Origin of the sequence: Streptomyces sp. AM 4-1-1, assembly GCF_029167625.1 — a bacterium.
Taxonomy (GTDB): Bacteria; Actinomycetota; Actinomycetes; order Streptomycetales; family Streptomycetaceae; genus Streptomyces.
In genome coordinates this window covers 5,976,051-6,033,721 of the sequence record NZ_CP119145.1, presented here as the reverse complement: position 1 = coordinate 6,033,721, position 57,671 = coordinate 5,976,051, and the positions used below count along the sequence as shown (strand labels likewise).

The window sequence follows — 57,671 nt, the reverse complement described above, 5'->3', positions numbered from 1 at the left end:
CCGGGGAGGACGGCGGGGAGCGTTCCACCTGGCCGCTGCCGCACACCGAGGTGACCGTGCCGGGCAGCCACGTCTCGATGATCGACGAGTTCGCGGACTCGACCGCGCGGGCGGTCGCGACCTGGCTCGACTCGGCCTTCTGAGCCGGCCGCCGTGCCGCGCCGCCCACCGTGGGCGGCGCGGCACGGCGCGGGTCCGACCCGGCCCGGGTCCGCTCGGGCGCCGAGGCTTTTTCCTCGGCGCCCACCGGATGTTCACGATGTCGAATGGAGCAGGCAAGTGCTGGTCGTCCAGAAGTACGGCGGGTCCTCACTACAGGGTCCGGACCGGATAAGACAGGTCGCCGAGCGCGTCCTCCACACCCGGCGCGGTGGTCATGAAGTGGTCGTCGTGTGCTCAGCGATGGGAGACACCAGTGACGAGCTGATCGACCTCGCGGAGAAGGTGAGCGGCAGGCGTCCGGCGCGGGAGATGGACATGCTGCTGTCCTCCGGGGAGCGGGTCTCCAACGCGCTCATGGCCATGGCCATCCATGATCTGGGGGGCACCTCCCACTCGCTGTCCGGCGCGCAGGCGGGGGTGTTCACGGATTCGAACCACGGCGGCGCGGACATCGTGGACGTGGTGCCGGACCGGGTGCGAGAGCTGCTGGACCGGGGATCGATCCCCTTGGTGGCGGGGTTCCAGGGGGTGTGCCGGGAGACCGGTGACACCACGACGCTGGGGCGCGGCGGGTCGGACGTGACGGCGGTCGCGCTGGCCGCGGCGTTGCGGGCCGACCGGTGCGAGATCTTCACCGACGTGGACGGTGTGTACTCCGCCGACCCCCGCCTCGTCCCCCGGGCCCGGCTGCTGGAGACCGTCAGCCACGCCGAGATGCTGGAGATGGCGGCCACCGGCGCGAAGGTGCTCATGCCGCGGTGTGTGGAGTACGCCCGCCGTCACGACGTCGACATCCACGTCCGCTCCTCCTTCACGGACCATCCGGGGACCCTCGTCTCGAACGGTACGCGGGACACGTCCGGGGAGGGTTCGTCCGTCACGGGCGTGACGCACACCCGGTCGATCGCGAAGATCACCGTGACGGATTTCCCCGCCGAACTCCCTGCGATGGCCCACGTCCTCGACGTACTGGCGGCGGTCGGAACACCCGTCGACATACTGCGGAACCTCTCCGGTCCGCAGCGGAGCGAAGTGACCTTCACCGTGCCGGACACGGACGGGCCGCGGGCCCTGCTGTTGCTGGAGCAGCACCGCACCCGCATCGGGTACGGGCGGGTGCGGTGCGACACCGACGTCGGCCAGGTCTCCCTCGTGGGGGCCGCGATCCGTGGCGGGGCGGGGGTCATGGCCACCCTGCGCCGCACCCTGGCCGACGCCGGTGTCGCCGTCCCGTCGGTCTCCACCTCCGAGATCCGGGTCTCCGCCCTGTGCCACACCGCTCAACTCGATCACGCGGTACGGGCGTTGCACCACGGTCTCGGTCTGGACAGCACCACCGACGCTGTCGTGCACGCCGGGACGGGACGCTGACCATGCCACTGCGAAAGGGCGCCGAGATGAATGCCGAACCCCTGAAGGTGGCCGTGCTCGGCTGCGGAGTGGTGGGCACGGAAGTCGTACGGCGGCTGCACGGGGCGGGCCCGGCGCTGGCCGCCCGGATCGGCGCACCCGTCGAACTGGCCGGTGTCGCCGTACGGGACCTCTCCCGGCCGCGGGGCGTCGGCATCGATCCGCGGCTGTGGACCGACGACGCGCTGGGGCTGGTCAAACGCGACGACATCGACATCGTCGTGGAACTGCTCAGCGGCACCGAGCCGGCCCGCACGCTGGCGGTCACGGCCATGAAGCACGGCGCCTGCGTGGTGAGTGCCAACAAGGCGCTGCTGGCCGAGCACGGGCAGGCCCTCCACGAGACCGCCGCACACCATGGCGTCGGCCTGTACTACGAGGCGTCCGTGGCCGCGGCGATACCCCTGCTGGGACCGCTGCGCGACGCGCTCGGCGGTGACCGGGTCACCCGCGTCGTCGGCGTCGTCAACGGAACCACCAATTACGTCCTGGACCGTATGACGGGGACCGGTGACGACTTCACGGCCGCGCTGCGCGAGGCCGTCGACCGCGGATACGCCGAGGCCGACCCGTCAGCCGATGTCGAGGGGGAGGACTCGGTGGCCAAGGCGGTGATCCTGGCCTCGCTGGCGTTCCACACCCGGGTCCTGCGGGAGGACGTCCACCGTGAGGGCATCACCGCGGTGACCGCGACGGATGTGGCGGACGCGCGGGCCTGCGGCCGGGTGGTCAAGCTGGTCACCGTGCTGGAGCGGGCGGCCGGCCCGGGTCACCGGGACGGCGAGGAGGGCGTCCTGGTACGGGTGCATCCCGTGATGGTCGAGCGCGGTCATCCGCTCGCCGACGTGCCGGGCGCCGACAACGCGGTGCTCGTGGAGGCGGCCGACGCAGGGCCGTTGCTGTTCCGCGGCGCCGGCGCCGGGGGGACACCCACCGCCGGCGCGGTCGTCGGGGACCTGGTGACCGCCACCAGGCGGCGGCTGCTCGGTCACCACGGGACCACGGCCCCGGTCGCCCTGCCGTTGCGGGCGCGCACCATGCGGGATCTGCGCACCCGTTACCACCTCGGCGTCGAGGTCACCGACGCGACCGTGGCCCTCGACGAGGTGTCCTCGGTCCTGCGGGCGCACGGCCTGCCCGTCGACTCCGTACAGCGGCGGCGGACGGCGGGCCGGGACAGACTCGTGCTGCTCACGGCGACGGTGGGTGAACCGTCCCTGCTCAGCGCCGCGAAAGCGATCGCCGCCCTGCCGTCGGTGAGCGGGCCGCCGCGCTTCATGCGACTGCTCGACAGCCAGTAGATCCGCCGCTGGCCGGAGTCCGGTCGGCACACCGCTGCCGTCGCGGGACTGCCATCACACCACTGCCGAACCGCTTACAGATCCGGCTTCCAAATCTCTGTACGAAAACCTTCGAAGCGGTTCGGCGTCGGCGGAAACGGGGCACCCGGAAGGAAATCCGACGCACCCGGCACCGCTGTTCCGGGCGGCCCGGCGCTGTCCTCGTTCCGGCTGGTCGGGGACAGTACACTTTCTGTCCCCAGGGGACAAAAAATTCCGTACTTGTCTCGCGCCATGTCCCTCTGCACCATGGCCCTATGACGGAAGAAGAATCAGCTCCCCGCCGCTGGGCGGTATTGGCCGTTCTGTTGGCCGGGATGCTCATGGGGGGCATGGATCTCACCATTCTCAATGTCGCGCTGCCGACGGTGGGGAGGGAATTGCTTCCGTCGAGTTCGGAACTGCTGTGGATCACGGACGGTTACCCGCTCACCGTGGCGGCGACCCTCGTGGTCTGCTCGACGGTCGGGGACCGGGTCGGACGCAAGCGGCTCCTGGTGACGGGGGTGTCCACCTTCGCGCTCGCCTCGCTGGCGGCGGCGCTCTCCTCGGCGCCGGGGCAGCTCATCGCGGCCAGGGCCGTCCAGGGGCTGGGCTACGCGATGATGCTCTCCAGCACCGTCGTCATCATCCGGGTCGTCTTCCCGGTGGCCCGCGAGCGCTCGTTGGCCTACGGACTGTGGGTGGCGAGCTCCAGCACCGGCGCGGCACTCGGCCCGGTACTGGGCGGCGTGCTGGTGGAGAAGTACTCCTGGGGCGCGGTCTTCCTGGTCAATGTCCCGATCGCGGTACTCGCCGTGGTGGCCGTCATCGTGCTGGTCCCCGAGTCCCGTAACCCCGACGCACGCCGCTTCGACGTCCCCAGCGCGCTGCTCTCCATCCTCGGTCTGGCCGGCGCGGTGTACGCGTTGCAGCACATCGGCCAGCCCGGGAACCTCTCGCCGGTCACGATCGCCGTGGGCGTGGCGAGTGTGGCGCTGCTGGTGACCTTCACCGTGCGCCAGCGCCGTATCACCAACCCGCTGCTCGACATGCGGCTCTTCACCGACCGGCGCTTCTCGGTGTCCACCGTGTCGATTCTCGTCTGTTACGGCGCCTACACGGGCCTGCTCTTCCTGCTGACCCAGCAACTGCAACTGGTCGACGGGTACTCGCCGTTGAAGTCCGGGCTGACGCTGGTCCCGGTGGCGGTCGCCAGCGCGCTCGGTGGTGTGGTGGCCCCGAAGCTGGCCGCGGCCGTCGGCAACCGGTGGGGGGTGACGACCGGGGTGTCGGTGCTCGCCGTCGCGTTGATCGCCCTGGCGGCGTTCGGTGCGGCGGGCAACCTCGCCTCACTGGTCGGGGTCGGCCTCGGCGCTGGCATGGTCATGACGCTGGGCGCCGACTCGATGATGACCGCCGCACCGCCCGAGCGGGCCGCGGAGGCCGGGGCCGTGCAGGAGGTCGGCTTCTCCCTCGGGGCGGGACTCGGTGTCGCGGCGATGGGCATCATCGTCACACTGGCGTACGGGGCCAACCTCGATCCGGTCGGCGGACTGACCTCCGACGAGTCCGACGCCGCGTCCGAATCGCTGAGCGCCGCGATGGACCTGGCCGACAGACTTCCCGGTCCAGCAGGAGGCGCGCTGCGCGCCGGCGCCCGGAGTGCCTACGAGACGGGGTTCTCGGTCACGACCGCGACGGTGGCAGCCGCTCTGCTGATCCTCGCCGCACTGACCGCCGTCCTCCTGCGCCCCGCCGGCCCCGCGGTCGCGGCGGCCACCCTGCGGCAGGAACAGACCACGGCCTGACCCGCCCACCGACGACAAGCAAGAACGCCACCGTGGCTGCCCGCCGGGGTGTTCCCGACTCCCCACTCCCCCGCTCCCCGGCAGCCACAGGCAGACCGAACCAGGCGACACGGGGTCAGGCCGCGCCAGGACGGAAGGCGTCAGACCGCGCCGGAGTCCGCCATCGACTCCGGTACCGGCGGTTCGATCCGGGCCGGTTTGCGGATCTGCTCGCGGTACCAGTTGCCCCATTCCTCAAGCTGCCCCACCAGGTCCTTGAGGCTCGCCCCGATCTCGGTCAGCGAGTACTCCACCCTCGGCGGGACCTCCCGGTAGACGGTCCGCGTGACCAGACCGTCCTCCTCCAGATCGCGCAGCTGCCGGGTGAGCATGCGCGGGGTGATGTCCGGCATCGCGCGGTTCAGTTCACCGAAACGCAACGTTCCCTGGAACAGGTATTTCAAGATGCTGATCTTCCAGACGCCGCCACAGACAGTCATCGCGACCTCAAGGGTGCAATAGTCGAGCATTTCGTCCACGCGTGGCCGCATGTACCTCTCCCTTACCCGTACCCACCGTTTTCGCTGTCGATGGTACTGGCTGCTCGACCGGTGATCCCGTGCAGCGGATTGTTGGCCGGACCACGATCTTTACAGGAAGGTAAACGGACTGCTCGCAAGCGACCGATACCTGATCTCCTGGTTCATCTTGGCCTGAATTCGGCACAAAATCATGGCCGGAATAAAAATTCCCGGAAGCACCAGCCGTGCGGGCCGGCGAAGACACCGACGGCCTCAGCCGACCAGTGACTGGTCGGCTGAGGCCGTCTCGTACAGCTGGATGCGTCAGGCGCGCAGGTCGCCGTCCTTCACAGCCGAGACGAACGACGACCAGCCGTCTGCCGCGAACGCGAGCACGGGACCGTGTGCGTTCTTGCTGTCTCGTACGGGAACCACAGCGGCGAAGCCATCAGCAACCTCCAGGCACTGGCCGCCATCCTGGTTGCTGTAGCTGCTCTTACGCCAAGTCGCTGCGGTCAGGTCGGGGGATCGCACGGTACTTCCTCCAGAATGCGCAGAATGAACTTTCGCGACTCGGCTGGTGTCAGCGCCAGGTCGCGAACCGAATCGTAGGCACGTTGCAACCGCTCAACCGGCACAGTTTCCTCGATGAGTTCACCTCGGTACCCGTTCTCGGCATAGGCCACGGTACGCCCATCGGACAAGCGAAGAAACATCACGTCCGCGTTGGTCAGACCGTGCAGTCCCACGCTGAACGGAGACACCTGAATGGTCACCTCGTCCCGCTCCCCCACCTCCAGCAGGTACTCCAGTTGCTTCCTCCAACGCTCCGGCTCCCGCAACGGTGTCCGTAGCACTGCCTCCGACAGGATCGTCCGAAACTGCGGCGGATCTTCGCTCGCCAGCAGTTCCCGTCGCCCCATCCGTGCTTCGACCTGCTGATTCAGGGCTTCGCCCTTGATGCCGCCCGCTACCAGAAGCGCCCGCGCGTACTCCGCCGTCTGCAAGAGCCCTGGAAGCACGCTCACCGCGAAGTGCCACAAGCTCGTGGCCTCCGCCTCCAGCGCCATGTAGCGCCGGTACCGCTCCTTGAACTGCGTCTGGTCGCTGACCGCCAGCTCCCACAGCGCCAGCAACAGCCCCGGTGTCCCGTAGTGGTGGTCCAGCGCCTGCACCACCTCGGGGCCACCGACCGTCTCGCCCTTCTCCATCTTGCCGAACAGCGACCAGTCCCAGCCCAGGCGTTCGCCGAGCTGCCGCAGACTGTCGCCGCGTGCGGTGCGCAGGAGCCGTAGCTCCTCCGCGAACCGCGCGCGTGGTTCCCTGCTGCGTCCTGTGACCGTCCGCCTCGTCGGCATCGCGCCCTCCATGGAACGTGTGGAACTTGAGTTTTCCGCCGGGGAAGCAGCACCCGCCCTCGGTGAGTTCTGCCCGTGACCAGGCCATTCTCGTAATGACCCCCTCACGCAACGTAGTTCACGACCTGCGGCCCGGGGCAGCGAATCCGCGCAACAACCATCCGAAGGAAGTCACCATGACGGTCAGTCCGCCGGCCCTCCCCCGCAGGACACCGCAAGCCACCCTCACCCGCGCTTCCGCCGCTGCCGTCGAGAGGCGGAACACGACGGCCGGAGCGGCCAGGACCCGGGAGGCGTTGGAGGCCCGCGACGCCCTCGCCGCCGCGCTCAGGCAGGCCGGAATCCAGCTCCCCGCCATGGATGTCCGCACCCCCTGGGCGGACGTCGTCCACGCCCACGAGCCGGGGACGGCCACCGGGCACGGCGAGGAGCGCGAGTCGGGGCGCAGGGGCGAGGTTCGGTACGCCCTCGTCCACCTCGGCGTCTGCTCCGCTCCCGTCGCGCTCGCCCTGGCCGCTGTCATCGAGAAGGGAACCCGTCGGTGACCGACGGCTCCGGACCAGGGCCGGGGCCGGGCGCACACCACCCGGTCCCGGCTCCAACTCCCGTCTCCGTACCCGCCGTCGGCGACAGCGTCCACGATCCCGCTCGCGATCGGGTCGGTGTCGTCATGGGCCGGGAGGGGCCGTACCTCCAGTTGCGTCCGCTCGGTGGCGGGCGGGAATGGGACGCCGAGCCGGACCGAGTCAGGGTGCTCAGCCCCGCCGAGCTGCTGAGCGCCCGTGTCGCGGCGGTCAACGCCCGCAGCCGGACCGTTTTGGGGCTCGTCGAACCTCCGGGGTCGCCGCCGGCCGGTCGGCCCGACAGCGGTGCCCGCTAAGGGCTGTCCCGCGCCCGCCACCGCGCCTCACTCCTGCGGTGGGCCGAGGCGCGTCAGGGGTTGTTCAGGTAGGTGAGGACGGCGAGGACGCGGCGGTTGTCGTTGTCGTCATCGGTGATACCGCCGGCGGACGGCTCGACCGTCCGCACATCCGACGAGCCTTCGGCACGGCGGAGACCAGCTTCAAGATCTACGGCGCACCGGGCTCGCGGCTCCGCGCGGACGGCGACGGTGGCACCGCCCGCCCGTACCCTTACGGCCACGGCACACCGGCTCGACGTCCCGGCACGACGACAAGGGGTTCAGCATGGCTTCGGATGACCGCGGCGTAGTGATCTATTGGCGCCCTGGCTGTATGTACTGCATGAAGCTGCGTTTTCGACTGGCCTTCACGAAACTGCGGTACACGAAGGTCAACATCTGGCGGAACCCTGAGGCGGCCGCGTTCGTCCGCGGCGTGGCGAACGGAAACGAAACAGTCCCCACGGTGACCGTGGCCGGTCATCCCATGGTCAACCCGTCGCTTCGCGAGTTGAGGCAGGCGGTCGAACAGCACGCCCCCCACCTGCTGACCACGGAAACCTAGACCGTGTCCATGACTCCGTCGTCACGGTGACGACGGTGTCCTTCCGCGTATCCGCCTCCCATGAGGCGATCCGCCCCCGTCCCCTCACCGCCCGGCTCTCGGGCGCGGCGTTCTCCGCGTGGCCGGGGCACGGGGGGGCCGGGCTGGGTGGGGTGGGAGGCCGCTCGGGGTGCGGGACCGGTAGACCACGTACGGTCTGGCCAGATAGGCCAGTGGCGCGGTGAACGCGTGCACGAGGCGGCTGAAGGGCCAGAGCGCGAAGAGCGCCAGGCCGAACAGCGCGTGGGCCTGGTGGACGAGAGGCGCGTGGGCCATGGCGTTCACGTCGGGGGCCAGGGTGAACAGGCTGCGGAACCAGACCGAGACCCCTTCGCGGTAGTCGTACGAGCCCGACGGCACCCCCGACGCGGTGGCCGTGAGACCGGCGAGCAGGGTGACCAGGAGCAGGGGGTGGACCACGCGGTCGCTGCGGCTGGTGGCGGCCCGGACGGCCGGTACCCGCAGGCGTCGGTACAGGAGCAGTCCCAGGCCGGTGACCGCGGCGAGACCCGCGGCGCCGCCGACGAGCAGGGCGTTGGCGTGGTAGAGCCGTTCTCCGACGTACAGCCGCTCGGTCAGGGCCTCGGGGACCAGCAGGCCGACGACATGACCGGCGATGACGAAGAGGAGTCCGTAGTGGAAGAGCGGGCTCGCGACGCGCAGCAGCCGGTGTTCGTGGAGCTGGCTGGAGCGGGTGGTGAAACCGAAGCGGTCGAAGTGGTAGCGCCAGGCCGTGCCGGTGACGAAGACGACGACGACCAGATAGGGCAGCACGCCCCAGAGGGCGGTGCGCAGATGGGTCATCGGCCCGCTTCTTCCGTACGGCGGCCGTTGGGCGCGGCGGTGGGGGTGGGGATGGAAGTGGCCGGGGCGGGGGCGGCGAACGGGGGCAGGCCCACCAGTTCGACCGGGGGGCCGCTGCGGGCCAGTCGCAGGGCGGCGGCCCGGTCGGCGGGCGCGGGGCCGGGGAGGCTGTCGCAGACACCGCGCAGCACGTCCGCGTAGGGGGTGCCGTGGTCGGTGAGGGCCATGCGGAGCAGTTCGAGCGCCGCCCGGTGTTCCTGGAGCAGCGCCGCTCCGGGCTCGGGGCAGCGGGCGGCGAACTCCAGGGCCAGCGGCAGGTGGTCGGGAAGGTCGTCCGGGGGTGTCTCCCAGCCGTGGGCACGGTAGCGGGCCTTCCACTCGGCGAGGGAACCGCCGCGGCGGCGGGTGTCGCCGTCGGTGTAGTAGGTGAGGTACAGGGTGCGGCGACGGCTGCGGTCGAAGGTCAGGATGTAGTGCTCGGCGAGTGCCATCGGGGATGTGTCCCGTACGGCGGCGCAGAAGCTCCGCAGTGGTCCGGTGCCGGGGCCCGACAGCTGGGTCAGGCTGTCGGCCACCGTCCGGAGGCGGACGGGCCAGGTGTGGTCGGGGTAGCCGAGGAGCAGCGCGGCCGACTGGTGGACGGCGGGCAGGGACATCAGGTGACCTCCCCGGGCCGCGGACCGTACTGGGGGAAGAGGCCGCTGGGGCGCCCGTTGCCGTCCCAGTTGAGCAGGTTGACCCGTCCGGCCTGGCCGGACGTGGCGGCGGGCTCGGCCGTCGGGGGCGTGTGGAAGGCGTCCGCCGGGCCGGGGAACGCCTCGGGCATCATGCCGGGCAGATCGTCGCCGTCCAGGCTGCACCCGTCGTTCACCGATCCGTCGTGGCCGGGGCGGACGGTGTAGCTGGTGGGGATGACGTACCGCTCGTCGTACTTGGCGAGGGCGAGCAGCCGGTACATCGCCTCGATGCCCTCCTGGTCCATGCCGACCGCGCGGGCGATCCCCGCGTCCTGTTCCTCGCCGAGATTGACCCGGCGCATGTGGCTGCGCATGGCGGCCAGCCGGCAGAGCGCCGCCTCGACCGGGTCGGGGTCGCCCGCCGTGAACAGTTCGGCGAGGTAGCCGACGGGGATGCGCAGCGAGTCGATGGCGCCGAAGAGGTTGACCGGGTCCTCGCCGTCGTGGCCGGTGGCGGTGAGCGCGTCGACGACCGGGGAGAGCGGGGGGATGTACCAGACCATCGGCATGGTGCGGTATTCCGGGTGCAGCGGCAGCGCGACCCGGTACTCGGTGATCAGGGCGCGTACCGGTGAGCGCCGGGCGGCCTCGACCCAGTCGTGCGGGATTCCGGACTCCTCGGCCGCGCGAGCCACTTGGGGGTCGTTCGGGTCGAGGAAGCAGCCGAGCTGGGCCTCGTACAGGTCCTTCTCGTCGGTGACGGACGCCGCCTCGCCGACCTTGTCGGGGTCGTAGAGCATGACGCCGAGGTAGCGCAGCCGTCCCACGCAGGTCTCGGAGCAGACGGTGGGCTCGCCCGCCTCGATGCGCGGGTAGCAGAAGGTGCACTTCTCGGCCTTGCCGCTCCGGTGGTTGAAGTAGACCTTCTTGTACGGGCATCCGCTGACGCACATCCGCCAGCCCCGGCAGCGGTCCTGGTCGACGAGGACGATGCCGTCCTCGATCCGCTTGTACATCGCGCCGGACGGGCAGACGGCGACGCACGACGGGTTGAGGCAGTGTTCGCAGATGCGCGGCAGGTAGAACATGAACGCCTGCTCGTACTCCAGGCCGACCTTCTCGGTCATCTTCCTGAGGACGGGGTCGCCCGCGAGGTGGGCGGGTCCGCCGCCGAGGTCGTCGTCCCAGTTGGGGCCCCAGGTCACGGCGGTGGGGCGGCCGTCGATGAGGGAGAGCGGTTCGGCGGTGGGCACGTCGTCGCCCAGGGGTGCTCCGGTCAGGTTCTCGTAGTCGTACGTCCAGGGCTGGTAGTAGTCGTCGAGGGTGGGGAGTTCGGGGTTGGCGAAGAGGCGGGCGAGGCGGCGGGCCCGGCCTCCGGTGCGCGGGGTGAGCCGGCCGTTCCTGAGTTCCCAGCCGCCCTTCCAGTGGTCCTGGTCCTCGTAGCCCCGGGGGTAGCCCTGGCCGGGGCGGGTCTCGACGTTGTTGAACCACGCGTACTCGGTGCCCTGCCGGTTGGTCCAGGTCTGTTTGCAGGTGACCGAGCAGGTGTGGCAACCGATGCACTTGTCGAGGTTCATGACCATGGCCACCTGGGCCATCACCCGGGGGGCCGCCGGTGTGCTGCGGAACATGTCAGTACTCCACGGTCTGGGAGCGGCGGCGGATCACGGTGACGGCGTCACGCTGATTCCCGGTCGGCCCGTAGTAGTTGGGGGAGAACGAGAGCTGTGCGTGGCCGCCGATGAGGTGGGTCGGTTTGACGAGCAGTTTGGTGAGGGCGTTGTGCACTCCGCCGCGTCCGCCGGTGGTCTCGGACCTGGGGACGTTCACCAGGCGTTCCTGTACGTGGTACATGAACACCGTGCCGGCCGGCATGCGGTGGGAGACCACGGCGCGGGCGACCACCACCCCGTTGGTGTTGACGGCTTCGATCCAGTCGTTGTCGGCGACTCCGACGGTCTCGGCGTCGGGCACGCTGATCCAGATGACGGGGCCGCCGCGCGCCAGGGTCTGCATGATCAGGTTCTCCTGGTACTCGGAGTGGATGGACCACTTGGAGTGCGGGGTGAGGTAGCGCACGGTGACCGTGCGTTCGTCCCCGGCGGGGCCCGCGCCGGACTCGCCGAGCGCGGCCATGTCCAGCGGTGGCCGGTACACGGGCAGTTGTTCACCCAGCTCGGCCATCCAGTCGTGGTCGAGGTAGAAGTGCTGGCGGCCGGTGAGGGTGTGCCAGGGCTTGCGGTGCTCGGTGTTGATGGTGAACGGCGCGTAGCGGCGGTCCGGTGCCTCCTTGCCGGACCATTCGAAGCTGGCCCCGACCTGTACCGGGCGTGCCTGGGTGTCGCTGAACACCACGCGGCGTTCCGCCACCGAGGCGCCGAGGGCGGCGAGCCCGGACGCGGCGCCGACCCGTTCCGCGAGCCGGTCGAAGCCCTCGGCGGCGATCCGTCCGTTGGTGGTGCCGGACAGGGCGAGGATCGCCTCGCAGAACTTGATGTCGGTGTCGAGCAGGGGTCTGCCCCTGGCGGGGCCGGTGCGCGCCGTACCGCAGCGGGCGGCGAGCCAGGCGGACTCGGCGGCCGGGACGACGCCGACGCCCTTGACCCGCATGCCGTCGCGTTCGGCGAGCGGGCCGAACGCGGCGAGTTGGCCGGCGACGGCGGTGTAGTCGCGTTCGACCACGGTGAATCCGGGGATGTTGCGTCCGGGGACGGGCTCGGTGCCCTCGTCCCGCCAGTCCCTGGGTACTCCGCCGGGCTGGGCGGTCTCCCCCGGGGTGTCGTGCTGGAGGGCGGTGGCCACCAGGTCGTGGCGTACGTCGAGGCGTCCCGCGGCGAGTTCGCTCAGTTTGCGGGCGAGTCCGTGGAAGATGTCGAAGTCGGTGCGGGCCTGCCAGGGCGGATCGATCGCGGCGGTGAAGGCGTGCACATAGGGGTGCATGTCGGTGCTGGAGAGGTCGTGCTTCTCGTACCAGGTGGCGGCGGGCAGCACCAGGTCCGCGAAGAGCGTCGTGGACGTCATCCGGAAGTCGAGCGCCAGCAGCAGGTCGAGCTTGCCGCGCGGTGCCTCGTCCCGCCAGGTGACGTCGGACGGACGGTCGTCGGGTCCGGCCTCGGGGGCGGAGGCGTTGTCCCGTCCCCCGAGCAGGTGGCGCAGGAAGTATTCGTTGCCCTTGGCGGAGGAGCCGATCAGGTTGGCCCGCCAGACGGTGAGGACACGGGGCCAGTTCTCGGGGGCGTCGGGGTCCTCGCAGGCGAAGTCGAGATTTCGTTGGGCGAGTTGGCGGGCCACCCAGGTGTCGGCGTCCTGTCCGCTCTCGCGGACCCGGTCCCCCAGGTCGAGCGGGTTGGCGGTGAACGTGGGGTACGAGGGCATCCAGCCCAGCCGCATCGACCGGGTGACCAGATCCGCGGTGTGCAGACCGGCGAACAGGCCCTGTCCGGTGGGTGAGGCCAACGCGTCGGCGCCGTAACTCTCGTAGCGCCACTGGTCGGTGTGCAGATACCAGTACGGGGTCCCGGCCATCTGGCGGGACGGGCGGACCCAGTCGGCGGCGGTGGAGAGCTGCTGCCAGCCCGTGAACGGCCGTACCTTCTCCTGGCCCACGTAGTGCGCCCAGCCGCCCCCGTTGACACCCTGGCAGCCGGTGAGGAGGAGCAGCGAGAGGAAACCACGGTAGATGGTGTCCGAGTGGAACCAGTGGTTGGTGCCCGCCCCCATCACGATCATGCAGCGGCCCCGGGTCTTCTCCGCCGTGCCCGCGAACTCCCGGGCGGCCCGGACGACGGCCCCGGCGGGGACGGAGGTGATCGCCTCCTGCCAGGCGGGGGTGCCGGGCGCGGAGGCGTCGTCGTAGCCGGCGGGCCAGCTGCCGCCGAGTCCGTCGCGGGCCACTCCGTACCGGGCGAGCATCAGGTCGAGGACGGTGGTGACCAGCCGGTCGCCGACGCGCCGGGTCGGTACGGCCCGGCGGACCGTGGCGCCCGGTTCCTCGAAGCACGGGAACTCGACCTCCACGGACCGCCCTTCCGGGTGGAGGGTGAGCACCGGGTCGATGTCGCCGAGGTCGAGGTTCCAGCGGCCCTCACCGCCCTGGCTCCAGCGGTCGCCGAGCGTCCCGTTGGGGACGACCACCCGGTCGGAGGCGGCGTCGAGCAGGACCGGCATCCAGTGGCGGGAGTCCTCGTCGACGTGTGCCGCGAGACCGTCGGCGGCGAGGTCCGGGTCGGCCGCGGTGAGGAACTTCCCCGGTACCGGGCAGCGCCCGCCGTCCCGTTCGCGCAGTTCGACCAGGAAGGGCAGGTCGGTGAAGCGCTTGACGTAGTCGGTGAAGTACGGGACCTGGCGCTCGACGAAGAACTCCTTCAGGATCACGTGCCCCATCGCCATGGCCACGGCGCCGTCGGTGCCCGGGTGGGGGTGCAGCCACTCGTCGGCGAACTTCGTCGCGTCCGCGTAGTCGGGCGAGACGACCACGACCTTCTGGCCCCGGTAGCGGGCCTCGGCCATCCAGTGGGCGTCGGGGGTGCGGGTCACCGGGACGTTCGAGCCCCAGAGCATCAGATACGCCGCGTCCCACCAGTCCCCCGACTCGGGCACGTCGGTCTGGTCGCCGAAGACCTGCGGCGAGGCGATCGGCAGATCGGCGTACCAGTCGTAGAACGACAGCATCGGGGCGCCGATCAGGGACATGAAGCGGGCGCCCACCGCGTGCGAGGCCATCGACATCGCCGGGATCGGCGAGAAGCCGGCGATCCGGTCGGGGCCGTGCTCCCGGAGGGTGTGCACATGGGCGGCGGCGGCGATCTCCAGCGCCTCGTCCCAGCCGATCCGCACCAGGCCGCCCTTGCCCCGGGCCGACTGGTAGCGGAGCCGTTTGAGCGGGTCGGTGGTGATCTCGGCCCAGGCCGCCACCGGGTCACCGAGCCGCTGCCTGGCCTCGCGGTACAGCTCGACCAGCACACCGCGGGCGTGCGGGTGGCGGACCCTGGTGGGCGAGTACGTGTACCAGGAGAAGGCGGCGCCGCGCGGGCAGCCCCGGGGCTCGTACTCCGGCCGGTCGGGGCCGACGGACGGGTAGTCGGTCTGCTGGGTCTCCCAGGTGATCACGCCGTCCTTGACGAAGACCTTCCAGGAGCAGGAGCCGGTGCAGTTGACCCCGTGGGTGGAGCGGACGACCTTGTCGTGCGCCCAACGGTCGCGGTACGGGGTGTCGTTGACGTCCTCGTCGATCTCGATGACGGCCCGCAGGTCCTGGGTCGTCGCGGTCCGCCTCAGTGAGCTGCCCGCTCTCAGCAGACGCCGGGTCACCGCCGCCGCGGCCCGTTCCGCCTCCTCCCGCCTTCGACGACGCATTGTCCGGCTCCTCTCGGCGAATTCACATCCGCGGTCGTGGAGTACGGCCGGGTCCCGTTCGCCGCCTCAGCATCACGCCGCCACCGGGCGTGCGCGTCATGCCTTTCGGCCATTTGGACCGTGCTGGCAATGTCTTGCCCCACGCTTTGCGACGAATGGGAGACCGCCGCGAAAACGTGTTTCAGTTCTTCCGCCGGCCGTCATCGGTGAGCTGCCGCGACACGGAATGCGGTGGGGCGGTTCGGTATTTACGGGGGTCGGGCGGCGGGTTTTCCGGCTTTTCCGTTCCTTGACCCGCGTTTCTGGCCGGAACCGCTCCGGGACGGGGGCCGGCCGCCCGGTGTCCGGCCGGTTCACCGGACGGGAGGTGGCCTTGAGGGCCCGGCCGGCTCACCGGGTCGAAGGTGGCCCCGGGGGTCCGGCCGGTTCACCGGTACAGAGCTCGGCCGCCCGGTGTCCGGCCGGTTCCGGGGTCGGCACCCGGCTTCCCCGTACGAGTGCTCCGGTGGCGACGAGGAGCCAGGCCACCGTTCCCGCCCAGGCCATGGCACGTCCGAGGCCGGCCGGCGGCGCGATCCCCGCTCCGGCGCCCAGGGCCTGGGTGGCCACCGCGTACATGCCCAGCGGGAAGACGATGGTCCACCAGGCGGGGTCGTGCACCAGGGGCACCCGGCGCACCCCGTGCCGCCACACGCCGGCCGCCACCAGCAGCGGGAGCAGGCAGCTCGCCCAGCACCACACCGTCAGCAGCACGGTGACGGTCACCGGCCGCAGGGGCGATCCGGCCGCGAGGCCCGGCAGCAGCCGGGCGCCCGCCAGTACGCTGATCGCACCGGACCCCATGGCCACCCAGTACGGCGGGGTCAGTTCGCGTGCCGTGAGCCGATGGCGCCGCAGCCTGATCGCCGTCACCCCGGTGACGAGGGCGTACAGACACACCCCGGCGCCCCAGCAGACCAGTTCGGCCGTGCGCCAGGTGGTCGCGAGGCGCAGCGCGGCGGCGGCCGGCACCACCGACTGCAAGCCGACCACGGACAGGAACCAGCTGCCGTCGGCCCGGCGCAGGGCCGTGGCCCAGGACCGGCGCAGGACGCGGACGACCTGTCCGGCCAGCGCCGCCCACACCGACACGGCCGCCACCAGGAGCACGGCCGCGACCGGCGCCCATCGCGCGTCCGCCGGCCTGGCGGCGAGCACGTCGGAGGCGGCGACGAAGGTGAAGAACCCGAAGATCCTCGCCGGGTCGTTCAGATCGCGGACGACCCGGTCCCGGTGCCGGATCAGCCGCCGCACCACGGCCGCCGTGAGCACGGCGTACGCGCCGGCCGCCACCGCGAACAGCGCGTCCGAGGCCCACGGATGCCCCAGCGGCGCCGCGGCGCGCGAGACGATACCGCTCGCCATCACCGGGGCGAAACACCCCGGCGAAGGCTCACGGACACGACAGCCGAGAACACGCTCCGTCATCTTCCGGGTCATGACAGAAGAGTGCCCCTTGTCCGACTGTCCGCAATCCGCACAAAATGCGGAATCCCCGCCCCGGACGGCCGTTCCGGCCAGTGCGGTGAACGAATACCGCTCACCGAATTTGCGCCGTTTTGGCGATTCACGGAGCAACAACTTACCCAGGGACAGGAAGGAGCCTTCCGGAGCCCCTCGTCGGACAACGAATATCGCCGTAGCGCGACGGAGCGGAGGGTCGGCGTATCGGGTCCGAACGGACTTCTCCGCACAGATTTCTCCGCACAGCCACCGAATGACCAGAAAAATCATTCCGACCGGGAGGCGGAGCGAATCCGGCGGAACCATCTGGACGCGGGACGAGTCCAGGGCGGCGACGGGCGGGCCGGCGGTGGGTACGGGCAAAGCCCGAGGCGGCGCGCCGGCCGGGTCCGCGGCGGCACGCGGCGCGGGGCAGTCGGGGCCGAGTCCCGGCGGCGCGCGGCGAGTGGCGTGGAAGTGCCGCCACAGGAGTGGACCGGGCGGCCGACGAAGCGGCCGGAGTCATGACGGGGACGCACGGCGACGGGCGGCCGGCCCGCCGAAGTTACCTCGCGGATTGGTTTAGTCCACTCGGTGCGCGCTGGTCTGGAACACGGCGCCCATGGCCGGATATTGGTCTAGTCCTATCTCGGTCCAGACCATTGACATGTCTCTGACTACATGGATATCTCGTATCCAACGCCGCCGTGCTCCACGGGGTTTGGCGGCCACTCCTCACAGCTTGGACAGATATGAGACGCATGCGCTCCCTCCGCGCGGTCCTCACCGCGACCGTCACCGCTGTGGCCGCGGCGGGCCTGGCCGCGATCGGCGGCGGCACCGCCCAGGCCGCCACCCCGATGCCCGCCCACGTCTTCGCCCCCTACTTCGAGGCATGGACCGGCGAGAGCCCCGCCGCGCTGGCCTCCCAGTCCGGTGCGAAGCACCTGACGATGGCCTTCCTCCAGACGGCCACCAAGGGCTCGTGTACGCCGTACTGGAACGGCGACACCAGCATGCCGATCGCCCAGAGCACCTTCGGCAGCGACATCAAGACCATCCAGGCGAACGGCGGGGACGTCATCCCCTCGTTCGGCGGCTACACCGCGGACACCACCGGCACCGAGATCGCCGACAGCTGCACCGACGTCAACCAGATCGCGGCCGCGTACGAGAAGGTCATCACGACCTACGACGTCACGCGCCTCGACATGGACATCGAGGTCGACGCGCTGGACAACAGCGCGGGCATCGACCGGCGCAACAAGGCCATCAAGCTGGTCCAGGACTGGGCGGCGGCCAACGGGCGCACCGTCGAGATCTCCTACACGCTGCCGACGACGACCTCCGGTCTCGCCCCCAGCGGACTCGCCGTGCTGAAGAACGCGGTGACCAACGGCGCCCGGGTCGACGTCGCGAACCTCATGACGTTCGACTACTACGACAACGCCACGCACAACATGGCCAACGACACCGAGACGGCGGCGCAGGGGCTGTACAACCAGCTCGCGAAGCTCTACCCGTCCAAGACGTCGGCGCAGCTGTGGGGCATGATCGGCGTCACCGAGATGCCCGGGGTCGACGACTTCGGACCGGCCGAGACCTTCACCCTGGCCAACGCCACCCAGGTCTACAACTGGGCGGTCTCCAAGGGCATCAACACCCTCTCGTTCTGGGCCCTCCAGCGTGACAACGGCGGCTGCGCCGGTGGCGGTGCCCGCGACGACTGCTCCGGCATCCAGCAGAACACCTGGGACTTCACCCACATCTTCGCGCCGTTCACCAGCGGCAGCACGACTCCCCCGGCCAACGACTTCTCGGTGACGGCCACCCCCGCCAGCGGCTCGGTCGTCGCGGGCAGCTCGGCCACCTCCACCGTGAAGACCGCCGTGACGGCGGGTACGGCGAAGACGGTCAACCTCACCGTCAGCGGCGCCCCCGCGGGCGTCACCGCCTCGCTCAGCCCCACCTCGGTGACCGCGGGCGGTTCCTCGACGCTGACCGTCGCCACGACGTCCTCGGCCGTCTCGGGTACGTACAGCATCAACGTCACCGGTGCGGTCACCGGCGGCACCAGCCACACCGCGACCTACAAGCTGACCATCACCGGCGGCAACGGCAGCCAGTGCACGGCCGCCGCGTGGGCCAGCGGCACGGTCTACACCGGCAGCCAGCAGGTCTCGCACAAGGGCCACAACTGGAAGGCCAAGTGGTGGACGACGGGCGAGGAGCCCGGCACCACCGGTGAGTGGGGCGTCTGGCAGGACCTCGGCGCCTGCTGACCCTTCCGACCGGTTCCACCGGTGATGTCCGGCAGGGCCACCTGCCGGACATCACCGTATGACGAGGGCGGCGAGCGGCGGCTCGCCGCCCTCACCCATGCCCGCCCCCCATGCGTCACCCTCGGCCCTCACCCCTGCGCCTTGCCTCACCCCTGCGCCTTGCCCCGCCCCTGCCCGCGCCCGGCGTCGTCGCCGGCCCGGTGCGCCCACGGATGACGCAGCCGCACCCACACGTCCCGTGCCTGTCTGCCCGCCGCCGTCCGGCTGTGGGCGACGAGCTGCCGGGCCTGCTGGGCGGTCTCCACCATCGGGCCCGAGCCGCGCAGCGGACGGCCCGCGGTCTCGTGCAGGAAGAGCGTCGCGACGAAGCCCACCACCCCGGCCACCATCAGGTAGTACGCCGGGACCATGTCGTTGCCGGTGGCCTCCACCAGCCCCGAGGCGAACAGCGGGGTCGTACCGCCGAACAGCGACACGGAGATGTTGAACGCGATCGACAGGGCGCCGTACCTCAGCCGGGTGGGGAAGAGCGCGGGCAGGGTCGACGCGGAGGTCCCCGCGAAGCAGACCAGCAACGATCCCAGGATCGCGCAGCCGATCGCGGGGAGCAGGATGCCGCCCTCGCGGATCAGCAGGAACGCCGGGACGGACAGCACCACGAGCGCGATGCTCCCCGCCATGAACAGCGGCCGCCTGCCCCAGCGGTCCGACGAGCGGCCGACCGTCGTGATCGTGAGCACGACCAGCAGCATCGTGCCGAGAACCAGCAGTTGCGCCGTGGTCTCGGGTTCACCCAGGGTCTCGGACATGTACGTGGGCAGATAGGACGTCACCATGTAGTTGGTGACGTTGTACAGGAGCACCAGGCCCATGCAGACGAGCACCGCCTCCCAGTGCCGGGTGAAGATCTCCCTGAGCCGCCCCTTGCCCGACTGCCTGGCCTGCTCGACCGGATCACCCTCCGACGCCGCGGCCGACTGCGCCTCCTCCTCCCGCTGGAAGGCCGGGGTCTCCTCCAGCTTCAGCCGCATGTACAGCCCGATCAGGCCCATCGGCCCCGCGACGAAGAAGGGGAGGCGCCAGCCCCAGTCCGTCAGCCCGTCGGTGCCGAGCACCGCGGTGAGCACGGTCACGAGCCCGGAGCCGAGCGAGTACCCGATGAACGTGCCGAAGTCGAGCCAGCTGCCGAGGAAGCCCCGGCGCTTGTCGGGGGCGTACTCGGCGATGTAGGTGGTGGCGCCCGCGTACTCCCCGCCCGTGGAGAACCCCTGCACCAGCCGGCAGACGAGCAGCAGCAGCGGCGCGGCGAACCCGATCGTCGCGTACGAGGGCAGGAAGCCGACCGCGAAGGTGCTGATCGCCATCATGATCATGGTGACCGCCAGTACCTTCTGGCGCCCCACCCGGTCGCCGAGCGGCCCGAACACCAGGCCGCCCAGCGGACGCACCAGGAAGGCGGCCGAGAAGGTCGCGAAGGTCGACACCACCTGGGCGCCGGGCGAACTCGACGGGAAGAACACCTTCCCGAGCGTTCCGGCGAGATAGGCGTAGACGCCGAAGTCGAACCACTCCATGGTGTTGCCGAGCGCCGCCGCCGTGACCGCGCGCCGCACCTTCGGCGGGTCCGTGACGGTGACGTCCTGCTCGCTCAACGACTTCTTCCGGCGCCGCAGCAGAGTGCGTGTCATCCGGTCGACGGACTCGCTGCCGCCCCTGCGCCGGGACACCCGAGGCTGTCGTGTCGGTCCCGCCATCGATTCGACCCTTCCGCCGTCTCCCGGTGCTGTTCCTCGATGCCCGAGAACTGTCCTGTGATCCGCCGCGCCGCCGGTCCGGGGCCCGCGTCCGGTCGGCTGATGCCCGGCGCCCACGGGCTCCGAGTCTCCGGTCGTCGCGGACCGGCCGCCTCCGGGGCGGCCCCGCACGGGTGAGGAGGCCGCCCCGTCCGACGGCCCTCCGCCGACCCGCGCACCCGGGCGGCGCTCCGTCATTTCTCATCGGTGCCGGCTCTCGTCGGGGTCCGTTCTCGTCGGGGTCCGTTCTCGTCGGTCAGCTGTTCGTCCAGTTCGTCGAAGAGCAGATCGTGGTGATCGATCTGACCGGTGCGGTACGCGGACCGGGCGACGAGATGGGAGGCGACCGGACTGGTCATCAGCTGGAAGAAGCCGATGAGGGCGAGGGTCGCGAGGTCCATGCCGCTGCGCAGCCGCATGGCCACCCCGACGAGCACCAGCAGCATGCCGAGCGTCTGCGGTTTGGTCGCGGCGTGGCTGCGGGAGAGGACATCGGGCAGCCGCACCATGCCGATCACACCGAGCAGACAGATGGCCGCGCCGATGAAGATCAGCACCGCGCCCACGGTGTCGATGATCTGGAGCCAGACGCTCATGCCGGACCCTCCTTCGGTTCGGGTTCGGGTTCGGGTTCGGGGCCGGGACGGTCGGGGCCGGGACGGTCGGCATCGGGCCCGCTGGTCCCGGGCCCGCCCTCACGCGGCCCGTCCCCACGCGGCCCGCCCTCGCGCGCCCCTTCCGGGTCGGCCCTGCGGGACCCCCGGGGCGGCGGCCGGTCGCGTACGGCGATGAACCGAGCGATGCCCACCGAACCGGTGAACCCGAGGAACGCCAGCACGAGCATGATCGGGAAGTAGTACGGGTCCCGGGCCAGCGCGGACTTGGCGCCGAGACCCGCGATGATCAGGGCGGCGCACACGTCCAGGCTGATCGCCCGGTCCAGCATCGACGGCCCCTTCCAGATGCGGACGAGCAGCAGCGCGCCCGCGAGGACGACCAGCACGACCGCCCCGGTGAGCAGTACGTGATCGACGGTCTCCGGAACGCTCATGTGCTGTCCTCCCCCCCGCCGTCCTGGTGGCCACGGTCGCCGTGGTCCTCCCGCCGCCCGTCCGGGGGCGGCGCGGCGACACGGGCGATCTCGTCACTGGTGCCGAAGGCCCGTACCGTCAGCTCCTCCAGCCGCCGGACCGACCGGCGGGCGGTTTCCAGGGCGGCGGCGCTGTCGGCGTCGAGGACGTGCAGGAAGAGGGTGGCCGTGGCACGGCGTACCTCGATGACCGATCCGCCGGGGACGTTCGAGACGGCGACGGCGACGGCCGCGAGCATCAGGTCGGAGCGGCACCGCAGCGGCACGGCCATGACAGCCGCCTGGTGGGGATACCCGGCGAAGACCTGCCGGGTGACCCGCACCCCCGAGGTGTACATGTCCCAGGCCAGATATCCGGTGAGCCGCAGGATGCCCCAGGGGTGCAGCCGCAGCCCGAGGTCCACCTGGGGCAGCGGGAAGGCCAGGCAGACGGCCACCGACACGACGATGCCGGTGAGTACGTTGGCCCAGGTCAGCGTGGACCACAACAGCACCCAGATGAAGGTGAGCCAGGCGATCAGGGGCAGGTCGAGCACCCGGCGCCGCCGCCCGCCGCCGAACTGACAGCTGTACGGGGGCATGCCCTGGTTCCGGTAGGAGAAGGTGATGGGGCTCCTCATCGGCCGAGCACCGCCTCGATGTAGGGGGTACGGGCCAGGAGTTCGCCCGCGGAACGGTCGGTGAACGCGGTCAGCGGCCCCGCCAGCACGGTGAAGGCCAGACCGAGTGCGACGGCCGCCCCGGTGGCCGCCGTCATGGTCCGGGGCAGCCGGTTCGTGGTGGTCACGGAGCGGCCGGTGAGGGTGGCGGCCACGGCGCGGCCCGCCGGGCGGTGCCTGGGCGGGATCTCCTCGTCGCCGGTACCGGGCATCCTGTCCGCGCCCGGCTCCTCGTCGCCGTCGTCGCTGTCGTCGTCCGACTCCAGCACGGTGCCGGTCTCGGCCCGGTCGGGCGGTGCCGCCCGCCAGAACGCCAGGTTCCAGACCTTGGCCATCACGTACAGCGTGAGCAGGCTCGCCACCGCGGAGCCCGTGACCAGGAGCCACGCCCACACACCGCCGTCGGCGACACCGGCCCGCATCAGACCGAGCTTTCCGATGAACCCGGACAGCGGTGGGATACCGGCCAGGTTCATGGCCGGTACGAAGAAGAGGACGGCGAGCAGCGGGGCTGCCTTGGCGACTCCGCCGAGCCGGGTGAGCTCGGTGGTGCCGTCCCGGCGTTCGAGGAGGCCCGCCACCAGGAAGAGGGTCGTCTGGACGGTGATGTGGTGGACGACGTAGATGATCGCGCCCCCGTACGCCTCCCGGGTGGCGAGGCCGATCCCGAAGATCATGTAACCGATGTGGCTGATGAGGGTGAAGGACAGCAGGCGCTTCAGGTCGGTCTGGGCGACCGCGCCGAGGATGCCGATCAGCATCGAGGCCAGCGCGGCGGCCATCAGCAGATCGCCGAGCCGGTTGCCGGGGAAGAGCAGTGTCTCGGTACGGAGCATGCAGTAGACGCCGACCTTGGTGAGGAGCCCGGCGAAGACCGCGGTCACCGGGGCGGGCGCGGTCGGGTAGGAGTCGGGGAGCCAGGCCGCGAGCGGGAACACCGCGGCCTTGATGGCGAAGACGGTCAGCAGCATCGCCTGGATCAGCGTCTGCACGCCGAGCGGGAGTTCGTTCAACCGGGTGGCGAGCTGGGCGAAGTTGGCGGTGCCGGTGGCCGCGTACGTCATGGCGATGGCGGTCAGGAACAGCATCGACGAGAAGAGCGAGATGATCACGTAGGTGGAGCCCGCGCGGACACGTGGGCCGGTGCCACCGAGGGTGAGCAGCACGAAACTCGCGACGAGCATGATCTCGAAGCCGACGAACAGGTTGACCAGGTCGCCCGAGAGGAAGGTGCAGGAGACTCCGGCGACCAGGATGAGGTACGCCGGGTGGAAGATCGCCACCGGGGTCTCCTCGTCCCGGTCGGCCATGCCCTGGCCCAGGGAGTAGACCAGCACGCAGAGGGTGATGGCCGAGGAGATGGTCAGCATCAGCCCGGACAGCCGGTCGGCGACCAGGGTGATGCCCAGCGGCGGGGCGAAGTCGCCCAGGTGGACGGTGAGCGGGCCGTGCCGGTCGGCCCCGATCATCAGGGTGACCGAGAGTCCCAGCACGGCTGTGAGCACGGCGACGCTGATGAAGCGCTGGAAGCGCTTGAGGCGGGTGCCGAAGGCCAGGCTGAGACCGGTGGCGCAGAGTGGCAGCAGCACCGGCAGCGGGACGAGGGCGTTCACCTGGTGTCTCCTCGGTTGTCGCTGTCGGTGTCGGTGTCCTCGTCGGTACTGGTCTCGGTACCCCTGTCCTCTTCGGTCCCGGTACCCGTGACCTCGTCCGTCCCGGTATCGGTGTCCTCGTCGGAGTCGGTACTGGTGTCCGGGCCGGTGTCTCTCCCTGTGTCGGTGTCCGGGCCCGTGTCGGTGTCCGAGCCGGCTTCGGTGTCGGTATCGGGCGCGGCCGGTGGGTCCGTCGGATGCGCACCGCCCGACCGGTTCTCGGCGCCGTTCCCGGTGTCGTCCCGGGAGGCGTCCTCCGTTCGGCCCGCGTCCTCGCGTGCGCCCTCCGTGAGGTCCCGGTCCGTCTCCTGCTCCCGTTCCTGGTCGGGGTCGGGCCCGGCCTCGGCCTCGCGCCCGGTGTCCCCGGACACATCCGTATCCGTATCCGTAACCCTGTCCCCGTCCCTCTCCCCGTGCCTGTCCGTGTCCGTGTCCGTTCGCCCGTTCCCGCTCCTCGCGGCTTCGGCCGCCGCCCGCTCGTAGTCCTCCGGGTCCGCCCCGAGCACGTCGTGCCAGAGGTTCCCCGAGGCGTCCCGTCCGCGTGCCTGGAAGGCGCGGTCCGCGCGGAGCCTGGCGCGGAGGCGGTGGCGTTCGCGCCGGTAGCGGGCACGCTGCTTCTCCGTGACGTCGGACTCGGAGCGGTACTGCTCGCGCAGTTCGTCCCGCTCGTCCCGTACCTCCGAACGCAGCACGATGCGCCGGTCCTCCAGGTCGTCATGGACCTCGTCGGTGCCGGTCAGCTGGTGGCTGCGATAGGCCATGGCGAGCAGGAACGCCGTGGTGGCCAGGGTGATGACGATCGCCGTGAGCGTGATGGCCTGCGGCAGCGGGTCGGTGATCTTCCGGAGCGGTACGCCGGGGTAGAGCAGCGGCGCCTCCCCCGCGACGCCCGTGGCGGCGAGGAGGAGCAGGTTGATGCCGTTGCTCGCGATCACCGCGCCGAGGAGGATGCGGGTGAGTGGCCGGGTGAGCATCAGGATGCCGCCGACCGCGCAGAGCACGGTGGCCGTGGCGAGGAGCGAGGCGCTGACCGTCATGAGCGTCCGCCTCCCGGGGCGGAGGCGAGTTCGGCCGCCGCCCGTTCGATCTGCCGGTCGACCTTGGCGCCCAGCGCCCGGACGATGTCCAGGACCACGCCGAGGACCAGCAGATAGACACCGAAGTCGAAGATGACCGGGGTGCCGAGGTGGTAGTCGCCGATCACCGGCAGATGTCCGTGGAAGGTCCAGGCGTGGAGGACCGTTCCGTCGACGAGGCCGAGCAGGGCGACACCGGTCGAGACGGTCAGGCCGAGGCCGGTGAAGAGCCCCGGCTGGAGCGGTGCGGCCTCGGCGAGCTCGAACCGGCCGCCCGCCAGATACCGGGTGATCAGGGCGACGCCCGCGACGAGCCCGGCCACGAAACCGCCGCCCGGCAGGTTCTCCGCGCAGAACAGCAGATAGAGCGAGAGCACCAGGATCGGGTGGAAGATCAGCCGGGCGACCACCTCGAAGACGACCGACCGGTGTTCGGGGGCGAGCGTCGAGCCGGCCGCGAGCCAGCTGCGCTCGGGCGCTCCCTCGTCGCCCTGCGGCCCGCCGCTCGCCCCGGGGGCGGTGAGCGACCAGGCCGTCCGGCCGCCGGGCTGTTCCCGCAGGGTGGTTCCGTCGCTGCGGCGGTGCAGATAGATCAGGCTGGTCACCCCGATCGCCGCGGCGGCCAGCACCGCGGACTCCCCCATGGTGTCCCAGGCGCGCAGGTCGACCAGGATGGTGGCGACGACGTCCTTGAGGCCGTGGTGCCGGACCTCGTCGACCATGGCCGCACCCGCCGGATCGGCCGTGCGGGCGGCGGCGGAGACCCACACGACCACGCCGAGGGTGGTCGCAGCGGCCAGCGCCACCGGCACCCGCGTGGCCCGCCGCCAGGTGCTGACGGACTCCTGGAAGTGCACCGGCATCCGGCGCAGCACCAGCACGAACACGATCATCGAGACCGTCTCGACGCAGAACTGGGTGAGCGCCAGGTCCGGGGCGCCCTGCACGACGAACAGCAGAGCGGCCCCGTAACCCGTCAGTCCGGCCAGCACGACGGCCTTCATCCGGCGGCTGACGGTCAGACAGCACAGCGCCGCGGCGCAGGTGAGCGCGGCCACCGCGCCCTGGAGCGGCGCGTCCCACAGGCGCGGCGCCGCCGCTCCGTGCCAGGGCCGGTCGTTGCCGAGCACCGCCAGTTGCCCGCCCAGCATCACCAGCAGGCTGGTGGCGAGGTACACGGAGAGCGAGCCGCGCTGGACGAAACCGGTGATCTGGAGCGCGACCCGCTCCAGACCGAGCAGCAGATGACCGAAGACCCGGTCTGCGGTCGGCCAGGCGATCCGCCGCGACAGCCGGATCACGGTGGCCCGCCCGGCGAAGAGGACCGCGCCGCCCGCCCACGCCAGGGCCGAAAGGAGCAGGGCGGGGCCGAGACCGTGCCAGAGCGCCAGGTGGTACGGGTGCTCCGAGGCCGGGAAGGAGTCGGCGTACGTGCTCAGCAGCCGGTCGGTCAGTCCGACGCCGGGGCCCAGCGCGAGCCCGCAGACGGCCAGCAGGGCCGGGGGTGCGAGGAACGCCGGGCCGACGCAGTGCGTCGGGGTGTTCTCGACGCCGGGTTTCCGGGCGAAGGCGCCCCAGACGAACCGGGCGGTGTACGCGACGGTCAGGGCCGAACCCACCACGGTGGCGGCGAGCGTCCACCGGTCGGCGAGATCCCCGTGCAGCAGCGCCTCGAAGGCGGCCTCCTTCGCCACGAAGCCGAGCAGCGGGGGCAGTGCGGCCATGGAGGCGGCGGCGGTCACCGCGACCGCGCACACCCACGGCAGTGCCCGGCCGACGCCGGAGAGACGGCGCAGGTCCCGGGTGCCGGTGGCGTGGTCGACGATGCCGGTGACGAGGAACAGCGGGGCCTTGAAGAGGGCGTGCCCCAGGATCATGACGGCTGCGGCGAGGGCGGCGTCCCGGTTGCCCGCGCCCGCGAGGACGGTGATGAAGCCGAGCTGGCTGACGGTGCCGTAGGCGAGGACGAGCTTGAGGTCGTTTAGGCGCAGCGCCCGCCAGCCGCCGAGCAGCATGGTCGCGGCGCCGAGCACGAGGACGACGGGACGCCAGACGGGGACGTCGGCGAAGCCGGGGCCGAGCCTGGCCAGCAGATAGACGCCCGCCTTGACCATGGCCGCGGCGTGCAGATAGGCGCTGACGGGGGTCGGCGCGGCCATCGCGTTCGGGAGCCAGAGGCTGAACGGCCAGATCGCCGACTTCGACAGGGCCCCGCACAGCACGAGCACCAGGGCGACCGACACGGCGGCGGTCGCCTCGGGCGGATCGCTGACGATCGCGGAGACGCGGTAGGTCCCGGCGGCCTGACCGATGATCAGGAAGCCGACGAGCATGGCGAGGCCGCCGAGGGTGGTGACGACGAGCGCCTGGAGCGCGGATCTGCGGTTCTGTTTCTGCTCGCTGCCGTGCCCGATCAGCAGGTACGAGAAGACGGTGGTCAGTTCCCAGAAGACGTAGAGCAGGATCAGGTCGTCGGCCAGGACGAGGGCGAGCATGGCGCCCGCGAAGGCGAGCAGGTTCCCGGCGAACCGGGCCAGCTGCGGGGTCCCGTCGGTGAAGTACGAGGCGCAGTAGAGCATGACGAGGGTGCCGACGCCCGCCGCGAGCAGCACCATGAGCTCGGCGAGCGCGTCCAGGCGCAGGTCGACGGAGACGCCGTACGCCGGCATCCACCGCCATGACCAGGTGAGGGCCGAGCCGGACGCCGCGCTGCCCCACTGGGTGACCGCCCAGACGGTGGTGGCGGCCGGTGGCAGCGCGAGCACGACGAAGGCACGCCTGCCGAGCCGCCGGACGAGCGGGCCCGCGAAGGCGGCGAGGACGAAGTGGCAGAGGACGAGCGCGGTCATACGGCTCCGACGCCTGTCCCGGCGGGAAACGGGCGGAGCGTCCTGGTCGGAGCCGGAGCGAATCCCCCGGCCGGGGCCGGACTCCCGGCCGGAGCGGACCTGCCGGACCTGCCGGCCGGGGCCCGGGTCGTCGTCCCGGCCCGGGCCGTCGTCCCGGCCGGGGCCGGAACAGGCGCCCCCGGCCTGGCGAGGACAGCGCGAATGATGGGCACCGAATACAGATATATCGCCCGAACCGATTCACCCGTCCGGCGCGCCGCGCGGGGGTGTGCCGCTCGCTCCGCCCGTGTCGTACCGCTCACCCGCATCGCCCCGCCCCTCGCACCGTTCCTCGCGTCGTTCCGTCCCGGGTTCGCCCCCGGGACCGGTCACCGGGCACAGCCGGTCGGTCGACCGGTCGGCCGGTCGACCGCAGAGGGGCGCGTGCCCCGTCCGGGGGGCGGTCACACGGAGCGATCCGGGTCGGATCGCCCGGGCCGGTCGACCGGGCGGTGGAGTCTCCGGCACCGACCCCGTCCGCCGACCCGTTCGCTGCCCCGGTCACGGCACCTCACCGCACGCCGGACGTCGAATACCCGACCGGGGCGAGTACGGCAAGGCGGCTCGCCGGGGCGAGTTGTGCCCTTATGGGGAGGAACAGGTGTGGAGTCCTTGCGGGTGACCGGTGTTGTGCGCCTGGGCCCGCTTTCGATCTCTATTTGCAGTGTGACTAATATCTATCTGTCGAAGTTCTAAACGGATTTGATCAGTCGTGAGACTGGCACCACGTCAAGGAGCATGCCCTGCGCACGCGCGCGTCACGGCGGACCGACTCGACCAAAATGTCGCTGCGGACAGCCCTGCTCGTACTGGCCATCGTCCCCGGTGTCGCACTGGCAGCCCTCTGGGCAGTCACCAGTGGTCAGACTCTGCTCGACTTCCAACGCCAGGCAGCCCAGGGACAGTTGGCCCAGCAAGCCGGCCAACCGTCCAACATCGTGTATTACAACCTGCAGGAGGAGCGCCGCCTCAGCGCGGACGCTCTCGCCCGCCCCGGAGGCACCACCGAAGAGCTGGACAAGCAGCGCGCGCTCACGGACGAGGCGATCAAGACCTTCCAGTCGCTCTCCGGCGTCACCGCGGACGACGCCCCGTCGGAGGTGAAGGACGCGGTCAGTCAGGCCCGCGACGCGATCAACCAACTCCCCGCGCAGCGCACCCTGGTGGACGAGGGTGACAACAAGCAGCAGCAAGCGGTGTACCGCTACTACACCGACCTGATCGCCGTCGACCTCAAGCTGTTCACGGCGCTCAGCCACGTCGACAACGGCAAGGTGACGACCCTCTCCCAGCCGCTCGTCGACCTGTTCTGGACCAAGGAGATGATCTCCCGCACGGACGCGCTCATGGCCCGTGGCTGGTCCAAGGGCGAGCTGAGCACCGACGACCTCCAGGAGATCCGGCAGGCCGTCTCGGGGCAGTCGTTCCAGTACTCCACGAAGGTCGTCCCCTACCTCCCTTCCGACGAGAAGGCGATGTGGGAGGAGATCGTCAACGGTCCGGCGTGGAAGGCGAAGACGAAGGCGGAGGAGAAGGTCCTGCGCCCGGTCGAGCCCGACTCGTCGGGCTTCGTCCCGGTCGGCGTGAAGCAGGAGACCTGGCGCACGGCGATGGACCAGCTCACCCCCCAGCTCGTGAAGCTGCTGGAGCACCGCACCGACCTGGTCGTGGAGAACGGCAAGGGAAGCGTCATCTCCCTGCTGCTCAAGATGGTGCTGACCACCGTGGTCGGCCTGGTCGCGGTCATCGCCGTCATCCTGACGACCTGGCGCCTCACCCGTAACCTCCGCCGGCGCATCCGCCGTCTCCAGGAGCGGGCCGAGGAGCTGGAGAAGACCCTCCCCGACGTCGTCGAACGGCTCGGCCAGGGCGAACGGATCGACGTCGCGGCCGAGGCCCGCGCGATCGAGAGCGACAAGCGGGGCGGCAAGGCCGACGAGCTGACCCAGCTCGGCGACGCGCTGAACCTGGCGCGCACCAGCGCCCTCCAGGCCGCGGTCAAGCAGGCCGACCAGCACCGCGGCTTCGAACGGCTGCTCCAGCGCATCGCGCGCCGCACCCAGCAGCTGATCGGTCAGCAGCTGAAGAAGCTGGACGAGCTGGAGCGCAAGCACGAGGACCCCGAGGTCCTCGACGGCCTCTTCGACCTGGACCACCTCACCGCCCGTCTGCGGCGGTACGAGGAGAACCTGGTGATCCTGTCCGGTGGCTCACCGCACCGGAAGTGGCGCAAGCCGGTCCCGCTGCTCGACGTGATGCGCTCCGCCCAGGGCGAGGTGCAGGACTACCGCCGGGTGGTGCTCGACCTGGACGGCGCCCCCTGGCTGTCGGAACGGGCCGTCGGTCCCGTCTCCCACGTGCTCGCCGAGCTGATCGAGAACGCGCTCACGTTCTCCAGGCCGCCGAGCCCGGTCGAGGTGCGGGCCGCCAAGGTGAGCCGCGGTCTGGCCATCGAGGTCGAGGACCGCGGGCTCGGGATGGAGGAGGACCAGCTGGCCGAGGCCAACGAGCTGATGAGCCGCCCGCCCCGGATGGACGTGCTCGCGCACTCCGAGGACATCCGTCTCGGTCTGTACGTGATCGCCCGCCTCGCGGACCAGTACGGTCTGCGCGTCGAGTTCCGGCAGTCGGCCTTCGGCGGCACCAGGGTCGTCGTGCTCGTCCCCGACGAGCTGACTGTTCCCGAACCGCACGGGCGCCCGGTGGCCGTCCCGGCGATGGCCGCGGCGGACACGTCGTCGGCCGGTGGGCCGTCGCGCTCCGGGCCCAGGTCCGGCAAGGCGTCCGGCGGCTCCGCGCCCTCGGAGCCGGGCGAGCTGCCCACCCGCGTCCAGGGACAGGCGCTGGCCGACGTCACCACGCTGATCCAGCCCGACCGTTCGTCCCAGCAGCAGTCCTCGTCGCAGCGGTCCACGGCGACGTACACCGCGCCGGACCAGCCGTACCAGGAGTCCGACCGGTCGTACCAGGAACCGGACCAGGCATACCGGGAGCCGGACCGGCCGTACCAGCAGCAGGAGCCGGACCAGCGCTACCCCGCCTCCGACGACGGCCCGTACCCGGCGGCCGGGGACGCGTACAGCCGTTCCGAGGACACGTACGCCGACTCCGGGGCCTCGTACCACGGCCGGCAGGAGGACCCGTACGCCACCTCCGAGACCCCGTACGCGACCGCCGACGGTCCGTACGCCGACCAGGAGCAGCCGTACATGACAGCTGAGGGCCAGTACCCGGTACCGGAGCGGCCGTACCTGACGTCCCAGGGCCAGTACCCCGGGTCCGAGGAGACGTTCCCCGGCTCCGACAGTCCGTACACGTCGTCGGAGCCGTACAACGAGCCGTACACCGGGTCCTATCCGGTGGCGGCCGACGACGACCGGCCGTCCTACGGGCCTCCGGCCTCGTTCGGTTCCGCGCCGCGCTACGAGGAGCCCGCCCACGCGCACGCCCCGCAGCCGTCGCTGGAGGTGGCCGGACACCCGGGCCGGGCCGAACTGGAGAGCGCGGCGGACCGGTCCACGGTCCCCGGGTCCGGCGGGGAGCCCCCGCTCCCGCGCCGGGTCAGGCAGGCCAGCCTCGCGGACGAGCTCCGGCTCGACCCGGCCGCCACCCGGTCGGCCGCGCCCAGGCCGCCCAGCTGGGAGGAGAACCCGCTGCTGCGACCGGCCCCCCGCCGGGCCGGAGCCGCGATCGGGGCCTTCCAGCGCAGGTCCCGCGCCGCACGGGCGTCCGAGGAGCCGACCGCGCCGTCCGACCCGCCCGCATCCCCCCTCCCTACGAGAGAAGAACGGTCATGACACGCACAACCGCCACCCACCAGGATCTCGACTGGCTGCTCGACGGTCTGGTGGACTCGGTGGCCGAGACCCTGAACGCCGTCCTGCTGTCCGACGACGGTCTGGTGGTGAGCCATTCGCGGTCCGTCGACCGGTCCAACGCCGAGCGGCTGGCCGCCATCTGCACCGGGCAGCAGTCCCTCGCCCGTGGTGTCGGTCAGTTGTTCAACGGCGGTGGCGTCCACCAGGTGATCGTCGAGCTGGCCGATCTCTGGCTGTTCATCATCTCGGCGGGACAGGGCACCCACCTGGCCGTGGTCGCCTCCCAGGAGGTGGACGCCGAGGTCATGTCGCTGGCCATGCACAACCTCGTCCAGCAGGTCGGCCAGAAGCTGAGCACCCCGGTGCGTGGCGAATTCGACGCCTTCGGTACCGGGGACGGGCCGCGGGCGTGACCCCCTACTGGGACGAGGAGGACGGTGAGGAGGACGGAGCGGGCACCATGGTCCGCCCGTACACCATCACCCGGGGCCGGACCGCTCCCGAGCGGGACGACTTCTCCCTCATCACCGTGCTGACGACCACACAGGACCCCAGGGACGAACACGGCATGCCGCTCCTGGCCGGCCGGCTCCAGCCGGAGCACCGGCACATCCTGGAACGCTGCCGCCGCCCGGCCGCCGTGGCCGAGGTCTCGGCCGACCTCGACCTGCCGGTCTCGGTGACCAAGATCCTGCTGGCGGATCTGGTCTCCCAGGGACTGCTGCTGGCCCGTGCCCCGCTGTCGGTGGCACGGGCATCGGGCGGGGCCGACATGGGCCTGCTGACCGCCGTTCGTGACGGACTCCGGAGACTCTGAGCAAGATGACAAGCAGTCAGGCGGCGCCTGCCGCCGTCAAGATCCTCATCGCCGGAGGTTTCGGCGTGGGAAAGACCACCCTGGTGGGAGCCGTCAGCGAGGTCGCGCCCCTGCGCACCGAGGAGTACCTGACCAAGGCCAGCATCGGCGTGGACGATCTGGCCGGCGTGGGCCAGAAGGACACCACCACCGTCGCACTCGACTTCGGGCGCATCTCGGTCAGCAGTGAGCTGGTGGTCTACCTCTTCGGCACCCCCGGCCAGGAACGCTTCTGGTTCATGTGGAACGACCTGGTCAACGGGGCGCTGGGGGGTGTGGTGATCGCCGACACCCGCCGACTGGACACGAGTTTCGCCTCGATCGACTTCTTCGAGAGCCGGGACATCCCCTTCGTGGTCGCGATCAACTGCTTCCACGGCCACAACACCCGCTCCACCGACGAGATCAGGGCCGCCCTCGATCTCGATCCGCACGTCCCGCTGCTGATCGGCGACGTCCGCGACCGGCCGTTCGGCCGTGACGTACTGCTCGCCCTGGTGGACCACCTGATGAGCCTGCCGGTGGCGGCCGGCTGACGGCTCCGGCCGCGCACTCCCGTACACCTCCCTCACCACTGCTCATCCCTGACCGTTCGCCCTGGAGATATCTGAGATGGCAACACCCCTGCGCGTCCTCGTACACGGCGGTGGCATCGGCGGACTCACCCTCGCCGTCGCCCTGGCCCGGCGCGGCCACACCGTCGAGGTCGCCGAGCTCCGCGACGAGCTGGACGCCCTCGGCGTCGGCATCATCCAGCCGTCCAACGCCCTGCACGTGATGCGGGAGATCGGCCTGCTCGACGACTGCCTCAAGGCGGGCTTCGAGTGGGAGGTCCTGACGATCGCCGACCCGACGGGCGCCACGATCGCCGAGATCCCGCAGCCCCGGATGGGCGACGCCCCCTCCAACAACGGCATCCCGCGCCCCGCGCTCGCCAAGGTGCTCGGCGCCGCCGCCACGGCGGCCGGGGTGACGATCCGGTTCGGCTCCACCATCAGCGAGCTGACCGACGACGGCTCCGGCGTGGACGTGACGCTCTCCGACGGCTCCACCGGCCGCTGGGACCTGGTGGTCGGCTTCGACGGCATCGGTTCGCCGCTGCGCGGCCGGCTGTACGGGGACCGGTTCGCCCCCGAGTACACGGGCTTCGCCAACTGGCGGGTGACCGTACCGCGTCAGCCCCGCGTCCAGGGCGTGGTGATGAGCACCGCGGGCCCGACCGCGAAGGCACTGCTCACCCCGATCACGCGGGACCTGATGTACCTGGGCGCCGTGTTCGCGGAGCGCGAGGACTTCCGGCCCGACCCGGAGCGCGCCCACGAACAGCTCACCGAGCGCCTCTCCGCGTTCTCCGGACCGGTCGCCGAGGCCCTGGGCGCCATCCCGGGACCGGAGGCCGTGGTGTACTCGCGGATCTCCCAGGTGACGGTCGAGGAGCCGTGGCACGTCGGCCGGGTCGTACTGGCCGGTGACGCCGCGCACGCCAGCACCCCGCACATCGCGCAGGGCGCGGCCATGGCGGTCGAGGACGCGCTGGTGCTCGCCGAGTCGCTGGACTCCGAGGACCAGGTGCCCGCCGCGCTGGCCGCCTGGGAGGCCCGCCGCCGCCCGCGGGCGATGTGGGTGCAGCGGATGTCGCGCGCCGTGCTCAAGCAGGAGACCGGTACGCCCACCACGCCCGAGGAGGACGAGCTGCTGAAGATCGGCATCCCGGGCTCGGCCCACGTGCTGGTCAAGGCGTACTGAACCCGGCCGGTCCGGCGCCGCCGCCCGCCGCCGGACCACGCCGGCCGCGTCACCGCCGGACCCCGTCCCCCGACAGGCCCGGTCGCCCTCACCGGCGGCCGGGCCTGTGTGCTGGGACGCGTACCGCGTACCCCGACGGGGGCGGTCCCTTCCGTGGCCGCTCTCCGCGGCCCGGCTCCGTCACTCGTACGTGTCTCGACCCGCGCATCCCGGGTAGGCGGGACGTGGGGCCGTAGTGGCGAAGGTCCCATTCGTACCGGTCGACCGCCTCTTGCCCGGGTCGTCGCGCTTCGTAAGGTTGAGAACCAGGAAGTCCTGCACTCCGGAACGGAACCCGCCTTGCCGCCCGACGTCCCCATTCCCTCCTCCTGGCGTATCGCACTGCCGCACTCCACGGCGGCCGTGCCCGTCGCCCGTGCCCTCATCCGTACCGCGCTGGCGGACATCGACGCCCCTGCCGACTGCGACACCGCCGAACTCCTCACCGCGGAACTGGTCGCCAACGCCGTCGAGCACACCGAGAGCGACCAGCCCATCGAGCTGGTGGTGGAGCTGCTGCCCACCGGCTGCCAGGTGGAGGTCCACGACCGCGACCCGGCGCCGCCGGGCGACCTCTCGCGTCCCGGGCCGGGCAGCGAGCCGGACCCCTGGCAGGAGCACGGCCGCGGGCTGCTGCTGATCCGGACGCTCAGCTCCGCCTGTGGTCACCGCACCACGGAGCACGGCAAGGCCGTGTGGTTCACCCTGCCCGCACCGCACTCCGCCCCGGGCCCGGCCGGTTCCGGGACCCCGGACGACGAGAACTGACGGGCGGGGTCACGCACCGCTGCCCACCGCTCGCCGCCCACGCTCGCCGCCCTCCGCTCGTCATTCGCTCCCGGCGAGCGTCGCCACGAGGACGGCCTTGATCGTGTGCATCCGGTTCTCGGCCTCGTCGAAGACGATCGAGTGCGCGGACTCGAAGACCTCGTCGGTCACTTCCAGCTCGGTCAGACCGTGCTCGGCGTGGATCTCCCGGGCGACCTTCGTGCCGAGGTCGTGGAAGGCCGGCAGGCAGTGCAGGAACTTCACCTCGGGGTTGCCGGTGGCGCGCAGGACGTCCATCGTCACGGCGTACGGCCCGAGGGCCTTGATCCGCTCGCCCCAGACCTCCTTCGGTTCGCCCATCGAGACCCAGACGTCGGTGGCGACGAAATCGGCTCCCCTGACCCCTTCGGCGATGTCCTCGGTGAGCGTGACGACCGCGCCGCTCTTCTCGGCCAGTTCACGGGCCCGCGCGACGACGTCGGCCGACGGCCAGTAGGTCTTCGGCGCGACGATCCGGACGTCCATGCCCAGCAGCGCTCCGGTGACGAGGTAGGAGTTGCCCATGTTGAACCGGGCGTCGCCGAGGTAGGCGAAGGCGATCGCCTCGCCACCCCCACCGCCGTTCCCCCTGCCGAGGTGCTTGTCGCAGTGCTCGGTCATGGTGAGGACGTCGGCGAGCATCTGAGTGGGGTGCCAGTCGTCGGTCAGTCCGTTGAAGACGGGCACGCCGCCGTACGCGGCCAGCTCCTCGACGGCCGCCTGGCTGTCCCCGCGGTACTCGATCCCGTCGAACATGCGGCCGAGGACGCGTGCGGTGTCCTTGACCGACTCCTTGTGCCCCATCTGGGAGCCGGAGGGGTCGAGGTACGTGGTGGACGCGCCCTGGTCCGCGGCGGCGACCTCGAAGGCGCAGCGCGTGCGGGTGGACGTCTTCTCGAAGATCAGGGCGATGTTCCTGCCGCGCAGCCGCTGGACTTCGGTGCCCGCCTTCTTGGCGGCCTTGAGCCGGGCGGCCAGCTCGATCAGGCCGCGGAACTCCTCGGCCGTGAAGTCCAGCTCCTTGAGGAAGTGGCGGCCTGCGAGGTCTATGGCCATGGTGGCTGCTCCTGGGTCGACAGGTGGCGGATACGTAGATCCTGGAAGTCTATACGAGTCACTGCATCGCTATACAGGGGTTCCCGGGTTCCGCCGTCCGCCGCCGCCCGGGGTCTCCGTCCGGATCAGGCGGGATCAGGGAACGGGGTGAGCTTGGTGAGCGGGGCCGACGGGTGGGGGGTGTCACACCGAGTCGCGTCACACCAGGTCGCGTCACACCGGATCGCGCTCCACCGGGCAGCTCATGCAGCGCGGGCCGCCCCGGCCCCGGCCGAGTTCGCTGCCCCGGATCTCGATGACCTCGATGCCCTGCTTGCGCAGATGGGTGTTGGTGGTGGCGTTGCGTTCGTACGCGATGACGACGCCCGGTTCGACGGCGAGGACGTTGCAGCCGTCGTCCCACTGCTCCCGCTCGGCCGCGTGGACGTCCTGGGTGGCGGTGAGGACCCGGATCGAGTCCCTGCCGAGGGCGGCGGCGATGGCCCGGTGCATGTGCTCGGGCGGATGGTCGGTGACCTTCAGCTCGCGGGGGCCGGTGCCCGGTTCGATGGTGTACGAGCGCAGCATCCCGAGGCCCGCGTACTGCGTGAAGGTGCCGCGGTCGACCATCGTCATCACGGTGTCCAGATGCATGAAGGCCCGGCGCTTCGGCATGTCCAGCGCCACGATGGTCCGGGCCGACCCCGCGTCGAACAGCCCCCTGGCCAGCATCTCCACCGCCTGCGGGGTGGTGCGCTCGCTCATCCCGATCAGGACCGCGCCCTCGCCGATGACCAGCACGTCACCGCCCTCGATGGTGGACGGGTAGTCGTCCTGCCCCTCCGACCAGTGGTGGAAGACGCCCGCGTCGGAACCGGTGAACAGCGGGTGGTGCCGGTAGATCGCCTCGAAGTGGACGGTCTCGCGCTGCCGGGCCGGCCAGCGCATGGCGTTGATGGACACCCCGTCGTAGATCCAGGCCGAGGTGTCCCGGGTGAAGAGGTGGTTCGGCAACGGGTCGAGCAGGAAGTCGTCCGGGTTCATCACATGGAAGCGGACGGAGGTCGGCTCCGCGTGCCGGTCCAGGAACTCCCGCTTGGTCATCCCGCCGACCAGCGCCTCGGTCAGCTCGGCGGCCGGCAGCTCCTCGAAGACGGCCCGCAGGTGCTCGGTGGCGAGCGGACCGTACTCCTTCTCCTCGAAGACCCGGTCGAGGACCAGCCGTCTGGCCACCGGGATCTCCAGCGACTCGCGCAGCAGGTCGCCGAAGAGGTGCACCCGCACGCCACGCCCGCGCAGCACCTCGGCGAAGCCGTCGTGCTCCTCCTGGGCGCGGCGCACCCACAGCACGTCGTCGAAGAGGAGCGTGTGCTTGTTGCTGGGGGTGAGCCGCTTCAGCTCAAGATCGGGGCGGTGCAGGATGACGCGGCGCAGCCGCCCGGTCTCGGAGTCGACATGGAATCCCATGCCCCCATCCTCACCTCGGGAAGCGCCCTTCACCCGGCGGGACACCCTCGGATTCCGCGTACGGCCGTCGCGGACAGGGTGCGCGACGGCCGTACGCGGTGAGAGCCGATCGAAGGCGAGAGCCGATCAGAGGTGGGGGCCGTCAGCGGCGGGAATCTCAGAGGCGGGGGTCGAGCGGGCGGTCCTCCCGGCCGCCGGGCGCCTCCGTCCGCAGGGGCCGGACCGGCTCGCACCAGACCCGCTCGGCCGGTACGTCGACCAGTTCGCGTTCCGGCCAGCGCAGCGCGGTCATCCGGCCGCCGAAGACCGCTCCGGTGTCCAGACAGATGGTGTTGTTGACCCAGGAGGTGCTGGGCACGGGGGTGTGGCCGTGGACGACGGTGGCCCGGCCCCGGTACTCCTCGGCCCACGGGTGGCGGACGGGCAGCCCGAACTCGTCGGTCTCGCCGGTCGTCTTCCCGTACAGCGCGTGCGCACGGACCCGCCCCGAGGTGCGTCCGTGGTACTTCTCGGGCAGTCCGGCGTGGCAGACGACCAGCCTGCCGCCGTCCAGGACGTAGTGGCTGACGAGCCCATCGATGAACTCCCGCACCCGCTCCCGGAACGTCGGGTCCTCGGCGTCCACGCGCTCCAGCTGCTCGATGGTCTCGGCGAGTCCGTGAGTGGGCTGGACCTTGCGGCCCTTGAGGTACCTGCCGAGCTTGTGCTCGTGGTTGCCGGCGACGCACAGTGCGTTCCCCGCCGAGACCATGCCCATCACGCGGCGCAGCACGGCGGGGCTGTCGGGGCCGCGGTCGACGAGGTCGCCGACGAAGACGGCCGTACGCCCCTCGGGGTGTGCCCCGTCCGCATATCCGAGCGCGCCGAGCAGGGTCTCCAGCTCGGAGGCGCACCCATGGATGTCGCCGATGATGTCGAAGGGGCCGGTGAGGTGCCGCAGATCGTTGTAGCGGCGTTCCAGCACCACTTCGGCCGTGTCCGCCTCCTCCTCGCCGCGGAGAACGTGCACCTTGCCGAAGCCCTCGCGTTCCAGCCCGCGCAGCGAGCGGCGCAGTTCCCCGCGGTGGCGCTGGATGACGTGGCGCGGTATGTCGGCCCGGTCGGGGCGGGCCGCGTTGCGCGCCGCGCAGACCTCTTCGGGCAGGTCGAGGACGATGGCGATGGGCAGCACGTCGTGCTCACGGGCCAGCCGCACCAGCTGCTTGCGGCTCTCGGTCTGGACGTTGGTGGCGTCGACGACGGTCAGCCGTCCGGCGGCGAGCCGCTTGCCCGCGATGTGGTGAAGGACGTCGAAGGCGTCGCGGTCGGCGCTCCGGTCGTTCTCGTCGTCGGCGACCAGGCCCCGGCAGAAGTCCGAGGAGATGATCTCGGTGGGCTTGAAGTGGCGCCGGGCGAAGGTGGACTTGCCGGAACCGCTGGCCCCGATCAGGACGACGAGGGAGAGGTCGGTCACCGGGAGCGTGCGCGCGCGGCGGCCGTCCGCACCGTCACCGACGCGGTCGTCGCCGATGCCGTCTTCACGGACGCCGTCGGCACCGGCGTTGTCGGCACCGACGCCGGTGTCGCCGTGCTGGGTGTTCGTGTCGTTGTCGGTGCTGCTCACGCGGCCCTCGCCTCCTTCTTCCGGTCGTTCTCCGGGGTCATGCGAGCCGCGCCAGTTCGAGCCGCCGCACCGCCTCCCGGGTCGGCCCCCGGCGCCCGGGACCCACAGCGGCTGGTGATCAGCTTCAGCTCGGGGTGCTCGGCCAGCCGGTCCTCACCGGCCCGGAGGAGTTTGTCCACCTCGTCGGGCGCCACCCAGTAGTGCTTGGCGTCGTCGAGCACCGGCAGAAGGACGTACAGCTGCCGCACCGCGTCCGCGAGCCGCACCTCGCCCTCCAGCACGAGCCGTACGCAACGCGAGTCGCCCCACTCGGGGAACCGCTCGTCGAGCCGTACGCGCTCGGCGTCCACCCTCGTCCAGCCGAGCGGCCCGAACAGCTTCCGCACCAGCTCGGCGCCGCCGCGTGCCGACAGGGCGGGCACCTCGATGCGCAGCGGGATGGGCGAGCGCGCCCGCTCGGGCAACGCGTGGCAGACGCCGTTCAGCGCGGACCTGAAGACCGTGGACACCGCGCCGGACAGCAACGAGGAGGAAGCGTACGGGCGGTCGTTGACGTACCGCGCGAGCACCGCGTCGGGTGCGCCGCCCCGCCCCTTGCCCTTGCCGCGCCGCACCAGCGCCTCGGGGTCCACCTCCAGCAGCAGCGCCGCCGTGCAGTGCTCGGCCGACGCCTCGGGATAGAAGACGTGCGCGGTGCCGTGGGACGTGGAGAACCTCTGCGCCTTCTCGGGGTGCTTGTGCAGCAGACGGCCGAGATCGGTGGCGGGACGCTCCGGGGTGCCGGTCGTACTGATCGTCAGGAACACCCGCCGAGTATCGTCCGAACAACTCCCTTCTCACCAGGCATTTTCACCATCTCCGGGAGACAGGCCCCGGCGACAGGGTCCCTGCCCGGGGTTCACCGCTTCGCGCCGCCTGCCCGGTCCTCGCATGCCCCGGTCCTTTCGTGCCCCGGTCCTTTCGTGCCCCGGCCCTTCGTGCTCCGGCCCTTCGTGCTCCGGCCCTTCGTGCCGCCGGTCCACGCGCGCCATGGTTCTCGGCGTCGCTGGCTCCGCGTCACTGGCTCCGCGTCACGACGCCCCGCTCCGGAGGACGCGTCGCGCCCGCCGGGCCGCCCGGGGCGTCGAGCAGTGCGGCCAGCTCCGCGACGCGGTCGGGGCCGACCCGGCAGCAGCCGCCGACCAGCCGGGCGCCGGCCGCTCGCCAGGCCCGCACCCGTCCCGGCTCGAAGGTGCTCTCCCCCACCCAGCCCCGGCCGCCCGCCTCCCAGCGCTCCCCGCTGTTCGGGTAGACGACGACGGGCCCGCCCGTCACCTCCGCCGCGACCTCCACGGCACGGTCCGCCTCCGCCGGGGCGCAGCAGTTCACACCGGCCGCGATCACCAGGTCGTGCCCCGTGACCAGGCCGAACGCGGTGTCGAGCCGCTGGCCCGCCCGGGTCCGGCCGTCCGCCACGGTGTACGAGAGCCAGACCGGCAGCCCGTACTCCTCGGCCACCCGCAGCAACGCCTCCGCCTCGTCGACGTCAGGCACCGTCTCCAGCGCCAGCACATCCGGGCCGGCCGCGACCAGCGCCTCGATCCGGGGCCGGTGGAAGCGCTCCAGCTCCCGCACCGAGAGCCCGTACCGGCCCCGGTATTCGCTGCCGTCCGCGAGCAGCGCCCCGTACGGCCCGACCGAAGCCGCGACCCATACCTCGTGGTCCGTCGCCGCACCGGCCCGCCGCGCCAGCCGCACGCTGCGGCCGAACAGCCGCGCCGCCTCCGCCGGACCGGTCCCACGACGCGCGAAGCCCTCGAACGTCGCCTGGTAGCTCGCCGTGATGAGCACCCGCGCACCCGCCCGCGCATAGGCCGCGTGGGCCGCCTCGATCTGCCGGGGATCGTCGGCCAGCAGACGCGCCGACCAGAGGGCGTCGGTCAGCTCGCAGCCCTGGTCCTCCAGTTGGTTGGAGAGCCCGCCGTCGAGCAGCACGGGCCCCGCCGCGAGCGCCGCCGCCAGCGGCCGGTCCGGACGCACCGCTGCTCCGGTCCGTCAGCTCAGCTGGGACTGGACCTGCGACGAGATCAGCTCCAGATGGTCGAGATCGTGGAGGTCGAGGACCTGGAGGTAGATCCGGGACGCCCCGATGGCGCCGAACTGCCCGATCCGGTCCACCACTTCGGCCGGTGATCCGGCCAGCCCGTTCGCCTTCAGCTCGGCCACGTCCCTCCCGATGGCCGCGGCCCTGCGTGCCACCTCGGCGTCGTCCTTGCCGACACAGACCACCAGGGCGCTGGAGTACACCAGGTCGTCCTCGGCCCGTCCGGCCTTCTTCGCCGCCTCGCGCACCCGGCCGAACTGCTTCTCGCTGTCCTCCAACGACGCGAACGGGATGTTGAACTCGTCCGCGTACCGCGCGGCCAGCCTCGGGGTACGGACCGCGCCGTGGCCGCCGATCAGCACCGGAACCTTCGTCTGGGCGGGCTTGGGGAGCGCCGGGCAGTCGGTGAGCTGGTAGTACGTACCGTCGTAGCTGAAGGTCTCGCCGACCTCGGTCGCCCACAGACCGGTCACGATGGCCAGCTGCTCCTCCAGCCGGCCGAACTTCTCCTTCGGGAACGGAATGCCGTACGCCTTGTGCTCCTCCTCGAACCAGCCCGCTCCGAGGCCCAGTTCGACGCGGCCACCCGACATCTGGTCGACCTGCGCGACCTGGATGGCGAGCACGCCCGGAAGCCGGAAGGTGCCTGCCGTCATGAGCGTCCCGAGCCTGATCCGCTTGGTCTCGCGCGCCAGCCCCGCCAGGGTGATCCAGGCGTCGGTCGGGCCCGGCAGGCCGTCTCCCGCGCCCATCCGGAGATAGTGGTCCGAACGGTAGAAGGCGTCGAACCCCAGGTCCTCGGTGGCCTTGGCGACGGTGAGCAGGGTGTCGTAGCTCGCCCCTTGCTGGGGCTCGGTGAAGATTCGAAGATCCATGCGTCCATCCTGCACCTTCCGTGGCCGGACGCCCATCCGGCCATGACCGCCGGAGACGGATGACGTCGGTCGCGCCGACCGCGCCGACCGCGCCGGACACACCGGACACACGGCTCGGCATGAGAGCGGCGCGCCCGGTGATCACAGCAGTCATGGTGATCACGACAATCGCCATGTCCGCCGAGCTCACCGCGCTCACCACGCCCACTGCGGCCTCAGCGGCCATGCCGGCCGCGGCTGCGATGGCGGCCACGGTCGGCACGGCGGCCACGACGCTCATGACCGTCATGACGCCCCCGTCCCAGGAGCGGAGTCCGACCCACCGCGCACCGCACCCGGCCCGGCACCTGAGCTTCCCGCGCCGCCGGGCCGACCGGCCTCCTCCCCGCCGCCAGGGTCAGGTCCGGCTCGCGGCAGCCCTCCGCCACGCGCCTGATCCCGGTCCCGTACGCGGTTCCTCTCCCGGTCCCGGTCGCGCCCCCGGTCCCGTTCGGCCAGGCGCCGGAGCATTCCGTGCACCCGGTCCATCGATTCGTCGGCGGCGTCGATCGCCTCGATCGACTGCCAGTAGTACCCCTCCTCGTCCGTGGCGCAGGCCACTGCGACCAGCGCGGTCCCGACCTCCCCCAGCAGTTCCCCGAGCGCCGTGAGCGTCGCCCGGGGGTCGGCGACCTCCGAGAGCTGGGCGGCCCTCGCTCCACCCGGCCCGACCACCGGGTGGTCCAAGGACCCGCCGCCGCCCCGTCCACCGGTCTCGTCGAGGCCGAACGCCTCGCCCCGCAGCTCCGGCGGCCCGCACAACGCCAGCCGGCCGCCGATCGCCTGGGCGAGCGCCTGCGCCTGCCATGCCTCCGTCAGGGTCTCCAGGGCTCCCCGGCAATCCGCCAGAGCGCGTCGGCTCACCCCGACAAGCCGCTCCGCTTCCATACGTCACCCCCGTCCGTACGACAAACCGTTCACCTCATCCATTACCCACAGTGAGGTAGCCGGTACCGAAAGACCAGGGGAATTCGGGAATCTGTGGACACCCGAAGAGTTGTGAACAAGCCGGTCACTCCGAAGAGTGACCGATCTGGGGTTCAGAGCGGGCCGGGATCGGGAAACGCCCCTCATTCCGCTCGATCTTCGCCGCCAGCGCGGCCAGCGCATCGATGCCCAGCACCTCGCAGAACTGGAGCAGATACGCGAGTACGTCCGCGACCTCGTCCTCCACCCGGTGCGCCGATTCCCCGTCCTCCATCACCCGCACCGACTCATCGGGCGTCAGCCACTGGAAGATCTCAAGGAGTTCGGATGCCTCGACGCTCAGCGCCACGGCCAGGTTCTTCGGGGTGTGGAAGGGTTCCCAGTCCCGGGCCGCCGCGAAGGCGGCCAGCCGCCGCTGGAGTGTTCTCACATCAAGTTCTGTCACGCTCATAGGTCTACCACCGTCACTCCGGCGGTCTCACGGGCCCACCCGGCCGTCGTCCCGCCGACCGTTCCGACCAGTCGGATGTGACCGTCCCCGCAGATGGTGGCGGCGAGCGCCAGCAGCTCCCGGACCTGCCGTCCGTCCAGGTCGCGGTCGAGCCCGTCGGCCAGCACGGTGAGCGTCTGCCAGGCCGCCGGGACCTCCACGGCGTTGTCCATGGCCAGCACGTTCGGCCCCGTCAGCAGCACCAGCGCGAGCGCCAGATACCTCAGCTCGCCGTCGCCGAGGTGTCCCAGGGGCGTGGCCCGGCCGTCGTCACGGCCGACCAGTGCCCGCAGTCTGCCGTCCACCAGTTGTTCGACGGTCAGCGCGGACACCGGTCCCGCGCAGCCCGCGCGGGCCGTCGCCACCAGCCGGGCGTGCCGTCGCGCGCACTGGCCGTGGGTCCGGTTCAGGACGTCGGCCAGGTTCTCGCAGTCCCGGCGCAACCGTCCCTCCCCGGCCGGCACGGGTGCCCGCATCAGACGTGGTACGGGATCGCAGGCGAAGACCGATCGCAGGGCCACCACGGTCTGTTCGGCCGCCGCCAGCACCCGTAACTGCCCCTCCGTCCGGCCCGCGACCCGCAGCGGGACCAGGGCCGTGCCGAGCAGGTCGTCCGGCAGCGGCGCACGCGTCACCGGCACCGTGCCCGCCGTGTGCCAGGCGGCCTGGACCGTGGAGCGCGCCGGATCACGCAGCGCGGTGGTCAGCAGCGTCTCGCCGCCCCCGGTCAGCCGTTCGCCGACGATGCGGAGCCGGGGCGTCGTCTGCACCGCGACGTCGAGCCTGACCGGTCCGGCCGGGCCGTCCACGGTGCAGCCGATCCGGAAGCCGCGCCGCCCCTGCGCGTCGAGCCCGGCCCGCTCCGGCACACACCGCAGCGGGTCGGGGAACACCTCCTCCAGCGGTTCCCCCGCGCCGAGCGCGGCCAGTGCCTCGTAGGCCGCCAGCGCGGTGGACTTTCCGCTGCCGCTGGCCCCCGCGAAGAGGGTCAGCGGGCCGAGCGGGAAGACGGCTGCGCGGTGCGTGGCGAACGCGGAGAGCCGCAGCTCGGTCACGACGGGCCGGGCGGCGGGCGGCGCGGTCCGGGGGTGCGAGGGGGCCGCCCCGGAAGGCGTGGACGTGCTGGGGAGTGCGGTCATGTGCGGACCGTACGCACCCCCGTGCCCGGCGAACCGTTCCCTCTGGGAGACCTTCCTACGATCGGGGTACGGCCGTCGCCTCGGCTCCCTCGACCTCCATGCCGACCGGCGCGAGCAGGAACACGTTCCGGTCGACCCGGTGCATCCCGCTGCCTAGTCCGAAGACCACACCGCTGCTGAAGTCCAGGATGCGCTTGGCGACGTCGGACTCCGCGCTCGTCAGGTCGAGCAGGACCGGGATCTGCGCGACCAGGTACTCGGCCACCTCCCGGGCGTCCGCGAAGACCTGGACCCGCAGCACGACGAGCCGCCGCTGGTCCACCGCGTCGCGGTCGTCGGGGACCGCCCGGTGGTCGACCCTGGACGGCCATTCGTTGCGGCCGCGCAGCGGTACGACCTGGGCGAGCCCTTCCCACTGTTCGTCGGTGGCGTCGTACCTGTCGTACCTGCTCACTGCGCCACCCCGTCCGTCCGCCGGTTGGCTGTGCGCCGGCCGCTCTCACTGTTCATCGGGCAATTCTCTCGCTCCTCACCCGTTCGGCGTACCAGCGACACGGTCGGACGGGCAAGAGCGTTGCCGTGGGCGCGGTCAGTCGGGGTGCGGGGCCCGGTCCGCGTTCTCCACGTCGATGGTCAGGTCGGGGTCCAACGGGGTGAAGGCCACGGGCAGATGGACCAGCGCGCGGTGGAACGGGCCGGGGCGCCACAGCAGGTCGTCGGGGTCGACGGCGAGGCGCGCGTCACAGAGGTGACTGGTCAGCTGTTCGATCGCGGTGATCGCGATCAGCAGGGCCGGCTGCTGGGCGGGGCAGCGGTGCGGGCCGGCCGCCCAGGCCAGATGGGCACCGGCTCCCGAGCGCACCCCGGGGTCCGTGGGGGCGCTCCCCGACTGTGTGTTGGCCGCCGCGTAGGAGACGAGGACCAGTTGTCCCGCGCGCAGCGGGACGCCGTGGAGTTCCGTGTCGTGACGTGGGTAGTGGGCCGACAGGTTGGCCAGGGGCGGGTCCTGCCAGAGGACTTCGTCGATCGCCTCCCGCGCGGTCATCGCGCCGCCGTGCACCGAGCCCGCGTAACGGGAGTCGGTGAGCATGCGCAGCAGGGCGTTGCCGATCAGATTGGTGGTGGGTTCATGGCCCGCGATCGTGGTGAGGGAGATCTGGTACACCGTCTCGTCGTTGCCCAGGGCGGCCGGGTGGGCGAGGAAGTACGAGGTGAGGTCGTCGCGGGGGTGCGCGCGCCGGTCGGCGACGAGCGCGGTGACGACACTGACGAGGTCGGCGTACGCCGTGGGGGCGCCCTCGACGGAGTCCATCATCCCGGCGATGCCCGCGACGAGCCGGTCGCTGTCCTCGGGGGGTACGCCGAACCAGGTGTTGAAGACGTGCAGCGGCAGCCGCCGGGCGTACTGGCCGATCAGGTCACCGGTTCCGGTCGCGGCGAACTCACGGATGAGTTGCTGGGCGACCTGGGCGACCTGGGCGCGCAGGATGTGCGGTTCGATGAGGGCGAGACCGTCGTTGATGGCGCCCCGGTAGCGGGCGTGCGTCCCGCCGTCGCTGAACAGCGCGGTGGGCCGGTACCCCAGCACGGGCAGGACGGGCGAGTCCGCGGGGACGGTGGCCTGCCAGGCACGGGGGTCCTTGGTGAAGGTGTCGGGGTCGCGCAGCAGGTCGACGGCCGCCTGGTAGTCGGTGACGAGCATCGCCTCGATGCCGGGGGCGATCCGGACGGGTGCGAGCGGACCGTGCTCGCGCAGCAGCCGGTAGTGCCCCTGCGGGTCCGCCGCGAAGTCGGGGCCGTACAGCGCGAGGGGCCGGAGCGGGAAGGTGTGCGGTGTCATGACGGGTCCTCGGGCTGGGGCAGGCGGGTCAGCACGTGCTCGGCGAGGGCGATGAGCGCGTCGACGCTGTCCCCGCGGGCGCGGGCGTCGCACTGCACCAGCGGCGTCGAGGGGTGCAGGTCGAGGTGCCGGCGCAGGACCTCGTCGGTGTGGGCCGGGGCGTCCGGGAAGCGGTTCACGGCGACGGCGTACGGCAGCCCCTGCTCCTCGACCATGTCCATGACGGCGAAGGAATCACCGAGCCGTCGGGTGTCGACGAGCACGAGTGCGCCGAGGGCGCCGCGCGCGATGTCCTCCCAGAGCGGGAAGAACCGTTCCTGCCCGGGGGTGCCGAACATGTAGAGCACGAGGTCTTCGGGGACGGTCAGCCGACCGAAGTCGATGGCGACCGTGGTGGTGGTCTTGTCCGGGAGCCCGGCGGTGTCGTCCAGCAGGGTGCTGGACTGGGTCATCGCCTCCTCGGTGTGGAGCGTGGCGATCTCGGACAGCGTACGGATCAGTGTCGTCTTGCCCACGCCGAACGGCCCCGTGACGACGAGCTTCATCAGGGTCTGGGCCGTGCTCGGCAGGTAGCCGATGCCCGTCCGGTCAGTGGAGGGAGCGGAGTCCAACGAGAAGCCTCTCGACGATCGACCGGTCGAGCTCCCCGGCGCTGGGGATCGGTGGTCGGGTGTGCAGATGTCCGGCGGCGGCGAGATCGGTGGCCAGGAAGACGGTGGCGCTGACCGGCAGTTCCAGGTGGGCGGCGCACTCGACGACGGTGAGGGCGCCCGGTTCCAGCAGCTCGCACAGTCTGCGCTGGTCGGACCCGGTGTCCTGGGGCAGCTCCGATCCGGTGCGGACGAGAACGGCGAGCCGGTCGAGCGCGGGACCGGCGGGCCGGGTCCGGCCGCCGGTGACGAGGTAGGCGGGAATCAGACGGCGCCCTGGGCCGGGGGTCATGGCCGGGCGGCAGCGTCCGGCAGACGGGTGGGGGCGTTCATCGCCCGGGTCAGAGCGGTGACCTGGACCTGCATCTGGTAGGCGATGTTCCCGAGTTGGGCGTCGGGGGTGGCGAAGAGGGCGAGCGTGGTGTTCTTGCCCGCCGGTACGACGACGGCGAAGCCGAGGTCGGACTCGACCACGGTCTGGGCCAGCCGGGGCGTCTCGACGTCGGTGAACGCCGTGGTGAAGGCGCGGGCCGCCGCGTGCACCGTGGCCGTCATGGCGGCGACCCGCTCGGCGGAGGCCCGCTCCAGGCCGGGCGAGGCGCCCTCGACGAGTCCGTCACCCGTGGCGACCACGGCGTGCTGGACACCGGGCAGTTCGAGCAGCGGGGTGAGCACCCATGCGAGGTCGGCGGTGGTGGGAGGGGGAGTGCTCACGTCGCGTCGTCTCCTTGATCGTCCGGTTCCGCGGCGGAACCGGGGGTGGTGGCCGGGCCTCCGGCTTTCCTGCCGTCGAGGGTGCCCTGCTGGAGCGCCGTCCAGGACGCTCCGGCCTGTTCGGGGGTGCGGGAGGCCGGCGGGTCCTGCGGGGCCGCCGCCGATGGCGCGGCCCCCCGCTCGGCCGCCGGCGCGGATGCGGTACGGGGCTGTCGTCGCCGTCTGCTGGGCAGCGGAGCGGGACCGCGGTCCGCGTCCGGACCGGGCACGGCGGTGGACGCCGTCCGGGCTGACGGGGGCGCGGGCGCGGACGTGGAAGCGGGTTCGGAGGGCGGCGTCGGCGCGGGAGGGAGAGCGGAGGAGCGAGCAGGCTCAGGCGTCGGCGGCGCGGGAGGCAAAGCGGAGGAGCGAGCAGGCTCGGGCGTCGGCGGCGCGGGAGCGGGAGCAGCGGAGGAAGTGGGCTCGGGCCGCGTCGGCGCGACCCGGCCGGACACCGGTGCGACCGTGGTGGCGGTGTACGCGTGCATCGGCTTCGGCGCGAGCGCGGACAGGGCGCGGTCGTCGTCCACGACGGTGAGCAGATGGGCCGGTATCCGCAGCATCGTCCGCATCCCCCCGTACGGCGAGGCTTCGATGTGACAGCTGAAGCCGTACTGGGCGACGAGCCGCCCGACCACGGCGAAACCGGTCCTCGGCGGGTCACCCAGCTCCGTCAGCAGCACCTCCTCGGGGCCCGCGAGCAGCGCACGGGCCCGTACCAGGGCGTCGTCGTCCATGCCGATGCCCGCGTCGTCCACGACGATCAGGGCGCCCCTGCCGCCGCTCTGCTGCACCGTCACCGGCACGTCGGTCTCGGGGTGCGAGTAGGCGGTGGCGTTGGCGAGGAGTTCGGCGAGGGCGATGGCCAGCGGCTCGGCGGCGCGGGCGACCAGGGCGAGCCGTTCGTCGCGCAGATGGTTGGCGATCTTGATCCGCTCGTATCCGGCCACCCGGGACTGGGCGCCGAGCACCACCTCGACCAGCGGTGAGCTCTGCCGGGCCAGGCCGGGCCAGGCGTCGCAGAGCACGGCGGTGGCCTGGGTGCGGCGCAGCGCCAGTTCGTTGCGGAAGTCGAGCTGGAGGATGCGCGGGTCGTCGTACTCGTGCTGGAGTTCGTGCAGCAGCTGCTGGGACTGGTTGAGCAGGGACTGGATCTTGGCGGCCGTTCCGCGCATCGCGGCCCTGGCCGCCGCGTCGACGCGCTGGCGCTCCTCGATGACGGCGGTGCGCGCGGCCTCGACCGCCTCGGTCAGCAGCCGCGCGGGGCCGCCGTCGACATCCGCGGCTCCGTGCAGTCCGGGGACGGGCGCCGAGGAGTGGGAGAGGGCGAGCGCGGCGGCGGGTATCCGTTTGCGGGCGAGCTGCCGGATCTCGTCGGCGAGCGATTCGGTGCGGGCCTCGGCGGTCCTGGCCTGCCGTTCGGCCAGTTCGGCGCGCGCCGACGAGGCGTACGCGTCACGCTTGGCGCGCTGGGCCCGGAGCAGGGCCATGACGGCCACGCCCACGGCCACGACGACCACCGCAACGATCCATGCCATGCCGACTCACCGCACCTCTCTTGTCAGGGGCTGTCGGGGCCTGTCGGGTCTTCGCCGGGCCCCGCCGCGCCACCGGGGACCCGCCGGACCGCACCGGGCCGGCCGCGTCACGTCGGTCCGTGGTGACGGCACGGGCTACGCCGGGTCCGTCGCGGCGGGCCGTTCCAGTTCGCCCGCGACCGTGGCGACCTCGGTCATCACCTGGAGCACTCCGGGCAGTTCGGAACCGTCCAGGGCCCGGTACTCGGCGCCGATGGTGACCACCAGTCGCTCCGGCAGACCGAGTTCGGGGTGGCGTCCCTCGCGGATCACCCGGCGCGCCGCCTCCTGGGCGGGCACGCCCGCCGCGTGGAGGGCGTGGGCGCGCTCGCGCACGTACTCCAGGTAGCCGATGTGCTCGCGCACCCCCGCCGGACCGAGCACCGGACCGTGGCCGGGGACGATCACCTCGGCGCCGGTGGCCAGCACCTGGTGGCAGGCCGCGATCACGTTGTCCAGCGGGCCCGCCCAGTGCACCGGGTGGTCGCCCGGCATCCGCGCGGTCGATCCGAAGATGATGTCGCCGCTGAACACGGCGCGCTGCGCGGGCAGGTGGACGATGAGATCGCCGGTGGTGTGCGCCGGGGCCAGGGCGGTCACCTGGACCGGGTACTCCCCCAGGGTGAGTTCGAGTTCGCCGGTGAAGTACGTGGTCGGCCGCACCGGTTCGGTGTCCGACCAGTCGAACGTACCGAAGTGGCGGCGCAGGTAGTCCCCCAGCGGCGTGGCGGGATCGCTGCCCGTCACCAGCGCGTGCTGCTGCCGCGGGGTGGGTTCGTAGTGGATGTGTTCCCGGGCCTCGCGGGTGGCGATGATCTCCGCGTCCGGGAGCACGCCCGCGCCCCAGAAGTGGTCGCCGTTGGCGTGGGTGACGACGATCCGGTCGATACCGACGCCGGCCGGCAGCCGTTCGGCGCTCTCGGCGAGGAACTGTCCCGCCAGGGCCGGGTCGTAGGGGGTGTCGATCCACAGTGCCCCGCGGTCCGACACGAGGAGTCCGCAGTTGGCGAGACCCCAGCCCCGTCGCGGCGGCAGCCATGCGTACAGGCCCCGGCCCAGGTCAGTGACGTCTCCACCCGTGATCGGCATGACCGCGATTATGCCGACCGCGTTCCGGCCACGCGTTCGAAGTCCATCATGCAAGCCAACCTGTGGCGTGAAACCGCCCTTGCGCCCGAACGGAACTCAGTGACTCCCGCTCTCCACGGAGAACGCTCCCGCGCCCGATCCGCATCATCCGGTGCGACCGGAGCACATCCGATACGGAACTCAGCAGATCAGCGTGGCACCGACCTGGGATGTTCCCGTAACGGCCGGAAGATCACCCCATTTCCCCGGATGACAGCCGATGGCACGGTTTCCCCGGATGATCATCACCGAAACGAGGTGGCGTGACTACACAGCGAGCATGGCCGAAAAGCTTCCCTCCTCGCATGACCGAGGTCACAGAGCAGCCCTCTGGCCAATGACCGTTCCCCGGTCGGCAGCGGTCAGGGACGGCCCTGGGGCGGAATCTCCTCGGCGGGCGGTACGGGCCCCGGCGGAGTGCCGTCCCCGAACGGACGGCCGCCCAGGTCCTCCCGGTGATGCGGGGTCAGCCAGCCGGAGAGGTCGGGTCCGGCCGGCACGATCCCGGTCGGGTTGATACCGGTGTGCACCTGGTAGTAGTGCCGCTTGATGTGGTCGAAGTCGACCGTGTCGCCGAACCCGGGGGTCTGGTACAGATCGCGGACGTAGGCCCACAGCACCGGGTCCTCGGTGAGCTTGTTGCGGTTGCACTTGAAGTGGCCGTGGTAGACGGCGTCGAAGCGCACCAGCGTGGTGAAGAGCCGGATGTCGGCCTCGGTGAGGGTGTCCCCCACCAGGTAACGCCGGTCGGTGAGGCGCTCGGACACCAGGTCGAGGCGGCGGAACACATCGTGGTACGCGGCTTCGTACGCCGCCTGGTCCGTCGCGAACCCGGCCCGGTACACGCCGTTGTTGACGTCCCGGTAGATCCCCTCCATGACCTCGTCGATCTCGTCGCGCAGCGGCTCCGGGTAGAGGTCGGGCGCCCCGGGCCTGTGCAGGGCGGTCCACTCGGTCGCCAGGTCCAGGGTGATCCGCTGGTAGTCGTTGGTGACGAGCTTCCCGCTGGGTACGTCGACGATCGCGGGCACGCTGACACCTCCGGGGTAGTCACGCTCCCGGGCGTCGTACGCCTCGCTCAGGAACGCGATGCCCAGCACCGGGTCCCGGCCCCCCTCGTCCAGGGTGAAACGCCAGCTGCGGTCGTCCTGGACCGGGTCGGCGACGGCGAGGGGGAGGGCGTCCTCCAGGCCGAGCAGCCGCCGGGAGACGAGGGCGCGGCTCGCCCAGGGGCAGGCCCGGCTGACGACCAGCCGGTAGCGGCCCGCCTCGACGGGCCAGCCGTCCCGGCCGTCGGCCGTGACGCGGTCGGCGAAGTGGCTCCGGGAGCGCTTGAACGCCTTGCGGCCGTACTCGGTGTTGCCGTCGCCCTGCCCGCTGTCGGTGGAACGTGTCATCGCGGTCTCCTCGTCTCGGCTCATCTCGTCCTGTCGTCGTCCCGTCGCCCGCCGTCCCACCCGCCTCCTCGTCGTGTCCCGGCCGCCGGTCCGCCCTGGTGCGCCGGCCCTCCCGGCGCCCGGGTCACCGCGGGCCGGCCGGGCATCCTCAGGCGTCGGCCTTCTCTTCACGGCTCCCACGGCTCCTGCCCCGCCGGTCCGCCACCACATCGGCCAGCGCGACGATCAGTCCGGCGATCACGAAGCCGACCGAGACGATGAGCCCGTGGTCGTAGGCGGTGGACCAGCCGCCCCGGCCGAGCTGGGCGAAGAACACCGAGCCGACCGCCGCGATACCGATCGCGGAGCCGACCCGCTGGCCGGTCTGGAGCGTGCCCCCGGCCGAGCCCGCCGAGGGCACCGGCACCTCCGACAGCGTCAGCGTCTGGTTCGGGGCGATGACCAGACCACTGCCCAGACCCGCCACGAGCAGCGGCGCCGCCATCGCCCAGCCGACGCCCCGGCCGGCCACCAGATGGACGGCGAGCGCCGTCCCGGCGAGCCCCACGGCGACCATGACCAGGCCGATGGCGACCAGCGGCCTGCCGAACCGGCCGACCAGCCGGCCGCCGACGCCCGCGGCGGCGCCTGACCCCACGGCGAAGGGGGTGATGGCGAGACCGGCCTGGAGCGCGGTGTAGTGCAGCCCGCTCTGCAGGTAGAGGGTGGTGATGAAGAAGATGGAGGTGAACCCGGCGAAGTACAGCAGGATCAGCAGACAGCCCAGCCAGTACGAACGGACCCGGAACAGCGACATGTTCAGGACCGGCTGGGTGCCGCGTCCGCCGCACCTCGTCTCCCAGGCGACGAAGGCGGTCAGCAGGGCCGCGGCGAGCAGCACCAGCAGCCACTTGCCGTTGCCCTTCCACTGCTGTGCCTGCACGAACGGCAGCAGCAGCGCCAGCACGCCGGTACCGAGCAGCAGCACGCCGACGGGGTCGAGATCGCGCAGCCGCACATGGCCCGCCGACGGGGTGTCCGGGAGCAGCTTCCTGGCCAGCAGCAGGCAGACGGCGCCGAGCGGCAGATTGACGTAGAAGACCCAGCGCCAGCCCTCCTCGGCCCCGGCCGCCTGGATGAGCAGCCCGCCCAGCAGCGGTCCGACGGCGGTCGAGATGCCGACCACCGTGCCGAACATGCCGAAGGCGCGGCCGCGCTCACGGCCGGAGAACAGCTGCTGGATCAGGGCGGAGATCTGGGGCGAGATCAGGCCGCCCGCGGCCCCCTGGACCAGTCGGGCGACGACCAGCCAGAGACTCGACTGGGCGGCCCCGCACGCCGCCGACGACAGCGTGAAGAGGCTGAGCCCCACCATGAACACCAGCCGCCGCCCCCGTGCGTCCCCCAGCCGCCCGGCCGGGATCAGGAACAGGCCGAAGGAGAGGGCGTAACCGGACAGCACCCACTGGAGATCGGACTCGGGGGTGTGCAGACCCTCCTGGATGGACGGCAGCGCCACATTGACGATCGACACGTCCAGGAGCGTCATGAAGCCTGCCACCAGGCAGACGGCAAGGGCCCGCCAGCGACGCGGGTCAGGGCTGTCGCCGGACTCGGCGCCGCGTCCTGCCGCGCCCGAGGCCGGTGCGGTCTCTGCCATATTTCGCACCTTAGTTCGCGTATCCCGATTCTTCATCCCGACCGGCCCGGGACGGCGACGGGCCACCCCGGCCGGACGGCGCGAGGAGCGGACGACCCGGAGCCGCCACGCACCCGATGGCGGGTCGCGCGCCCGGCCGTTCGGGTGACAGCGGCGCTCCGAGTGGCCCTCACCGCGCCGCTGACACTCCTGCCCCGACCGGGCAGCACGTAGTGCTGTCGTCATGACCACTCCGCTGACCCGGCTCCGGAACTCCCCCGCGCCGCCCCGTCCCGCCCGCTCGTTCCCGTCGCCGCGCCGAGGAGGACGCCCGGACGGGGCAGGACGCTCGGTGTGGAACGCCTGCGCCGTCGTCGTCCCTGCCGCCGTGATCGCCGTACTGAGCGCGCTGCACAGCTGGGCGGGCGACGACGCGCTGATCTACACCCGGACCGTGCGGCAGATCCTGGCGGGCAACGGTCCGGTGCTGAACACCGGCGAGCGGGTGGAGAGTTCGACCGGGACGCTGTGGCAGTGGGCGGTGGCGGCCGGCGGACTGCTCACCGGCGCCGATCCGGTGCTGGTGGCGGTGGTGCTCGGAGCGGTGTGCACGACGGCCGGATTCCTGTGGGCGCTGGACGGGGCGCGCCGCTTCCACGGCGGGGCGGGCCACGGGGGCGCGGGACTCGGCGCGACGGGATACGGCGGGTCGGGCCACGGCCGGCTTCTGCTGCCCGCCGGGGTGCTGGTGCTGCTGCCGGTGCGGGCCATGTGGGACTACGGCACGTCGGGGCTGGAGACCGGTCTGACGTTCGGCTGGCTGGGGCTGTCCTGGTGGCTGCTCGTGCGGGCGTACGACGACGGCTCACCGCGCGTTCACCGCGTGGGCGCGGTGGTGTTCGGCCTCGGCCCGCTGGTGCGGCCCGACCTGACGCCGGTGAGCGTGGTGTTCCTGTTCTCACTGTGGCTGATCGTCCGGCCCGGCCGGCGCACGGTCGTCGGCTGGTGCGCGGGGGCCGCCGCGCTGCCCTGCTGCTACGAGGTGTTCCGGGCGGGGTTCTACGGGGTGCTGGTCCCGCTGCCCGGGATCACGAAGGAGGCGTCGACCTCGCTCTGGGGGCGGGGCTGGGCGTATCTGCTGAACTTCACCGGCCCGTACCGGCTGTGGGTGCCGCTGTTGCTGGTCGTCTGTCTGACGGTGGTGGCCGTCGGGGACCGGCTGCGGACCGTTCCCGGGCGGGTCGCCCCCCGGGTGCCGGTGGTGGTCGCCGCGCCCGTGCTGTCCGGGCTGCTCTGCGCGCTGTACGTGACCCGGGTGGGCGGCGACTTCATGCACGGGCGGATGCTGCTGCCGCCGCTCTTCCTGCTGCTCCTGCCGGTCTTCCTGGTACCGCTGTCCCGCCTGACCGGGGCACTGGTGGCGGCGGTCGGGGTGTGGGCGGGATGCTGTGCGCTGCTGTGGTTCCCGCCGCAGTCGGGCGGGGACGGCGCCACGGTCATCGACGAGCACGCCGGCTATGTACGGGCCACGGGCGAGGCGCATCCCGTACGGCAGTCCGCGCACAGCGGGCGGCGGCTGCCGTTCGCCCGCGAGACCGCGAAGGCGCTCGCCTCCGGGCGGCGGAGTCTGGTGGTGGAACTGCGTTACGACCGCCGGTTCGTGACGCTGCCGCTGACCTCCCGGATTCCGGAACGGCTGGTCGGCGCGGAGGCGCGGCTCGGCCACAGCGGTGCGGTGATCCCGCTGGACGACCGGGCGATCGACACCCTCGGCCTCGCGCATCCGCTGGGTGCCCACCTCCGGCGGACGTCCTTCACCAAGGCGGGCCACGACAAACCCGTCGACCGGGCGTGGATCGTCGCCGACTTCACCGATCCGGGGGTACGGCTGCCGCCCGGAATCGACGCCCGCCGGGTCGCCGCCGCCCGTCGCGCCCTGACCTGCGGGCCGCTCGCGGAACTGCGGGCCGCCACCCGTGATCCGCTCACCCCGGGCCGGTTCTGGCACAACCTCACCGGCTCCTGGCGGCGCACCGCCTTCCGCTTCCCGGCCGACCCGCTCGACGCGGAGCGGGAGCTGTGCGGCCGGGGATGAGGCCCTTCGTCCGGATCAGGCCGGATCATGCCGGATCAGGGAGCGGGCTCCGGTGCCTGTACCGCGAGGCGGAGGGGGGAGTCATGACGGAGCCGTGCCGACCGGCGACAACGCCGCGAGGTGCGGTGCCGGAGTCCGCGAGCCCGGCCTGATCCAGACGAAAGGACCTGAGGACTGCCCCGTACCCCCGGCGGGCGGCCGGGCCGGGCAGGCGCGGCGCCCACCCGGCGCGGTCCCCGACGGTCCGTGGCCCGCGCCGCCGGAAGGCCGGGGCAGCTCTCGCCGCCGGGCGGGCGGGTCAGCTCTCCTCGAAGTAGGCGTCCAGCACCTTGTCGAGGTCGGCGGTCCACTCCTTGAGGTGGCTCCTGTTCGGCGCCTCCACCTCGGCGTTGAACCAACGGCGGGTCGACATGTGGACAGTGACGGTGAACCTGCGCCCGAACCGGCCGGTCCTCACCTCCACCGCGCCGACCTCGTCCCAGTGGAAGTCGGCCTCCTGGTCGTCGAGCCGGAACCGGATGCCCGCCCGGTCCGCGGTGATCGAGCCGCGTCGGTCGGAGACCTCGAAGACGGCCCCGTCCGCCCGCTCCTCGGACTCCGTCTCCTTCTCCTCCTTCTCCTCGGCTCCGGTCCTCTCCTCGGTCCCCGGCGCCTCCCCGCTCGCGGGGACGGCGTCGGTGGCGGTGTCGACACCGGTATCGCCGTCGGACGCCGAGTCGTCCGTCACGGACACGCCGGGCCGCGGCTCCGCCGCCCGCCCGGGAGCCGGGTCGGTCTCCTCCGTCCTGGGGGGCGTCGGGGCCGTGAGGCCGGGGATGTACGCCGGATCGGTGCCGGCGGCGTACTCGGTTCGGATGGTCGGATCTATGCGCTGCTCCACGGCGGGCAGTATGGACGACGAACCTGTACGAGGCCAGTAAAGGCGCCTCTCACCGTCTCATTCGTGGCGTACCGGGCTGCGCCCCGGTGGCTGCTGGGGCGCCGGGCGGGAAGCGAGCGGCGGAATCCCGCGCCGCTCGGTGGCGTCCCGCGTGACGGTCACCTGTTCACCGTGATGGCGGATCTCCAGCGGCTCCCCCTCCAGCAGTCGGTAGGCCGTCTCGGCGGCACTGATCTCCACCCGCAGACAACGGCCCCGGATCTGGAGCATGAAGGCGAGCCGGCTGAACTTCTCCGGCAGCCTCGGGGTGAACGCCAGTGTCCCGCCCCGGTGCCGCATCCCCCCGAATCCGGCGACCAGCGCCATCCAGGTACCCGCGAGCGACGCGATGTGCAGTCCGTCGCGGGTGTTGTTCTCCAGGTCCTCCAGGTCCATCCGGGCGGCCTCGACCAAGTAGTCGTGGGCGAGCCGCAGATGGCCGACCTCGGCGGCCATGACCGCCTGCACGCACGCCGAGAGCGAGGAGTCCCGGACGGTCAGCGCCTCGTAGTAGGCGAAGTTGCGCGCCTTCTGCTCCGCGTCGAAGTAGTCACCGCGCAGATACATCGCCAGCACCAGATCGGCCTGTTTGACCACCTGTTTGCGGTACAGGTCGAAGTACGGGAAGTGCAGCATCAGCGGGTACTGGTCGGGGGACGTACCCGCGAAGTCCCACACCTGGTGCCCGGTGGAACCGTGGTGCTGCTCGTGCACCTCCAGCTCCTTGTTGTACGGGACGGACATGGCGTCCGCCGCGTCCCGCCAGGCGGCGCTCTCCTCGTCGTCGACGCCGAACGCCGCCGCCTGCCGGGGGTGCCGCTCCACGACGTCGACGGCGGCCCGCAGGTTCGACTGGGCCATGAGGTTGGTGTACGTGTTGTCGTCCATGACGGCGCTGTACTCGTCCGGCCCGGTGACACCGTCGATGTGGAAGCGGCCGTGGTGGT

45 protein-coding genes and 5 pseudogenes (2 of these 50 cut by a window edge) are annotated in these 57,671 nt (G+C 71.6%); 15 read left to right on the top strand and 35 right to left on the bottom strand.

All coding sequences use genetic code 11. From position 1 onward, the window contains the following. From PZB75_RS25520 to PZB75_RS25505, 4 genes are all read left to right on the top strand, one after another. Window positions 1-143 carry the end of a type I polyketide synthase gene (locus tag PZB75_RS25520; RefSeq protein ID WP_275537633.1) on the top strand. It extends 8,956 nt beyond the left edge of the window, so 143 of the gene's 9,099 nt are visible here — the last part of the coding sequence; its start codon lies beyond the left edge, outside the window; its stop codon occupies window positions 141-143. Window positions 144-279: 136 nt separating this feature from the next. After that, window positions 280-1,533, top strand: a complete 1,254-nt coding sequence (locus PZB75_RS25515) for an aspartate kinase (RefSeq protein ID WP_275537632.1) — start codon at window positions 280-282, stop codon at window positions 1,531-1,533. 26 nt (window positions 1,534-1,559) lie between these two features. After that, entirely contained in the window at window positions 1,560-2,873 is a 1,314-nt protein-coding gene (locus PZB75_RS25510) for a homoserine dehydrogenase (RefSeq protein WP_275537631.1), read from the top strand. A 296-nt stretch (window positions 2,874-3,169) separates the two neighbouring features. Continuing rightward, window positions 3,170-4,702 (top strand): MFS transporter, encoded by a 1,533-nt coding sequence (locus tag PZB75_RS25505; protein WP_275537630.1) that lies wholly within the window; start codon window positions 3,170-3,172, stop codon window positions 4,700-4,702. A gap of 140 nt (window positions 4,703-4,842) precedes the next feature. Here PZB75_RS25505 and PZB75_RS25500 read toward each other — a convergent pair whose 3' ends face one another. The 3 genes from PZB75_RS25500 to PZB75_RS25490 all read right to left on the bottom strand — a co-directional run bounded on the left by PZB75_RS25500 (window position 4,843) and on the right by PZB75_RS25490 (window position 6,560). Further along, on the bottom strand, window positions 4,843-5,232 hold the full coding sequence (locus PZB75_RS25500; protein WP_275537629.1) for a helix-turn-helix domain-containing protein: 390 nt from the start codon (window positions 5,230-5,232) through the stop codon (window positions 4,843-4,845). 294 nt (window positions 5,233-5,526) lie between these two features. Continuing rightward, a complete protein-coding gene (locus tag PZB75_RS25495; protein WP_275537628.1) occupies window positions 5,527-5,736 on the bottom strand; it encodes a DUF397 domain-containing protein in 210 nt (69 codons plus the stop codon). Beyond that, complete coding sequence (locus tag PZB75_RS25490) at window positions 5,718-6,560, bottom strand: helix-turn-helix transcriptional regulator (RefSeq protein ID WP_275538860.1); 843 nt, start codon at window positions 6,558-6,560, stop codon at window positions 5,718-5,720. Before PZB75_RS25490 ends, PZB75_RS25495 begins: the two co-directional genes overlap by 19 nt. 176 nt (window positions 6,561-6,736) lie before the next feature. Between PZB75_RS25490 and PZB75_RS25485 the strand changes: the two genes are divergently transcribed. The 3 genes and pseudogenes from PZB75_RS25485 to PZB75_RS25475 all read left to right on the top strand — a co-directional run bounded on the left by PZB75_RS25485 (window position 6,737) and on the right by PZB75_RS25475 (window position 8,026). Beyond that, the gene (locus PZB75_RS25485) at window positions 6,737-7,105 is read left to right on the top strand and encodes a hypothetical protein (protein WP_275537627.1); all 369 of its coding nucleotides are present in this window, start codon (window positions 6,737-6,739) and stop codon (window positions 7,103-7,105) included. A gap of 110 nt (window positions 7,106-7,215) precedes the next feature. Next, window positions 7,216-7,440 (top strand): annotated as a pseudogene (locus PZB75_RS25480) (hypothetical protein); the annotation flags it as partial. A 307-nt stretch (window positions 7,441-7,747) separates the two neighbouring features. Then, window positions 7,748-8,026 carry a glutaredoxin domain-containing protein gene (locus tag PZB75_RS25475; RefSeq protein ID WP_275537626.1) on the top strand — a complete coding sequence of 93 codons (279 nt, stop codon included), beginning with the start codon at window positions 7,748-7,750 and terminating at the stop codon, window positions 8,024-8,026. An 84-nt stretch (window positions 8,027-8,110) separates the two neighbouring features. On the opposite strand, the gene narI is transcribed toward PZB75_RS25475, so the two are convergent. The 5 genes from narI to PZB75_RS25450 form a co-directional block, all read right to left on the bottom strand. Further along, the gene (gene narI, locus PZB75_RS25470; RefSeq protein ID WP_275537625.1) at window positions 8,111-8,869 is read right to left on the bottom strand and encodes a respiratory nitrate reductase subunit gamma; all 759 of its coding nucleotides are present in this window, start codon (window positions 8,867-8,869) and stop codon (window positions 8,111-8,113) included. Beyond that, window positions 8,866-9,525 carry a nitrate reductase molybdenum cofactor assembly chaperone gene (gene narJ / locus PZB75_RS25465; protein ID WP_275537624.1) on the bottom strand — a complete coding sequence of 220 codons (660 nt, stop codon included), beginning with the start codon at window positions 9,523-9,525 and terminating at the stop codon, window positions 8,866-8,868. The genes narI and narJ overlap by 4 nt, the downstream gene beginning before the upstream one ends. Beyond that, entirely contained in the window at window positions 9,525-11,177 is a 1,653-nt protein-coding gene (narH, locus tag PZB75_RS25460) for a nitrate reductase subunit beta (protein WP_275537623.1), read from the bottom strand. Before narH ends, narJ begins: the two co-directional genes overlap by 1 nt. Window position 11,178: 1 nt before the next feature. After that, entirely contained in the window at window positions 11,179-14,901 is a 3,723-nt protein-coding gene (locus PZB75_RS25455) for a nitrate reductase subunit alpha (protein ID WP_275537622.1), read from the bottom strand. 390 nt (window positions 14,902-15,291) lie between these two features. Continuing rightward, window positions 15,292-16,380, bottom strand: a complete 1,089-nt coding sequence (locus PZB75_RS25450; RefSeq protein ID WP_275537621.1) for a tellurite resistance/C4-dicarboxylate transporter family protein — start codon at window positions 16,378-16,380, stop codon at window positions 15,292-15,294. 755 nt (window positions 16,381-17,135) lie between these two features. On the opposite strand from PZB75_RS25450, the gene PZB75_RS25445 reads away from it, so the two are divergent. Beyond that, a complete protein-coding gene (locus PZB75_RS25445; RefSeq protein WP_275537620.1) occupies window positions 17,136-18,665 on the top strand; it encodes a glycosyl hydrolase family 18 protein in 1,530 nt (509 codons plus the stop codon). A 146-nt stretch (window positions 18,666-18,811) separates the two neighbouring features. Here the strand turns inward: PZB75_RS25445 and proP are convergent, their stop codons facing one another. The 7 genes and pseudogenes from proP to PZB75_RS25410 all read right to left on the bottom strand — a co-directional run bounded on the left by proP (window position 18,812) and on the right by PZB75_RS25410 (window position 27,784). Further along, window positions 18,812-20,353, bottom strand: a complete 1,542-nt coding sequence (gene proP, locus PZB75_RS25440) for a glycine betaine/L-proline transporter ProP (protein ID WP_275537619.1) — start codon at window positions 20,351-20,353, stop codon at window positions 18,812-18,814. 299 nt (window positions 20,354-20,652) lie between these two features. Next, window positions 20,653-21,054: a monovalent cation/H(+) antiporter subunit G gene (gene mnhG, locus PZB75_RS25435; RefSeq protein WP_275537618.1), complete on the bottom strand. Its 402-nt coding sequence runs from the start codon at window positions 21,052-21,054 to the stop codon at window positions 20,653-20,655. 173 nt (window positions 21,055-21,227) lie between these two features. After that, window positions 21,228-21,509, bottom strand: a pseudogene (locus PZB75_RS25430) (MrpF/PhaF family protein); the annotation flags it as partial. Beyond that, on the bottom strand, window positions 21,506-22,168 hold the full coding sequence (locus PZB75_RS25425) for a Na+/H+ antiporter subunit E (protein WP_275537617.1): 663 nt from the start codon (window positions 22,166-22,168) through the stop codon (window positions 21,506-21,508). The gene PZB75_RS25425 and the pseudogene PZB75_RS25430, both read right to left, overlap by 4 nt. Further along, a complete protein-coding gene (locus PZB75_RS25420; protein WP_275537616.1) occupies window positions 22,165-23,820 on the bottom strand; it encodes a Na+/H+ antiporter subunit D in 1,656 nt (551 codons plus the stop codon). The genes PZB75_RS25425 and PZB75_RS25420 overlap by 4 nt, the downstream gene beginning before the upstream one ends. Window positions 23,821-24,338: 518 nt before the next feature. Next, a pseudogene (locus PZB75_RS32085) lies at window positions 24,339-24,896 on the bottom strand (Na(+)/H(+) antiporter subunit C); the annotation flags it as partial. Then, complete coding sequence (locus PZB75_RS25410; protein WP_275537614.1) at window positions 24,893-27,784, bottom strand: Na+/H+ antiporter subunit A; 2,892 nt, start codon at window positions 27,782-27,784, stop codon at window positions 24,893-24,895. The pseudogene PZB75_RS32085 and the gene PZB75_RS25410, both read right to left, overlap by 4 nt. Window positions 27,785-28,605: 821 nt before the next feature. Here PZB75_RS25410 and PZB75_RS25405 point away from each other — a divergent pair. From PZB75_RS25405 to PZB75_RS25380, 6 genes are all read left to right on the top strand, one after another. After that, window positions 28,606-31,620: a nitrate- and nitrite sensing domain-containing protein gene (locus PZB75_RS25405; protein WP_275537613.1), complete on the top strand. Its 3,015-nt coding sequence runs from the start codon at window positions 28,606-28,608 to the stop codon at window positions 31,618-31,620. Beyond that, window positions 31,617-32,054, top strand: a complete 438-nt coding sequence (locus PZB75_RS25400; protein ID WP_275537612.1) for a roadblock/LC7 domain-containing protein — start codon at window positions 31,617-31,619, stop codon at window positions 32,052-32,054. Before PZB75_RS25405 ends, PZB75_RS25400 begins: the two co-directional genes overlap by 4 nt. Before the next feature lie 47 nt (window positions 32,055-32,101). After that, window positions 32,102-32,458, top strand: a complete 357-nt coding sequence (locus PZB75_RS25395; protein WP_275538859.1) for a DUF742 domain-containing protein — start codon at window positions 32,102-32,104, stop codon at window positions 32,456-32,458. Between the two features lie 5 nt (window positions 32,459-32,463). Then, window positions 32,464-33,033, top strand: a complete 570-nt coding sequence (locus PZB75_RS25390; RefSeq protein ID WP_275537611.1) for an ATP/GTP-binding protein — start codon at window positions 32,464-32,466, stop codon at window positions 33,031-33,033. A gap of 76 nt (window positions 33,034-33,109) precedes the next feature. Next, on the top strand, window positions 33,110-34,243 hold the full coding sequence (locus PZB75_RS25385) for an FAD-dependent monooxygenase (protein ID WP_275537610.1): 1,134 nt from the start codon (window positions 33,110-33,112) through the stop codon (window positions 34,241-34,243). Window positions 34,244-34,582: 339 nt separating this feature from the next. Next, window positions 34,583-35,050 carry an ATP-binding protein gene (locus PZB75_RS25380; RefSeq protein WP_275537609.1) on the top strand — a complete coding sequence of 156 codons (468 nt, stop codon included), beginning with the start codon at window positions 34,583-34,585 and terminating at the stop codon, window positions 35,048-35,050. Window positions 35,051-35,110: 60 nt separating this feature from the next. On the opposite strand, the gene argF is transcribed toward PZB75_RS25380, so the two are convergent. From argF to PZB75_RS25290, 18 genes and pseudogenes are all read right to left on the bottom strand, one after another. Further along, on the bottom strand, window positions 35,111-36,145 hold the full coding sequence (argF, locus tag PZB75_RS25375) for an ornithine carbamoyltransferase (protein WP_275537608.1): 1,035 nt from the start codon (window positions 36,143-36,145) through the stop codon (window positions 35,111-35,113). Between the two features lie 213 nt (window positions 36,146-36,358). Further along, on the bottom strand, window positions 36,359-37,591 hold the full coding sequence (locus PZB75_RS25370; protein WP_275537607.1) for an arginine deiminase: 1,233 nt from the start codon (window positions 37,589-37,591) through the stop codon (window positions 36,359-36,361). A 169-nt stretch (window positions 37,592-37,760) separates the two neighbouring features. After that, window positions 37,761-39,101: pseudogene (locus PZB75_RS25365) on the bottom strand (AAA family ATPase); the annotation flags it as partial. 133 nt (window positions 39,102-39,234) lie between these two features. Then, window positions 39,235-40,000: pseudogene (locus PZB75_RS25360) on the bottom strand (3' terminal RNA ribose 2'-O-methyltransferase Hen1); the annotation flags it as partial. A gap of 250 nt (window positions 40,001-40,250) precedes the next feature. After that, complete coding sequence (gene mmuM / locus PZB75_RS25355; protein WP_275537606.1) at window positions 40,251-41,213, bottom strand: homocysteine S-methyltransferase; 963 nt, start codon at window positions 41,211-41,213, stop codon at window positions 40,251-40,253. Window positions 41,214-41,228: 15 nt separating this feature from the next. Beyond that, entirely contained in the window at window positions 41,229-42,152 is a 924-nt protein-coding gene (locus PZB75_RS25350; protein ID WP_275537605.1) for an LLM class F420-dependent oxidoreductase, read from the bottom strand. Window positions 42,153-42,437: 285 nt separating this feature from the next. After that, window positions 42,438-43,079 carry a DUF6099 family protein gene (locus tag PZB75_RS25345; RefSeq protein ID WP_275537604.1) on the bottom strand — a complete coding sequence of 214 codons (642 nt, stop codon included), beginning with the start codon at window positions 43,077-43,079 and terminating at the stop codon, window positions 42,438-42,440. 124 nt (window positions 43,080-43,203) lie between these two features. Further along, entirely contained in the window at window positions 43,204-43,563 is a 360-nt protein-coding gene (locus PZB75_RS25340) for a nucleotide pyrophosphohydrolase (RefSeq protein ID WP_275537603.1), read from the bottom strand. Between the two features lie 2 nt (window positions 43,564-43,565). Continuing rightward, window positions 43,566-44,747, bottom strand: coding sequence for an ATP-binding protein (locus tag PZB75_RS25335; RefSeq protein WP_275537602.1), 1,182 nt, complete (start codon window positions 44,745-44,747; stop codon window positions 43,566-43,568). A gap of 55 nt (window positions 44,748-44,802) precedes the next feature. After that, entirely contained in the window at window positions 44,803-45,201 is a 399-nt protein-coding gene (locus PZB75_RS25330) for a cell division protein SepF (protein WP_275537601.1), read from the bottom strand. A gap of 135 nt (window positions 45,202-45,336) precedes the next feature. Beyond that, the gene (locus tag PZB75_RS25325) at window positions 45,337-46,587 is read right to left on the bottom strand and encodes a cytochrome P450 (protein WP_275537600.1); all 1,251 of its coding nucleotides are present in this window, start codon (window positions 46,585-46,587) and stop codon (window positions 45,337-45,339) included. After that, on the bottom strand, window positions 46,584-47,198 hold the full coding sequence (locus tag PZB75_RS25320) for an ATP/GTP-binding protein (RefSeq protein WP_275537599.1): 615 nt from the start codon (window positions 47,196-47,198) through the stop codon (window positions 46,584-46,586). Before PZB75_RS25320 ends, PZB75_RS25325 begins: the two co-directional genes overlap by 4 nt. After that, the gene (locus PZB75_RS25315) at window positions 47,176-47,529 is read right to left on the bottom strand and encodes a DUF742 domain-containing protein (RefSeq protein ID WP_275537598.1); all 354 of its coding nucleotides are present in this window, start codon (window positions 47,527-47,529) and stop codon (window positions 47,176-47,178) included. Before PZB75_RS25315 ends, PZB75_RS25320 begins: the two co-directional genes overlap by 23 nt. Beyond that, window positions 47,526-47,951, bottom strand: a complete 426-nt coding sequence (locus PZB75_RS25310; protein ID WP_275537597.1) for a roadblock/LC7 domain-containing protein — start codon at window positions 47,949-47,951, stop codon at window positions 47,526-47,528. Before PZB75_RS25310 ends, PZB75_RS25315 begins: the two co-directional genes overlap by 4 nt. Then, complete coding sequence (locus PZB75_RS25305) at window positions 47,948-49,528, bottom strand: ATP-binding protein (RefSeq protein WP_275537596.1); 1,581 nt, start codon at window positions 49,526-49,528, stop codon at window positions 47,948-47,950. Before PZB75_RS25305 ends, PZB75_RS25310 begins: the two co-directional genes overlap by 4 nt. Before the next feature lie 135 nt (window positions 49,529-49,663). Then, entirely contained in the window at window positions 49,664-50,656 is a 993-nt protein-coding gene (locus PZB75_RS25300) for an MBL fold metallo-hydrolase (protein ID WP_275537595.1), read from the bottom strand. A 401-nt stretch (window positions 50,657-51,057) separates the two neighbouring features. Beyond that, window positions 51,058-52,092 (bottom strand): glutathione S-transferase C-terminal domain-containing protein, encoded by a 1,035-nt coding sequence (locus PZB75_RS25295; protein WP_275537594.1) that lies wholly within the window; start codon window positions 52,090-52,092, stop codon window positions 51,058-51,060. A gap of 148 nt (window positions 52,093-52,240) precedes the next feature. Continuing rightward, complete coding sequence (locus tag PZB75_RS25290; protein WP_275537593.1) at window positions 52,241-53,731, bottom strand: MFS transporter; 1,491 nt, start codon at window positions 53,729-53,731, stop codon at window positions 52,241-52,243. A 223-nt stretch (window positions 53,732-53,954) separates the two neighbouring features. On the opposite strand from PZB75_RS25290, the gene PZB75_RS25285 reads away from it, so the two are divergent. Next, the gene (locus PZB75_RS25285; RefSeq protein WP_275537592.1) at window positions 53,955-55,805 is read left to right on the top strand and encodes a hypothetical protein; all 1,851 of its coding nucleotides are present in this window, start codon (window positions 53,955-53,957) and stop codon (window positions 55,803-55,805) included. Window positions 55,806-56,103: 298 nt separating this feature from the next. Here the strand turns inward: PZB75_RS25285 and PZB75_RS25280 are convergent, their stop codons facing one another. Both PZB75_RS25280 and PZB75_RS25275 read right to left on the bottom strand, forming a co-directional pair. Further along, window positions 56,104-56,685, bottom strand: coding sequence for a hypothetical protein (locus PZB75_RS25280; RefSeq protein WP_275537591.1), 582 nt, complete (start codon window positions 56,683-56,685; stop codon window positions 56,104-56,106). A gap of 57 nt (window positions 56,686-56,742) precedes the next feature. Next, window positions 56,743-57,671: the 3' portion of a glycosyl hydrolase family 65 protein gene (locus tag PZB75_RS25275; RefSeq protein WP_275537590.1), read on the bottom strand. The gene runs 1,417 nt beyond the window's last position; only the last 929 of its 2,346 coding nucleotides appear in the window; its start codon lies beyond the right edge, outside the window; its stop codon occupies window positions 56,743-56,745.

Coding starts and splice junctions, on each gene's coding strand:
- PZB75_RS25290 (WP_275537593.1), bottom strand. CDS start 53,731: ATGGCAGAGACCGCACCGGCCTCGGGCGCGGCAGGACGCGGCGCCGAG.
- PZB75_RS25455 (WP_275537622.1), bottom strand. CDS start 14,901: ATGCGTCGTCGAAGGCGGGAGGAGGCGGAACGGGCCGCGGCGGCGGTG.
- PZB75_RS25390 (WP_275537611.1), top strand. CDS start 32,464: ATGACAAGCAGTCAGGCGGCGCCTGCCGCCGTCAAGATCCTCATCGCC.
- PZB75_RS25325 (WP_275537600.1), bottom strand. CDS start 46,587: ATGACACCGCACACCTTCCCGCTCCGGCCCCTCGCGCTGTACGGCCCC.
- PZB75_RS25500 (WP_275537629.1), bottom strand. CDS start 5,232: ATGCGGCCACGCGTGGACGAAATGCTCGACTATTGCACCCTTGAGGTC.
- PZB75_RS25370 (WP_275537607.1), bottom strand. CDS start 37,591: ATGGGATTCCATGTCGACTCCGAGACCGGGCGGCTGCGCCGCGTCATC.
- PZB75_RS25425 (WP_275537617.1), bottom strand. CDS start 22,168: ATGAGGAGCCCCATCACCTTCTCCTACCGGAACCAGGGCATGCCCCCG.
- PZB75_RS25490 (WP_275538860.1), bottom strand. CDS start 6,560: ATGCCGACGAGGCGGACGGTCACAGGACGCAGCAGGGAACCACGCGCG.
- PZB75_RS25450 (WP_275537621.1), bottom strand. CDS start 16,380: ATGACCCGGAAGATGACGGAGCGTGTTCTCGGCTGTCGTGTCCGTGAG.
- PZB75_RS25300 (WP_275537595.1), bottom strand. CDS start 50,656: ATGCCGATCACGGGTGGAGACGTCACTGACCTGGGCCGGGGCCTGTAC.
- PZB75_RS25410 (WP_275537614.1), bottom strand. CDS start 27,784: ATGACCGCGCTCGTCCTCTGCCACTTCGTCCTCGCCGCCTTCGCGGGC.
- PZB75_RS25295 (WP_275537594.1), bottom strand. CDS start 52,092: ATGACACGTTCCACCGACAGCGGGCAGGGCGACGGCAACACCGAGTAC.
- PZB75_RS25350 (WP_275537605.1), bottom strand. CDS start 42,152: ATGGATCTTCGAATCTTCACCGAGCCCCAGCAAGGGGCGAGCTACGAC.
- PZB75_RS25445 (WP_275537620.1), top strand. CDS start 17,136: ATGAGACGCATGCGCTCCCTCCGCGCGGTCCTCACCGCGACCGTCACC.
- PZB75_RS25335 (WP_275537602.1), bottom strand. CDS start 44,747: ATGACCGCACTCCCCAGCACGTCCACGCCTTCCGGGGCGGCCCCCTCG.
- PZB75_RS25315 (WP_275537598.1), bottom strand. CDS start 47,529: ATGACCCCCGGCCCAGGGCGCCGTCTGATTCCCGCCTACCTCGTCACC.
- PZB75_RS25485 (WP_275537627.1), top strand. CDS start 6,737: ATGACGGTCAGTCCGCCGGCCCTCCCCCGCAGGACACCGCAAGCCACC.
- PZB75_RS25400 (WP_275537612.1), top strand. CDS start 31,617: ATGACACGCACAACCGCCACCCACCAGGATCTCGACTGGCTGCTCGAC.
- PZB75_RS25345 (WP_275537604.1), bottom strand. CDS start 43,079: ATGGAAGCGGAGCGGCTTGTCGGGGTGAGCCGACGCGCTCTGGCGGAT.
- narJ (WP_275537624.1), bottom strand. CDS start 9,525: ATGTCCCTGCCCGCCGTCCACCAGTCGGCCGCGCTGCTCCTCGGCTAC.
- PZB75_RS25285 (WP_275537592.1), top strand. CDS start 53,955: ATGACCACTCCGCTGACCCGGCTCCGGAACTCCCCCGCGCCGCCCCGT.
- PZB75_RS25395 (WP_275538859.1), top strand. CDS start 32,102: ATGGTCCGCCCGTACACCATCACCCGGGGCCGGACCGCTCCCGAGCGG.
- PZB75_RS25305 (WP_275537596.1), bottom strand. CDS start 49,528: ATGGCATGGATCGTTGCGGTGGTCGTCGTGGCCGTGGGCGTGGCCGTC.
- PZB75_RS25475 (WP_275537626.1), top strand. CDS start 7,748: ATGGCTTCGGATGACCGCGGCGTAGTGATCTATTGGCGCCCTGGCTGT.
- proP (WP_275537619.1), bottom strand. CDS start 20,353: ATGACACGCACTCTGCTGCGGCGCCGGAAGAAGTCGTTGAGCGAGCAG.
- PZB75_RS25510 (WP_275537631.1), top strand. CDS start 1,560: ATGAATGCCGAACCCCTGAAGGTGGCCGTGCTCGGCTGCGGAGTGGTG.
- mnhG (WP_275537618.1), bottom strand. CDS start 21,054: ATGAGCGTCTGGCTCCAGATCATCGACACCGTGGGCGCGGTGCTGATC.
- PZB75_RS25385 (WP_275537610.1), top strand. CDS start 33,110: ATGGCAACACCCCTGCGCGTCCTCGTACACGGCGGTGGCATCGGCGGA.
- PZB75_RS25405 (WP_275537613.1), top strand. CDS start 28,606: ATGTCGCTGCGGACAGCCCTGCTCGTACTGGCCATCGTCCCCGGTGTC.
- PZB75_RS25505 (WP_275537630.1), top strand. CDS start 3,170: ATGACGGAAGAAGAATCAGCTCCCCGCCGCTGGGCGGTATTGGCCGTT.
- narH (WP_275537623.1), bottom strand. CDS start 11,177: ATGTTCCGCAGCACACCGGCGGCCCCCCGGGTGATGGCCCAGGTGGCC.
- argF (WP_275537608.1), bottom strand. CDS start 36,145: ATGGCCATAGACCTCGCAGGCCGCCACTTCCTCAAGGAGCTGGACTTC.
- narI (WP_275537625.1), bottom strand. CDS start 8,869: ATGACCCATCTGCGCACCGCCCTCTGGGGCGTGCTGCCCTATCTGGTC.